This window comes from Streptomyces sp. NPDC037273 (assembly GCF_055603625.1).
In genome coordinates, this window is record NZ_JBVJVO010000006.1 from 171,255 (window position 1) to 227,326 (window position 56,072).

The window sequence follows — 56,072 nt, forward strand, 5'->3', positions numbered from 1 at the left end:
GGTGGTTTTCTCCATGGGTCTGACTCCCCGCTCCTCGGTTTTTTGAGGCGCGAGGGGAGGGGGGCCGTCGAGGGGGGGGGCGGAGACGGGGAGCCAGCGGCGGCCGGGGCCCCCCCCGCGGCCCGCGCCAGCGGGCCGCCTTGATCCAGTAAAGAAACTTTGGACAGCTCACCCCTTCGGCCGCTTCGGCCGGTAGGTGTGGGCTGTTTTGGCATGTCTTGCCCCAGTCTGATCGTGGAATCGCTCTCCCTTATCCACAGGCTCGGCATGTTCTGGTGTCTACGGGCCGCTTTCGCGGGCTTATCCACAGGTCATGGCGAAAGAGGGTCCGGGATGCCGGCTTGGGAGATTTGTTCTCTTTCACCCACTGTGCGCGGCTCGCGGTGGATGATCCGGGGCTCGTTCGTACGGAAAGCGGGAGGTGTGATCCAGGGCACTTCGCGTGAGGTCACACGCGGGGCGTCTCTCGCACCTCTATGTGTGATCCGCGATTGCGGGCCGGTGAACATAACCGACGATCCCCGGTTAGCCAAACCGGGGATTCTCCGGATCCTTGTTTTCACCTACCGGGCGGCCCGATCTGCGAGAGGAGTCAACTGTGATGCGCACCACAGGGGTGGGTCGTCACACCGGGGCGGTTTTTCCCACCTGTAGCAAGCGAGAGGGCCGGACCGGTCCGACGGCATATATCGCATCATCCGCGAATTCGGGATTCCCGCATTTTCCGGAGGATCGCAGTGTGAGGGCAGAGCGAAAGGAGACGGTGATGGCGGAACAGCCGCGCAGGCCGGAGGGGGTCCGCCCTGTCCGCCTGGCGGGATGCGATGCCGGATCGGGGGCCCGTGAGGTGGGCGCTGCGGCAATGCCATCCCACGGGACGGGACTTCGCGGATCGGGGGGTCGAGCAATCCGCGGGGATACATCAGGGTTGGCCAGGCCGGATGGGCTGCGGGCGTCACCGCCGGGCGATGTCCAGCAGGAAATACCGCACACGCGCAACAAGAACGGGGTGGGCATGAACGAGCAGGAACAGCAGGTACTGGCCGGGTACATGGCTCGGCTGGGCGAGCGGGTGGAGCGGTTGGCCCAGTTGGCGGAAGAGGTGGCGAGTGCGCTGGGCGCTATGAAGGGTCCGGCTTCTGCACTGCCTCAAGAACCTGCTGGAAAAGTTGCGTGAGCTGGTCGACCTGCTGCGTGAGGGTCTCTACCTGCTGGGCCAGGGCGTTGAACTCCGGGCTGGCGTCCGGCCGGGTCAGTGTTCCCGGCTTGGCGGCGGCCGTGGATTCCGCAGGGTTCCGCGCGGTGGACTCGGCCTCGCCGGAGGTCTGCGGCTCGGGCTTCGGCTCACGCTTGAGCAGGTCGAGCAGTGAGGGCGGGCTACCGGGCCCGGTCCACAGCTCTTTGCGGCCGACCTGCATCGTGTACCAGGCCGGCGGGATGTAGTCGCCGATGGGTTCGCCCTGGTGCTCGGCGTCGCCGGCCCCCTCGCCCTCGGGTGGGAGGACGAAGCTGCCCCGGCCCTGCACGGTGTGGATCAGGCCCTCGTCCCGCAGGACGCGCAGGGCGCTGCGGGCGGTCATGTTGGCGACCTCGAAACGCTCTTGCAGCTCACGGTGTGAGGGGAGCTGCTGACCGGGCTTTAGGACACCCCGCTCGATCTCGTCGCGCAGCACGTCTGCCATCCGCTTGTAGGGCGGGCGTGTGTCGCTGGAGGGCCGTTTCGTCATGGGTCCAGAGTAGCGGCCCCTAGCCCAGCTATCACGACTTCAGCCAACCCACCTAGCTAGACATAGCTAGGTCACGCATCGCCTTTGAGTTGACCTGGCTAGCTGGGCGAGCTAGTGTCTTCACATCAACCCCACCAGGGGTCCCGAATCACAGGAGTGAACGCATGGCTCGTATCCCGGTCCTCGTCAAGCCGACCGACAACTACATCACCGGCACGGGCGGCGCCCCGAAGATCAAGAACCCGGAGACGGGGGAGATCGCGACCGACCGCGACACGGGGGAGACGCTCTACACGGTCACGGTGATGCAGATGTCGGACGGCCGCGCCGAAATCCTCAAGATCACCGTCCCGGAGTCCGGTCTCCCGATGGGTCTGACGGCGGGCGTCATGGTCCGTCCGGTGGAGCTGATCGCCACCCCGTGGGCCCGCATCTTCAACGGCAGCCTCTCCGACGGCGTTGCCTACCGGGTGGCGCGTCTGGAACTGGTCCAGACCCCCGCCATGGCCGCGCCCGCTGCTCAGGTCGCTGCGGTCTCCGAGTCGGCCGCTTCGGCCCAGAAGGCCGCGTAATGGGTGCCACTGCCGGGCGGGGTTCCACCACTCCGCCCGGTGGCGGCAAGGGGGCCTCGTCTCTGTCTCAGGACGTGTTGGCCGTCTTCACCGCCCACGGGATCGAACTCGACCCGATCGCCCGGATGCACGTCTCACAGGCGGTCCATGAGGCCCGGATGTCCGTCTACGGCTACGGGATCTGCGCGGACGTCAAGGCGTCCATCGAGGACATGAAGAAGAAGGGGATGGGGAGGCCGCGATGAACGTGGAACAGGTCTTTGGTTGGGCGCCGGTGGTAATGGCGCTCTGCGCCGTGCTGCTGGTGGGGTGGGCCGTGGTCAAGACGGTCCGGTACATACGGGCGGACAAGGAGACGCGCCGCAGCATCCGGCAGGCCATGAAGATCCGGATGACGTGGGCGCGGCTGGCGAAGATGGCCGGGCTGTCGGTCACCGACCGCACCCCGCCCTGGACGTCCTTCCTCAACACAAGCAAGGGCGCCCCGGAGCCCAAGCCGCGCGAACTGGTACCGGTGATCAAGACCCGGCCTGACCGGTACGGGGTCATCGTTCACGTCAAGCTGCTGCCGAAGGTCGGGATCAAGGAACTCCAGGACAAGGCCCGGTTCCTGGCCGATGCCTGGGGCTGCGTCCGGGTCGCCGTCGAGACGGGCAAGCCCGGCCACGCGGTCCTGCGGGCAATCCGCACCGACCCGCTGACCGGCCACACCCAGTACGTGCCGACCGGGAAGCCGCCCGCCGACCTGACGGTGTGGCCTGTCGGCCGGGACGAGTACGGCGCCCTGGTCCACATCGAGCTCAAGAACAAGTCGGGGGCGGTGGTGGCGGGAGGTGTCGGCGGCGGCAAGTCCAACCAACTCACCGCACTGATCACCTACTTCGGGCCCTCCCCGGCCGTGCAGTTCGCGGTGATCGACGGCAAGGTGTCCAACGCCGCCCACGGTGACTACGCGGACGTCCTGCCCCGCGTGTTCGCGCACACCGGCCACGACCTGCGTGAGGCCAACGCGCTGCTCAAGCGGCTGGTGAAGCTGCTCCACGACCGTGCCACGGCGGCCCGGAAGGTGCTGGGGACTGCGAACATGTGGAACGTCGGCCCCAGCGAACAGTGGCCGCTGGTGTTCGTCCTCGTGGATGAGTCCCACACCTTCTTCCACGACCACAAGGGCAGCGACAAGGAAACCCGCGAACTGTCCGCCCTCGCAGCGGAGAACGTCCGCCTGACGGGTCTGCTCGTCAAGGGCGGCCGGTCGGTCGGAATCTTCACCGTGCCGGCCACCCAGAAGGCCACCGGCGACGCCATCCCCACCTCCATCCGGGACGTGTGCAGCGCCGCCCTCTCCTTCTACCAGCGCACCACCGAAGCATCCGTCGCCGCGCTCGGGGACGACATCCGCAACTGGCCGGACATGGACCCGATCAACCTCCAGGGCTCCCAGTACGTAGGCGTCGCGTCCATGGCCGCCGAAGGCCGCCCCGGCTTCGTCCGCGTCCGCACCCCCTATCTCGACCCCGCCCACGCCGCAACCGTCGCGGACGCCACCGCCCACCTCACCCAGGACCCCACCACGCTCCTGGCCAACCTCACCGTGCCCAGCCTGCGCAAGCCCGAGCCGCCGCAGGACGACGCCGCTGCCGCAGCCTGACCCCCTGCCCTCATGTCCACACCCAACTCCCGTGGAAAGGAGGTGAAAACCCTCATGTCAGAAGACCGGATGACACAGCGCACCGTGACCGTGGTCATGGCGATCATCGCCGCTCTCGCCTTCGTGTTCTCCTTCGGCAACGTCTGGAGCCTGGCCCTGCGCCTGGGCGTCCCGGCCCCGGTGGCTCCGCTGATCGCCCCGATGGTGGACCTGTCCGTCGTCGGCCTCCTCGTCGCCCTGCGGTACCTGTCCCTGCGAGGCGTCCCGGCCGGTGACCTCAAAGCGGCCACGCGCCTCATGCACGCCTCCGGCTTCTTCACACTCGCCCTCAACATCGCCGAACCCATCATCGCGGGGCACTACGGCCGCGCCTGCGTGGACGCCGTCGCACCCCTGCTCCTCCTCGGCTGGGGCGCCGTCGGCCCCGCCCTCCTCAGGCACTTCCACGCCGTCACCATCCCCGCCCCCGCCCCCGCTACGGCCCCGGCCCCGGCCCCGGTGATCGTCCCCGAGCCGATCCCGGAACCCGCCCCGGCCGTACCCGAACCGGAAACCAGCGCGGCCCCGGCCCCCGAACCGGAGCCCGTCGCGGCCCCGGCCCCGGTGGCTCCTGCCGCCCCGGCCCCGGTTCCGGTCCTCCCCGCCCCCGCCCCGGCTCCGGCTCCGGCTCCGGTGACGGTTCCGGCGGTCAAGGTGCCTCCAGCCCTGCTGGACGCGGCCCGCAACATGGCCGCAGCCCACCTGGCCGCACACGGCGAACCCATCACCCCGGTGCAGCTCCGGACCCGGCTCGGCATCGCCCTGCCGCTCGCCACCGCCGCGCACGCCGCGCTGACGGCCTGAACCTCCCGCCGGCCTTCCGGCTCTCCTCCTGGCCCCCTGGGCCTGGCCCGTCATGCCCTCGGGCAGCACCCCTCCCCTACCTCGGTGCTGCCCAGGGCCCTTCCACCAGCGGAAAGGATCTTCCTGCCGATGCCCCGCAACCTCGACCTGCGGCACGTGATCAGCCCCGCTGTCCGGGACCTGATCGAACTGGCCAACCTCGACGGCTTCGACCGCACCCGCGAACAGATCACCCGCCTGCGCGGCTGCACCCGCCCCGTCAACCTCGTCGGCCACACCCACACCCGCAACGCCGCCACAGGAGAAACGATTCGCTCGTACTCCACCAGCGACGAACCCACCGGACGGCTCCTGACCACCTGCGGCAACCGCCGCGCCTCCCGCTGCCCCGCCTGCTCCCGCACCTACGCCGCAGACACCTTCCACCTCGTCCGCGCCGGACTCTGCGGCGGCAAGGACGTCCCCGAGACCGTCCGCACCCACCCCCGCGTCTTCCTCACCCTCACCGCCCCCTCCTTCGGCCCCGTCCACAACCGCCCCACCACCACGGACGGCAAGCCCCGCCCCTGCCGCTGCGGCGCCCACCACCCCGAGGACGCTCCCGAACTCGGCACCCCTCTGGCCCCCAAGACGTACGACTACACCGGCGCAGTGCTCTGGAACGCCCACGCCGGAGCCCTCTGGGCACGTTTCACCCTCAACCTCCGCCGCGCCCTGGCCGCTCACTTTGGCATGACTCAGAAGGCCATGAAGGCCGCACTGCGCGTCTCCTTCACCAAGGTCGCCGAGTACCAGAAGCGCGGCCTGGTCCACTTCCACGCCGTCGTCCGCCTCGACGGTCCCGACGGCCACACCAGCGCCCCACCGGCCTGGGCGACCGTGGACGACCTCACCCACACCATCCGCACCGCCACACCCCGTACCGCCCTCACGGTCACCTCCAACACCGTCGGAGACCACGAGATCCGCTGGGGCGCCATGCTCGACGTACGGGAGATCACCGCACTCGGCGACGGTGAACTCAGCGACGCGGCCGTAGCCGGATACGTCGCCAAGTACGCCACCAAGAGCACCGAGGGTTCCGGCACAGTGGACCGCTCCCTGATTTGCGCGGCCTGCTCCGGCCGTGGCCACGTCCCCGAAGACGTCCTCGAAGAATGCCCCGACTGTGAGGGGACCGGCCGCGCGGAGCCCTTCGAAGACCTCCGCGTTCAAGCGCATGTCCGGCAGATGATCCGCACCGCCTGGGACCTGGGCGGCTTGGCCGAATTCGCCGATCTCAAGCTCTGCAAGTGGGCCCACATGCTCGGGTTCCGCGGCCACTTCTCCACCAAGTCCCGCGCCTACTCCACCACCCTCGGAGCCCTCCGCGACGTCCGCCGCGCCTGGCGCCTCGCCCAGGCCGACGCCGCCCGCGTCCGCGCCGGCCACCCCGCGCCCGCCCCAGACACCGTGCTTGTCACCGAGTCCTCCTGGGCCTACCTCGCCTCCGGCTACCGCCCCGGCGAAGAACTCCTCGCCGCCCAGACCCGCCACGAAATCAACCAGACCCGTGCCGACAAGGAACGGGCCAAGACCGAAGGGGAGGTCTGGCAGTGACCGCCGCACCGACCACCCGCATGCTGACCATGGTCGAAGCGCTGGCCGAGCTGCGCATGTCGCGAGCCGCCTTCTACCGGCTCCGCGCTCGCGGGAACGCGCCCCGCTGCCTCAAGCTCCCCAACGGGCAGATCCGCATCCGCCGGGCCGACCTCGACGCGTGGTTCGAGGGCTGCGAGGTGCCCGCGTGCTGACGTACGACGTACAGATCTGGGGCATCCGCAAGCGCCCCGACCGCGCTGCGGCCTACCAACTCCGCTGGCGGGTCGGCGTTCAGCCGTTCTCGAAGAGCTACAAGATCAAGGCTCAGGCGGACGGTCGACGCTCCGAGCTGCTGGCCGCGCTCCGCAAGCGCGAACAGTTCGACACCGAGACCGGCCTTCCGGCCTCGGAGGTGCAGGCGGCCCAGTCCCCCACCTGGTTCGTACACGCCCGGGAGTACGTGGCGATGAAGTGGCCGAACGCCTCGGCCAAGCACCGCGCGAGCATCGCGGACGCCCTCGCCACGGTCACCCCGCGCCTGGTGAAGGACAACCGCGGTGCCCCCGCTCCCCGGGTTCTGCGGACCGCCCTCTACTCCTGGGCCTTCCGCCTCGTCCTCGACCAGGACGGCGAACTCGTGGCCCGGATTGATGCCGAGGAAGCACCCGAAGCCATCGTGGCGGCCCTCGACTGGATCGGCCGGAAGTCCGTGGACATCTCGGCCTTGAACACACCGACGGTCGTGCGGTCCGCCCTGGACGCGCTGGCCCGCAAGATGGACGGAACCGCTGCGGCGGACAACACGGTGAACCGCAAGGTGCCCGTGTTCAGCAACTGCCTGCGCTACGCCGTCGAGCTGGACCGCCTGCCCTCCCTGCCCCTGACCAAGGTGGACTGGACGCCGCCTGAGACTGACGACGAGATCGACTTCCGATACGTTCCCGGCCCGGTCCTGGCCCGCAAGCTCATCAACGCCGCGGGCGATCAGGGAGACCGTGGCCGCCACCTCAAGGCGTTCTTCGGGTGCCTCTACTACGCGGCCACCCGCCCCGGCGAAGCCGTGAGCCTGCGCGAATCGGACTTCACCCTGCCCGAGGAAGGCTGGGGCCAAGTCATCCTGTCGTCCAGCTCCCCGCGCGTCGGATCCGGCTGGACCGACTCGGGGGAGTCCTACGACTCCCGGGGCCTCAAGAAGCGCGCCCGGAAGGCCACCCGTGAGGTACCGATCCCGCCCGTCCTGGTCCGTCTGCTCCGCGAGCACATCGCGAAGTTCGGCACGGCCGAGGACGGCCGACTCTTCCGTGCGGCCCTTGGCGGCAGCCTGCTCAGCAAGGAGTACGGCGACGTCTGGAAGGCCGCTCGCCTCGCCGTCCTCACGCCGCACGAAATCAAGAGTCCTCTTGCAAAGGTGCCCTACGGCCTCCGGGCCGCTGGCGTCTCCCTCTGGCTGGAGTCCGGTGTCTCCCCGGCCGAGGTCGCCCGCCGCGCCGGCCACAGCGTCGCCGTGCTGTTCCGCTTCTACGCCAAGGCCATCCGCCGCAACCAACACCACGCGAACCAGCAGATCGAGCAGGCCCTGAACGACGAGCTTGACCAGTAGGCCGGACCACGGCCCTGCAGGAAGTCCGCCGAAGAAGCCCCTACCTCAAGCCTACGAAGGCCCACGTCAGAGGCATGCAGCTCGTTGGACGGGACTCCGTGCCGGGTGATGGTCGGACCCCCGCCTTTAGCATGTGACTGACATCACATGCAACGAGTGGCCGCGAACGGACACTACTCAGTGTGGACCAGCAACTGTTCGCGGAACTCTATGACGCGCACGCCCAAGCGGTGTACGCGCATGTCGTCCGCATGACCTCCGACCGTGCGGGGGCGGATGACATCGTCTCCCTCACGTTCCTCGAAGCTTGGCGATTGCGGGGGAAGCTCGACGAAGTCCCAAGTCACCGCACCTGGTTGCTCGGGGTCGCCGGCAATGTCATACGCAACACCCGTCGGGCCGCACGGCGCCACAGCGAGGCGCTGACACGCTTACCCCCGCCAGATGCCGTCCCGGACCCGGCCGACCGAGTGGTGTCCCGAATCACGGACACCGCGGAGGCGGAGGCCGCCTTGGCCGCCTTGGATCAGCTCCGACGTGCCGACCGTGAAGTCATCGTCCTGTCCGTCTGGTCCGGGCTCAGCCATGGCGAAGTGGCAAAGGCGTGCGGTGTCAGCGAGTCGACCGTTCGCTCCCGGCTGTCACGAGCACGCAGCCGCCTTCGCAAACTCACCACCGCCAATCTGGCCGCGGACCCAGCCGCGGGGCGTGCGTCCACGTCTCGCACCGCACGGGAGGGACACCTGTGAACGCCGCTGATGACGCACGGACCGAACGATCCGAGCACGACGAACTCCTGCGGCGCCTGGACGGGATCTCCGATGGGGACCTGCCCTTCCGCGCCCAGCGCCCGATCAAGGAGCACCTGATGCGCGAAATCGCACAAGCGGAGCAGACCACACGCCGACGGTCCAGGCGTCCCCTGTTCCTTTCCCTGGGGGTGGTGGCGGCAGCGGGCGCAGTGGCTGTCACGTTCACCCTGATCGGCAACACTCCGGCGGAACCCGCCAAGGCCGCCCGCCCTGAGCCTGCGGCCGTTCAGCTCTTGGACCGCGTTGCCCTGGCGGCCGGATCCGCGCCCGCTCCGGTGGTACGCGACGGGCAGTTCCTGTACACGAAGACCGTGGGACAGTCCTTCGCCCTCTCTGAGATCCCGGGCGGTGGGGGGAAGATGGAGCGAATCCCCTCGGACGAGTCGTCCGAACGCTGGTTCTCGGTCGACGGCGCGGCGGGATGGACGGAGCGCACCGGACGAGGGTCCGAGACTTTCCCCTCCGAGGGCGCGCCGAATCTCAACCGACCCACCTATCGATTTCTCGAATCGCTGCCGACCGATCCCGACCAGCTGTTGAAGCTGATCTACGAGGACACGCGCAAGCAACACGGGGCCGGCTCCGGTTCGACCACCGGGCCCGATCAGCAGGCGTTCGTCGCCATCGGGGATCTACTGCGGCAGTTCCAGACACCGCCTGGTTTGAGTGCGGCGCTCTACCGTGCGGCGGCGCGTATTCCGGGTGTCGTCCTGGTCCCTGAGGCAACGGATGCCGCGGGTCGCACGGGTGTTGCGGTCGCACGGGTCCACAAGGACGAGCGCACTGAGTGGATCTTCGACAGGCAGAGCATGCGCCTGCTGGGTTCCCGCACGGTCACGCTCAAGGACAGCGACTGGGGCAAGGCTGGCGAGGCGGTGGCCACGCGGGCCATCGTTGCCCAGGGAATCACGGACCGCCCCGGCCAAGTACCGCGCTAATGAAGGGTGTTCGGGCCAAAGACCCTTCGATACTGTCCGACTCGCCATCAAATCGAACATTCGCGTGATCCGTACCACATACCTCTCGCTGGTTGGGACGTAGCCTCCTGCACGCGCAGCCACACCAGATGTGGCTGCCCGTGCAGTGTGTAGGCAGAACCGCCTAAGGGCGGACAAACAGGGGGAGGGTCGATGCGTTCGCTACGTGTCGCTATTGCTACGGGTGCCGCTCTGGGAGCTGTCGTCATCACCACTCCGGCCGCCGGCGCCACCCCGCTGGCCCCGGCGCCGGCAGCACCCTCGGCCGGGGCGCTGAGTCCCGCCGCCGATGAGCAGGCGCGCAAGGAGGCGCAAACGTCCAAGCCGGTCTTCGCCACGTACAAGGGCAAGCGCATCAACCTTGCCGAGGGGTGGCAGGGAGCTCAGATCTGTGCTGAGACGCTGAACCTCGAAGTCAAGTGTTTCGACAACCAGGCCGAAGCGGACGCCGGCCTGGCCAAGGACAACGCCGCGGTCGCCAAAAAGGCGACGGAAGAAGCACGCAAGGTGCTCGGCGCCAAGGCGGCCCAAGAGGCTCCGGCCTCGGTGATGAAGAGGAACGATTGCGGGTATGGGTGGGTCTGCGTTTGGGAGGACATCAACTTCGAGGGTCGCAGGCTTCAGTGGAGTGAAGGCGGTCATAAGAAGTTCTCTGACTACAACCCCAGCTTCCGAGACAAGGCGACCTCGATCTGCGTTGCCCGGCCGACTTCCGGGGCGACGCTGATCGACTACCGAGACTTCATGCCGGACCCCACCATCTCCATCGGGGCCACCGACTGCCGCAATCTGACCACTATCAGTTACGTCTACGGTGGCACCTGGAACGACAGGGCCGACGCCATGGACATGTAACAGCGTCACCGCTCGAACCGTCGACAGATAGTTGCAGCAGTCGACACAAGGGGCGCCCCAGAGTGGGCGCCCCTTTCGCGTGCCCGCGTAGATGCAGGTCAGCGGCCTGCGGATCAGAGGACCGTGGTCCACGCCTGGTCCACAGACAATGATCCAAAGCGGTACAGGGGTGGTTCAAGGTGAGACAGGACCCATGACGAAGGGGCGCCCCGTTCTCGGGACACCCCTTCTGATCAGCACCTTCTCTGACCTGGTGCGGTGGGTGTGGGATTTGAACCCACGGTGACTCGCGCCACGACGGTTTTCAAGACCGTTCCCTTAGGCCGCTCGGGCAACCCACCTGTGCCCCGCCTCACCTGCTGCGGAGCGGCTACAGCCTACCGGCTGGGGGCGGGGGTGGGGGTACGGGGATTTCGGCGGGGTGTGGGGAGGGGGTGCCTGGGGAGGGTGGGGGGTAAGGGGATGGGGGATCAACCTGGGTGGTCCGGGCAACGGGTGGGAGCCGGGAGGGAGTTCGGGGTCGTGGTTGCCGGTGGGGCGCTTGTGGCCCGGGGCTGGGTGACCAGGGGGCCCGGGGTGCCTGGTGTGGTGGGAGTGGCGTCGGAGTGGGAGGGGCGTTTTCTTTGTCCATCAGCAGTCTGGCTGTGCCGTACGACCTGAGTCCGCCGCCGCAGGAGTCGTTCCGGCGGCGGGTGCGGCGGATGTTCCGGTCGCGGAAGGCGTTGTCCGGGGTGACGCAGTGGTTCGTGGACTGGGGGATTCCCCTGGTGGTGGTCGTCGGCCTGGTGTACGTCTTCGCGGCGCGGACCAAGAGCTACAGCGAGGTCTACAAGGCGTTCACGCTGCTGGATCCGCCGAGCGGCATCCCGCTCTGGGGTGCGTCGCTCATCGGCTGGCTCCTCGTGCCGGCGATCATCGGTGGGGTGGCCGGTCATGTGATCGCCACCCGCATCCGCAGCGTCAAGCAGCTGTCGACGAGCGGGCTCTTCCGCAGGCGCACGCTCGGCGACCGGCTGCGGCCGCCCTCGCGGATCGCGTACCTGGGGGACTACTTCAACAAGACGCCCGAGGCCCACGCGCTGGTCGACAACTTCGTACGACGTGCGCACCGGAACCACTGGCTTCTCGCGCAGGACCACTGGGAAGTACTCGTACGAGACACCATGTGCACGACGGAGTACGCGGAACTGGGCCGGGCCGAATGCCTGCGGCAGGCGCAGGACCTCACCAGCATCCACGTACGGACCGCCGCCACCGCCGGACAGTGCGTCGTGTGCGCGGCGCGGCAGCTCTGAGCGTCGACGAACAGGAAGGGTTGACGGATGCGTACTCGAAGCGCAGTGGAGATCGCCCGGGCGTCCCTGGCGCTGGCGTACCCCCAGGCCACCGAGGACGGGCTCGACCGGGCCGCGCAGCTCATCGTGCGGTGGAGCTCCGAAGGCGTCGGCGGGCAGCTCGACAGCGAGCTCACGGAACTGCTGCTCCGTGACCTCCGGACGATCACGGAGAGCCCGGTCGGGATCAGGCCCGTCGACGAACGGCGGACGGAGCCCGCCCCGCCCGAGCGTCGGGTGTGGCGGCGCACCACCGAGCTGCTGCCGCCCCAGACACCGGGCTCGTCGGCGCGCGCCTGACGGGCGTGACGGTACGGAGGAGAGCGCCAGGGGGCTGGTGCTTCCCTCCGTACCGGGAGGGGTCAGCTGTCGCCGGTGCGTTCGCCGAGGGTGATGGTGGCGGTGGAGGTCTTGCCGTCGCGTTCGTAGGTGACCTGGACGGAGTCGCCGGGCTTGTGGGTCCAGATCTCGCTGATGAGGGTCGGGCCGCTGTCGATCTGGTGGCCGCCGAAGCCGGTGATGACGTCGCCCGCCTTGAGGCCGGCCTTGGCCGCGGGGCCGTTGGCGGTGACGGGGGCGGTGCCGCCGGCGCCCTGGGAGGCGATGGTGGCGCCGGCGCCCTTGTCGTTCATGTTCACGGTCGCGCCGATCACCGGGTAGACCGGCTTGCCGGTCTTGATCAGCTGCTGCGCGACGTTCTTCGCCTGGTTGACCGGGATCGCGAAGCCGAGGCCGATCGAGCCGGCCTGGGACTGGCCGAAGCCGTTGCCGGTGGACTGGATGGCCGAGTTGATGCCGATCACGGCGCCGCTCGCGTCGAGCAGCGGGCCGCCGGAGTTGCCGGGGTTGATCGAGGCGTCGGTCTGCAGCGCGCTCATGTACGAGTTGCTGCCGCCGGAGCCGTCGCCCGAGGCGACCGGGCGGTTCTTGGCGCTGATGATGCCGGTGGTCACGGTGTTCGACAGGCCGAAGGGCGCGCCGATCGCGATCGTCGAGTCGCCGACGGCGACCTTGTCGGAGTCGCCGAGCGGCAGCGGCTTGAGGCCCTTCGGGGCGTTGGTCAGCTTCAGGACGGCCACGTCGTAGCCCTGGGCCCGGCCGACGACCTCGGCGTCGTACGACTTGCCGTCGGAGAAGGTCACCGAGAGCGTGCCGCCGTCCGCCGCCGACGCCACCACGTGGTTGTTGGTGACGATGTGGCCTTCCTGGTCGTACACGAAGCCGGTGCCCGTGCCGCCCTCGCCCTCCCTGCCGCCGGACTTCGCCTGGATCGTGACGACGCTCGGCAGCGCCTTCGCCGCCACCGCGGCGACCGTGCCGGGCTCGCGCTTGAAGGAGGCCGGGGCCTCGCCCGAGGAGACCGTGGTCGAACCGAAGCCGTCGTTGTCGCCGCGCTCCGCCGCCCAGTAGCCGATGCCGCCGCCGATACCGCCCGCGACGAGCGCCGCCACCAGCACGGCCGCCACGACACCACCGGTCCGCTTGCGCGCCCCGGGAGCGGGCGCCGCCGGCGGGACCGGCGCACCCCACGCCGGTACGGCCGGCGGAGGCGGCGGCCACCCACCGGCCGGGGGCTGCGCCTGGGCATGCGCCTGCCCCGAATCCTGCGCATACGCGTGCGCGTGGGCGGGGGAGGGGGAGGGGGTCTGCGGCTGGGCGGGGGCGGGGGCAGGGGTCTGGGCGTGTGCCTGGGCCTGGACCTGTGCCTGTGCCTGGGCCTGGGCCTCGGTCGCGGCAGGCTCGGTCTGGGGCAGGCTCTGCGTCGGGGCGGGCTCCGGCTGCGGCAGCGTCTGCGTCGGCGCGGCCTCCGTCGTGGGCAGCGTCTGCGTAGGAGCCGCCTCGCCCTCAGCCCCGGCCGCGGGGGCGGACTCGGAAGCCGCGGACGGCGGCGTGGGCGGTGTCGGGGTCTTCGGGGGGACGGGGGGTGCCGGAGGGGCGGGCGGGGCAGCCGGGTCGGCCGGGACTGCCGTGCCGTCGTTCTCGGTGCTCACAGCTCGCTCTCCTCGTTGACTGCGCGGGTGCGCGGGGTGGTGGCCCTGCCGGCCACCTGTGGCTTCCAGGGTGCTGCACCAGCTTTTCCCAAGGGACGTCAGGCCGCTGTAAGGCGGAGCTGTGCGTTCGCACCGAGACCTTTATATACGGACAGAATGGACGCGCTCCGGTGTGCCCGCGCCGCCCCGCCAATGGCACCATGACGCCGTGACTCACGCACGGCAGCACCCGAACCGCGCCCCCGTCCAGGTCGTCGCCCACCGAGGCGCGTCCGAGGACGCACCGGAACACACCCTGGCCGCCTATGTGAAGGCCATCGAGGACGGCGCCGACGCCCTGGAGTGCGACGTCCGGCTCACCGCCGACGGCCATCTCGTCTGCGTCCACGACCGCCGGGTCGACCGCACCTCGAACGGCCGGGGCGCGGTGTCCACGCTCGAACTGGCCGATCTCGCGGCGCTGGACTTCGGGACCTGGAAGGGACGGGACGAGTCCGGCGAGAGCCCGGACCGCGGCGACCCGGGCTCGACGTCCGTCCTGACCCTGGAGCGGCTCCTGGAGCTCGTCTCCGACTCCGGGCGCCGGGTCGAGCTGGCGATCGAGACGAAGCACCCGACGCGGTGGGCGGGCCAGGTGGAGGAGCGGCTGCTCCAGCTGCTCAAGCGGTTCGGCCTGGACGCGCCGGAGGCCCCGGCCGACTCCCCCGTACGGATCATGAGCTTCTCGGCCCGGTCCCTGCACCGGATCGCCGCGGCGGCGCCGACGCTGCCGACGGTGTCCCTGGCGCAGTTCGTCTCGCCGCGGCTGCGTGACGGGCGGCTGCCGGCGGGCGCGCGCATCGCGGGTCCTTCGATCCGGATCGTGCGCCACCATCCGGCGGTGATCCTGCGGCTCCAGAAGGCCGGGCACCAGGTCCACGTCTGGACGGTGGACGACCCGGAGGACGTGGAGCTCTGCGAGCGGCTGGGCGTGGACGCGATCATCACCAACCGCCCGAAGCAGGTGCTGGCGCAGCTCGGCCGCGACTGAACACCGATGTCCGGCCTTCTCCCTGTTCGTCCGCCTCCGCTTTCCCACCCGTCACGGGACACAACAGGACTTACAGGGAGTGCACCGGCGCGTTCCGTGTGTACGCGATCGTCACGAGTGCCTCATCGAACGCGGATTGGCCGGTTTCCGGTCCAGGCCATTGGGGCATCCACACGGTGGCGTGGGGCAAAGGAGGTCTCGGGGGTGGCGTTGGTGGTGGCACAAGAGGTGCCCACGTCGTCGAGCATGGCCGTACCCCATGGCCCTGCGGGCGTGGGTGAGGCGAGACACCGGATGCGGGACGAGCTGTACCGCAGCGGGGTGTCCGAATCGGTCGTCGACGACGCGGTGCTGATCCTGTCCGAGCTGCTCAGCAACGCCTGCCGGTACGGCAGGCCGCTGGGATGCGCGGAGCGGGGCGAGGGCGATGTACGGGCGGCCTGGCGGGTCGATCCCGCGGGCGGTCTCCGGGTGGAGGTCACGGACGGCGGCGGTCCGACGCGGCCCGTTCCGTCGACGCCCTCGGTCACCGCGCACGGCGGCCGCGGGCTGAACATCATCGGCGCGCTCGCCCAGGACTGGGGCGTACGGGACAGCGCGACCGGCGAGGTGACCGTCTGGGTGGTGGTCACCGAGGGGCACCGCCGCGAGGACTTCGCCGCGCGTGTCGGCGGCGGCTCGGGCTTCGACTTCCTGGACGCGTACGACGATCTGGACTGACGCCCCCGCCCGAGGGCGCCCCCGGCCGCGCCCCGCCTGAGGGGCGGTCGGGTCCGGTGCGGCTAGGCTCGCGGCCGATACAGCACGCAACAGCACGCCGCGATCGGGAGAAAGCCACACCATGGCCAAGAAGCGCCCCCAGACGAAGGCCGGCAAGGCCGGCCAGGCACAGGTCACGAGCGGGGAGATCCCGGTCGTCGGTGCCCGCGAGCCGTGCCCCTGTGGTTCGGGCCGCCGCTACAAGGCGTGTCACGGCCGGGCCGCCGCGCACGCCGTGACCGAGCTCGTCCAGCGCCCCTTCGAGGGCCTGCCGGGCGAGTGCGACTGGGTCGCGCTGCGCGAGCTGGTGCCCGCCGCGACCGTGCCGCTCACCCTGAAGGGCGGGCTGCCCGAGGGCGTGCCGTCCGTGACGCTCGCGACGGTGCTGCCGATGGCGTGGCCGGCGCTGCGCCGCGACGACGGCTCCGTCCTGCTCGCCCTGCAGAACGACTCCACCTCCGGCGACCTCGCGCGCGATCTGGCCGACACGCTCCAGCGCGCCCTGGAGGTCGAGCCGGGCACCCCGGTCCCGGCCCGCCGGGTGCCGGCCGAGGGCCCGCGTCTGCAGGAGCTGCTCGACGCGGACGCCCCCTTCGTGCCCGAGGTCCACACGGGCTTCGAGTTCTGGATCCCGCAGTCGGCGGACGGCGCCGACCCGGAGGTCGCCGCGTCCCTTGAGCGGGCCAACGCGGCCGCGATCCCGACCGTGAAGCTGACGAGCGTGGACTCCGCGTACTGGTGCGAGACGCCGGACAAGAACCACCTGCGCTGGGTCATGCCGCACCCGGAGGAGAAGCTCCTCGACGCGCTGGCGCGCCTCCAGGCCGGCGAGGGCACCTCCCTCGGCGGCGACACCAAGCTCGTCGGCTCCTTCCGGGCCCACGGCCTGATGGTGCCGGTGTGGGACCTGCCGACGTCGATGACGGCGGAGGAGTGCGAGAAGCCGGCGGCCGAGTTCGCCGAGCGGCTGGCGGCGGCGCTCGCGTCGGACGCTCCGCTCACGGCGGAGGAGCGCCGGCTGCGCGGTGGCCTCACCAACCGTCAGGTGACTCTCAGCTGATACCCCACGTGGTATCGGTGACTGACAGACCGACCAGTCGGTGACTTCCGCCACAACGCGGTCGGAGGACGGGTAAATCCCTGTCCGAATAACCGAGATCGAATTTGCGAACAGCAGATCTCTTGTTACCGTTCTGGAAGCCCGGTCGCTGGTGCATCCCCCGTCGCCAGCGATCGGGCCTTTCCATGTCCGCTCCCGGCAGGGCCGGAGCGTCGACGCTCAACTTCCTTCGCTGTCCGCCGTGTTGCTGCCCGCGCGCAGCAGCAGCGGGGTCTCCGCGCCTTCGCCTGTGCCCGCGAATTCCGCCACCGCCGTATAGGCCCCCGCCTTGCCGCGAGCACGCTCCGGGGGCGTTTCACAGGTGCCCGGCTCGTCCTGCGCGGGCACCGGGCAGCGCACCTGGACGGTCCGTCCGCCGGGGGCCATGAGGGTCAGAAACGCGTCGAGATCCTGTCCCGCCGCGTTCCGGTAGTAGGTCCGCGCCCAGACGTCGGGGCCCTCGCTCAGGACGCAGGTCTGCGCCTCCACGCCCTCGGGGGAGGCGAGTTCCGGACCACATCGCGTGACCCGCTCGGGACCCGCCGGAGTGGCGGCGACGCGGGCGGGGGCGGGCGAGGCGGCCGTACGGGGTCCGAGGCCGAGGTCCCGCAGCAGGTCGCCGGACTTGGCGTCCTCCGGTCCGGACGGCCGTACGGGGTCGCCCGTGGGTCCCGCCATGGCGACGAGCGGCAGCAGGACGGCCACCGTGACGGCGGTCCCGAGTCCGACCACGCGGAGGTTCACCGGACTCATGCGGAACCCACCTGCTCCTGCCGTGCTGGAGATCTTGAACGGTCAGGTGAACATAGCGGCGGGCGGCGGCCCCCCGGCCTGCCGCGCGCCCGTTTCCCGTACAAGTCGGTCCAGGACACACCCGTTCGGGTGAATGGCCGAGCGCCCGGCGGCGGTCGAACGGCCCCGGAGGGCCCGGTGCTCAGTACGCCGCCGCCCCCGGAGGCCCCTTGCTCAGTACGTCAGCCGGCTGCCGCCGCCCGGGGTGCTGGTGCTCGCCTCGACGAGGGCGTCGACCACCGCTTCGACGTCCGGCAGCCAGGGGCGGGCGGAGCCGGCGAGCGGAGCGCGCTCCCAGCGCACCTGGCCGGCGCCGGTGACCGAGGGCGGCAGGAGGAGATAGCCGCCCTCGCCGTGGAACCGGAGCGAGCTCGGCACGCTGTCCTTCGCGTACAGCAGCTCGCCGAGCCGTTCGAGGCCGTAGGGGGCGACGAGGATCGACCACCGGGTCGGGGTCGCGACCACCGGGCCGAGCCGCATGCCGCTCGCGTCGAGCGCGGCCAGGGCCCGCGCGCCGGCCACGGCGGGCAGGCTGACGGCGCAGGGCGCGCGGTGGCCCGTGGCCAGGAGCACCGGGGCGTCCGGGCGCCTGGTCCACCACCAGCGGACCATGCGCTCGTCGGTGGTGGCCGCGAGCAGCCCGGTTTCGTACGGGTGCGCGCCGGGGACCGCGCAGTCGGGGTCCGGGCAGGCGCAGACCGCGCCGGCGGCCGTCCGGGTCGTCGTTCTCAGGCCCGCCGTCGTCCGCGGGCCCGCCGTCGTCGTTCTCAGGCCCGCTCCCGGCAGGACGGGCCAGTCCCACTCGACGGCGAAGGCGACCGCCGCGTCGAGCCGGGCGGTCCTCGCCTTGCGCCGGAACCGGAGCCTGCGTCGCCTTCCGAGGATCTCGCGCATGAGCGCTCGTTCCTTTCCGTTGAACGCCGAATCCATCCACATCACACCATGTGCAGGACACTTCACCGTGCGTATCAGCGCGTACCGGGTCGGCGGGCTTGCGCCCCGCGTCCGAGCGGGGCCGGCCGGGCCGGGGAACCAGGTGGAGCCGGTCAGAACCAGGTGGAACCGAGTGGAACCAGGTGGAGCCAGGTCAGAACCAGGTGGTGCCGGGCCGTCGCCGGGGGCGGGTCGGAACACGTTCCCCGCCACTCGGGATGGGGGTGCGGCCTGCGGCATGAAAGACGCCGGGGTTCCGCGTCACGTTCCGGGGCAGCTCCAACTGCCCCTGCCTGTCACCGATTACGTACCCAGCACGCTCGGAATGACGCGCTTTCAAACGACGCCAGTCGACCGCAAAAGGTGCACACCGGGGACAATTTTCGGCCAACTTCCCGCACACTTCAACCCTCTCGCACGACCCCACGGACACCACAAGTCCCGTGGGGACAATGCTGGACATCGTTCCTCTTGTGCGTGTACATGTGGATGCATCGAGCGGCTCGGAATGACATGGGGGTTTGCGATGCTATGGCGTCAAACGCACCGGTCGGAAAGCCGACTGACATGAGTGCCCCGCACATGCCGAAAGTGGCTGGAATCGATGCCACGGTTCCGGGGCCCCCGCACACTACGGCGCCCCTCCCCGGAGTCCCCGCGGCGGCGGCTCCCTCCGACGCGGTCCCGCCGCCCGGAGCGCTGATCCAGGACCGGCTGGCCGCCTGGGTCTCCGACCTCACCACCCTCCACGAACTCACCGAGCGCCTCATCAGGACCTCCTCGCTCGACGAGGCCCTCCGCGAGGCGCTCGGCGCCGGCGCCGCCCTGGTCGGCGCCCGCCGCGGCATGGCCGTGCTCGAACCGGCCGACGGCCTCGGCCCCGCCACCACCATCGGCCTCGGCCTCGCCCACGCCGAGCTCGGCACCATCGAGACCGTCCCGCGCGGCGCCACCAGCTACGGCCGCATCCTCGACGGCCTCCCCGAGCCCGGACACCCGGAGCGCCTCCCCGAGCCGATCGCCATCCGCGACGTCCGCACCGAGGAAGGCCTCGACCCCCGCCACCGCGAGGTCGCCGCCCGCCTCGGCTACGCCGCCAGCTACGCCCTCCCGCTCGCCACCGAGGACGCCGGCCGGCTCGGCGCGGCCGTCTGGCTCTACGACGAGCCCGCCGAACCCACCGAGCGCCAGCGCCACCTCATCGGGCTCTACGGCCGCTTCGTCACCGAGCACCTCGCCCGCCTGCTCCAGGTCGAGCGCGCCCGCGTCCAGGTCGCCACCGTCGCCGAGGAGCTGCTCCCGAGCCGCCTCCCCCGCGTCCCCGGCGTCCAGCTCGCCGCCAGGCACCGCACCGGGCCGCTCGGCGGCGGCGACTGGTACGACGCGCTGCCGCTGCCCGACGGCGCCCTCGGCCTCGCCGTCGGCTCCGTCTCCGGCACCGGGCCGAGCGCGCTGGCCGCCATGGGCCGGCTGCGCGCCTCGCTGCGGGCGTACGCGGTGATGGAGGGCGAGGACCCGGTCGCCGTCCTGTCCGACCTGGAGCTGCTGCTGCGGCTCACCGAGCCCGCCCGTTCGGCGACCGCGCTCTTCGCGTACGCCGAGCCCGCGCAGCGCCGGATCGTCCTCGCCGGGGCCGGGCACGCCCCGCCGCTGGTCATCGGCGACCGCAGGACCGAGTTCGTCGAGACCTCGCTCTCGGCCCCGCTGGGGATGCTCTCCTGCTGGGAGGCGCCGAGCGTGGAGCTGTCCCCCGCGCCCGGAGAAACGGTGCTTCTCTACACCGACGGGCTGCTCCGCCGTACCGGTGACGCCATGGACCGGGCCTTCGCGCGGCTCCACGCGGCCGCCTCGAGCGTGCCGAAGGCGGACCGGGACGACCCGGGTGCCGTCGCCGACCACGTCCTGCGGACCCTGCTGCCCGAGGGCCTCGACCCCGCCGTGGACGGGGAGGACGTCGTCCTGCTCGCCGCGCGCTTCGACTGAGACGGGCGACCGGGATAGGTGTAAGCGGAACGTGACTCTTCGGTAATGGGCCTTCCGGCCCTGGGCCCCCTTCCGTACGACCGTACGATGGTGGGGGTTCAGTGTCGTACCAAGAGGAGGCAGACCCGTGGCCGAGGAGCTCACGCCGGAGACCCCGGAAGAGACGACCGAAGAGCAGGCGATCAAGCAGCGGAAGAACGGCCTGTACCCGGGCGTCTCCGACGAGCTGGCCGAGAACATGAAGTCCGGCTGGGCCGACACGGAGCTGCGCGACCTCGCCCCGATCGCCCAGGCCGACCAGACCGCCGCGCGCCGCGCCGCGCTCTCCGCCCGCTTCCCGGGCGAGCGCCTGGTGATCCCGGCCGGCAACCTGAAGACCCGGTCGAACGACACCGAGTACAGCTTCCGCGCCTCCACCGAGTACGCGTACCTCACCGGCGACCAGACCCAGGACGGCGTCCTCGTCCTGGAGCCCGTGCAGGACGGCCACCAGGCCACGATCTACCTGCTGCCCCGCTCCGACCGCGAGAACGGCGAGTTCTGGCTCGACGGCCAGGGCGAGCTGTGGGTCGGCCGCCGCCACTCCCTCGCCGAGGCCGAGCAGCTCCTCGGCGTCCCCGCGAAGGACGTGCGCGAGCTCGCCGCCGCCCTCACGGAGGCCACCGGCCCCGTCCGCGCCGTCCGCGGCCACGACGCCGGCATCGAGGCCGCGCTGACCGACAAGGTCACCGCCGAGCGCGACGAGGAGCTGCGGGTCTTCCTCTCCGAGGCCCGGCTCGTCAAGGACGACTTCGAGATCGCCGAGCTGGAGAAGGCCTGCGCCTCCACCGCCCGCGGCTTCGAGGACGTCGTGAAGGTCCTCGACAAGGCCGAGGCCACCAGCGAGCGCTACATCGAGGGCACGTTCTTCCTGCGCGCCCGCGTCGAGGGCAACGACATCGGCTACGGCTCCATCTGCGCCGCCGGCCCGCACGCCACCACCCTGCACTGGGTGCGCAACGACGGCGACGTCCGCTCCGGCGACCTGCTGCTGCTCGACGCCGGCGTGGAGACCACCGAGCTCTACACCGCCGACATCACCCGCACCCTGCCGATCAACGGCCGGTACACCGAGCTCCAGCGCAAGATCTACGACGCCGTGTACGAGGCGCAGGAGGCCGGCATCGCCGCGGTGAAGCCCGGCGCCGCCTACCGCGACTTCCACGACGCCGCCCAGCGCGTCCTCGCCGAGAAGCTCGTCGAGTGGGGCCTCGTCGAGGGCCCGGTCGAGCGCGTCCTCGAGCTCGGCCTCCAGCGCCGCTGGACCCTGCACGGCACCGGTCACATGCTCGGCATGGACGTCCACGACTGCGCCGCCGCGCGCACCGAGATGTACGTGAACACCACCCTCGAACCGGGCATGTGCCTGACCGTCGAGCCGGGCCTGTACTTCCAGGCCGACGACCTGACGGTGCCGGAGGAGTACCGGGGCATCGGCGTCCGGATCGAGGACGACATCCTCGTCACCGAGGACGGCAACCGGAACCTGTCGGACGCGCTGCCGCGCCGCTCCGACGAGGTCGAGGCGTGGATGGCCGCGCTGAAGGGCTGACCTCCGCGTACGTTGGAAGCGAAGGGCCTCCGCCGACCGACCGGCGGGGGCCCTTCCCCGTACCTCAGGCCATGAGCAGTGACGGGGTGTCGCGCCACTTGAGGATCTTGTCGAAGCTGACCACGGCGCCGCCACGGCCCGAGCGGTTCCCGAAGTGGACGTGGTCGGCGAGCTCCTCGATCAGCCGCAGCCCCCGGCCGTGCTCGGCGTCCTCCGACGGCGCCGACGGCACCCCGGCCCCCGGAAAGCCCGGAAAACCCGGTCCCGCGTCGGCCACCTCGATACGGCAGGTCTCGCCGTCCAGATAGGCCGTCACCCGGTACGCCTCCGAGGGCGTCCCGCCCGGTGCGCCGGACGCGCCTCCGCCACCGTGCTCCACCGCGTTCGCACACGCCTCGGTCAGCGCGACCGACAGGTCGTAGGACACGTCGGGGTCGACGCCCGCCGTCTCCATCGTGCCCAGCAGGAGCCGCCGGGCGAGCGGCACGCTCGCAGCCTCCCGCCGCAGATGGAGTGACCACCAGATGCTCATGCTCCAGCCTCCCGGCAGCGGCTCGACATACCGATACCTATTGCCGGACGGAACCCTTCGTAAGCACGCGAAGGCGTCAAGAGCACTCGTTCGGCGGATGCGACCGGCCGTGCGCCGGTGTATGTCGTCCCGAAGGCGCCCACAAGCGACCTTCCGGACCTGGCTCATGGCGGTGCGGTCCCTGGTGCGATGATGGGCCCGCCATGTCTGCCCCCGCGCTCGCTCCACGGCTGCTGAGGGCCGCGGTGTTCACCGCGGTCTGCGTCGTGCTGTCCGCGCTGGGCCACGCGCTCGCCGCCTGCGCGGGGATCGCCCTGTGGACCCTCGTCGCCGGGCTCCTCGGCGTCTTCGGGACCACCGTCCTCTTCACCGGCCGCGAGCGCTCCCTCGGCTTCGTCGTCGGCGCGCTCACCGGCGGGCAGCTCGGCCTGCACGTCCTCTTCGGACTCGGACAGCACCGTCTTGCGCTGAGCCCAGAGGCCGACGACGCGCTGCTGCGGACGGCCGCCCGGCTGGTCTGCGGCGCGGGTCCCGCCTCCTTCACCCCGGCCGAGGCCGGGCGGATCGTCACGGCGGCAGGCCTCGACCCGGCCGCCGGCGCCCACGCGCACACCGCGCACGCGGCCACCGCACCCGCCGGTGAGCTGCTGCCCGGCCTGCCGATGTTCCTCGGGCACCTGCTCGCCGCCCTGGCCACCGGCTGGCTGCTGCGCCGCGGCGACCTGGCCCTGCGCCGGCTCGTCGAGCTCTCCTCGCCGGGCGCCACGGAGCTCGCCGAATGCGCCCTCGTGCGCTCGCTGCGGGCCGCGCTCCACCTCGTACGGGCTCTGCTCGCGGGGCTGCCGACGGATCCGCGGACGGGACCGCGTCCCGCCGTCCGTACGGCCTCCGACTCCTCGCCGCCACCGGTGGCCGAGGCGCTCAGGAACACGGTGATCAGACGCGGCCCGCCGGCCGCCGACTGCGTCCTCGCAGCCTGACGCGGACCGCTCACCAGGAGCGGGACCGCGCCCGTCCGCACGCCCGTGCGGGACACCTGTCCCCCGGCGTGCCGGACTCACCCGTCTTCCTCCGAGCTGGAGTGTCTTCTGCCATGACCGTTTCCGTTTCCTCTTCGGTTTCCCGGGTCGTCCTCGCCGGCGGCATCGCCCTCTCCTCCGTCGTCCTGCTCTCCGGCACGGCCTTCGCGCACGTCAGCGTGCAGCCGCAGGGCGAGGCCGCCAAGGGCGGCTACGCGACCGTCAACATCAAGGTCCCGAACGAGCGCGACAACGCCTCCACCGTGAAGCTGGAGGTCAACTTCCCGCTCGACCACCCGCTGGCCTCCGTCATGCCGCAGCCCATCCCCGGCTGGAAGGCCGAGGTGACCAAGAGCAAGCTCGACAAGCCGCTCGAACTGCACGGCAAGACGATCAACGAGGCCGTCTCCAAGGTGACCTGGACCGCCGACGGCTCGAAGATCGGCCCCGGCCAGTTCCAGCAGTTCCCGCTCTCCCTCGGACAGCTGCCCGAGGACACCGACGAGCTCGTGCTCAAGGCGATCCAGACGTACGACAACAAGGAGGTCGTGCGCTGGATCGAGGAGTCCAAGGAGGGCGCGGAGGAGCCGCAGAACCCGGCCCCCGTCCTGAAGCTCTCCGCCGCCTCCGCCGACCACCACGGCGGCGGCACCAAGCCCACCGCCTCGGCCTCCGCCGACGCCGAGCACGGGCACGACGACAAGGCCGGCGGCCACGAGGAGACCGCCGCCGCGCCCTCGTCCACCGACACCACGGCCCGCATCCTCGGCGTCGTCGGGATCCTCGTCGGCATCGCCGGTGTCGCCTTCGGCGTCCTCGCCGGCCGCCGCCGCTCCGCCTGACGGCCGCGCCCTCACCCAGAACGAAAGAACCACCATGTCTGAAGAGAAGACGCCCGGGACGAGCGCGTCCCGGCCCGGGCGGCGCACCCCGCTGGTCATCGCGGCCGTCGCCATCGCCGCGGCGATCGGCCTCACCGCGGCCGTCGGCCTCGGCGACAAGGACGACAAGGCCTCCGGGCCGGTCGCCGAGGTCACCGGCGGCACCGAATCCACCAAGGCGGCCACCGTCCTCGACCGGCCGTTCACCAAGCCCGACCTCGTCCTCACCGACACCAAGGGCGAGAAGTACGACCTGCGCGAGCGCACCAAGGGCAAGCCGACCCTCATCTACTTCGGCTACACGCACTGCCCCGACGTCTGCCCCATGACGATGAGCAACATCGCCATCGCCAAGAAGCAGCTCCCCAAGGCCGACCAGGACAAGCTCCAGGTCGTCTTCGTCACCACCGACCCCGAGCGGGACACCTCCGCCGAGCTCGCCAAGTGGCTGCCCGCCGCCGGCGACCCCTCCTTCACCGGTCTCACCGGCGACTTCTCCGCCATCCAGGCGGGAGCCCGCCAGATCGGCATCGGCATCGACCCGCCGAAGGTGGAGAACGGCAACGTCGTCTCCATGCACGGCGCCCAGGTGGTCGCCTTCTCGCCCACGACCGACCAGGGCTACGTCCTGTACGGCGAGGACGCGTCGATCGACGACTACGCCAAGGACCTGCCGAAGCTCATCAAGGGGGAGAACCCGTGAACCGCCGCACCACCGCCCTGTCCGCCGCCGTGGCCCTGGCCGCCTCGCTCGCGCTGACCGGGTGCTCTTCGGAGAACGACAAGCCGAAGCTGGAGGTCAGCGGCGCGTTCATGCCCCAGCCGGTGATGGACATGGCCGGCGGCTTCCTCACCATCAAGAACGACGGCGGCACGGCGGACAAGCTCACCTCCGTCACCAGCCCGCTCTCGGACGACATCACCATGCACGAGACGAAGAGCCAGAAGATGCGGGAGGTGAAGTCCTTCGACATCCCCGCGAACGGCGAGCTCTCCCTGGCGCGCGGTGGCAACCACATCATGTTCATGGAGCTGAAGAAGAAGCCGAAGCAGGGCGAGAAGGTCAGCATCGAGCTGCACTTCGAGAAGTCCGACCCCATCACGGTCGACGTCCCCGTCGAGGCTCCCAACCACAACCCGAAGCAGCACTGAGCTCGTTGACGACGCCTGCCCAGAGTTGACGGAGTGACTCAGAGATGACAACCACCGCCCCGCGCCTCGGTACCGCCCTGGCCCGGCTGCTCGTCCTCGCGGCCGCGCTCCTCGGCACGCTCCTCGCCGGCGCCGCGCCCGCCTCCGCGCACGCGGCGCTGACCGGAAGCGACCCGAAGGACGGGGCGGTGGTCGCCACCGCCCCCAAGGAGGTCAACCTCACCTTCTCCGAACAGGTGGCCATGAGCGCCGACTCGATCCGGGTCCTCGACCCGGCGGGCCGGCGGGCCGACACCGGAGAGATCCGGGACCTGTGCAGCGGCTCCGTCGTCCGGTACGGGGTGGGTCTCCGCGCCGGGCTGCCCGACGGCACCTACACCGTCGCCTGGCAGACCGTCTCGGCCGACAGCCACCCCATCGCGGGCGCCTTCACCTTCTCCATCGGCGCCCCCTCCACCACCTCGGTCGCGCTGCCCGACCGGAACGTCGGCGGCGGTCCCGTCGGCGTCCTCTACGGCATCGCCCGCTACCTCTCGTACGCCGCCTTCGCCGTCCTCGTCGGCGGCGGCGCCTTCGTCCTGGCCTGCTGGCCGCGCGGCGCGAGCGTCCGGCCGGTCCAGCAGACGGTCGTACGGGCCTGGCTGACCCTCACGGGAGCGACGCTGGCGCTGCTGCTCCTGCGCAACCCGTACACCGGCTCCGGCGAGCTCTCCGACGCCTTCGACCTGGCGGGTCTGAAGGCCGTCCTGGAGACCAAGACCGGGGCGGCCCTCACCTCCCGGCTGCTGCTGCTCGGCGCGGCCGCACTGTTCGTGGCCGTGCTCTTCGGCGCCTTCGCCCGGCGCACCGACCCGAAGGAGAAGAAGGACCTCACCTTCGGTCTCGCCATCGGCGGCTCCGTCGTCGCCGCGGGCATCGCGGGCACCTGGGCCCTGGCCGAGCACGCCTCGACCGGGATCCAGCCCGGTATCGCCATGCCGGTCGACATCCTGCACCTCCTCGCCGTGGCCGCCTGGCTCGGCGGCCTCACCGTCCTCCTCGTCGCCCTCTACCGGGCGCCGTCCCTCGACCGCCGGGCGGTCACCCGCTTCTCGACGGTCGCCCTCGGCTCGGTGACCGTCCTCGCGGCCACCGGGCTCTACCAGTCCTGGCGCCAGGTCGGCTCCTGGTCCGCCCTCACCGACACCCGCTACGGCCAGCTCCTCCTCGTCAAGATCGGCCTCGTCGCCGTCCTCGTCGGCATCGCCTGGACCTCCCGCCGCTGGACCCAACGCCTCGCAACTCCCGCCGAGAGCTCCGAGGCCTCCGAGGACTCCGCCGAGGCTTCGGACGCCGGCGAGGCTTCGGACGCCGGCGAGGCTTCGGAGGCCGGCGACGCTTCGGAAGCCGGCGAGGCTTCGGGGCTCGCGGAGGAGGTCGGTCCTGAGCGGGCCGCTCAGCTCGCGCGGCAGCGGGCCGCCGTGGCGACCGCGCGGCGGAAGCGGGAGCGGGACGCGGATCCCGAGCGGGCGGGACTGCGCCGCTCGGTGCTGACCGAGGCCGCCGTCGCGGTCGTGCTGCTCGCCGTGACCACGATCCTCACCTCCACCGAGCCCGGCCGCACCGAGGAGGAGGCCGGGAGGTCGGGTGCCACGTCCGCCGGCCCGGCCGCGGTGCCCGACCGGCCCGTGGACATCCGGCTGCCCTTCGACACCGGGGGCGTCGACGGCAAGGGCGTCGTCCGGCTCAGCCTCGACCCCGGCCGCACCGGCGCCAACGGGCTCCACATCTTCGTCGAGCGCCCCAACGGCAAGCCCCTGGACGTCCCGGAGATCAAGGTGGCCCTCACCCTGGAGGCGAAGGACGTCGGCCCGCTGCCCGTCGCCCCCGACCGGATCCAGACCGGACACTGGAGCGCGAGCGGCGTCCAGATCCCGATGCCGGGCGAGTGGAAGATCCAGGTCACCGTCCGCACCTCCGACATCGACCAGACCACCATCGACAAGAACGTGAAGATCGGCTGAGCGACGTGACCGACAGCGACAACCTTGAGATCTCCCGGCGGCGCCTGCTCGGCACCGTCGGCGCGGCGGGCGCGGCCGGCCTCGTCATCGGCGCGGCCGGCGGAGTCGGCGTCTCCGCCGCCGTCTCCGGCGACGACACGGCCGGTGGCCCCGGAGCGGGTGGCTCGCCCGCGCTGACCTCCGTCGGCGCGACCGAGGTGATGTTTCACGGGAAACATCAGGCCGGCATCACCGATCCCCTCCAGGCGCGCGGCCATCTGATCGCCTTCGACCTCGCCCCCGGTGCCGGCCGCAAGGAGGCCGCCGCCCTGCTGCGCCGCTGGTCGGCCACGGCGAAGGTGCTGATGGCGGGCAAGGCGCCGGCCGGTGACACGGGTATCGCGCTGGACGCGGGCCCCTCCTCCCTCACGGTCACCTTCGGCTTCGGCCGTACCTTCTTCGACCGCACCGGGCTCGCCTCCCGCCGCCCCGCCGCGCTCGACCCGCTGCCGGCCTTCTCCGCCGACGCGCTGGACCCGAAGCGCTCGGAGGGCGATCTGTGGGTGCAGATCGGCGCCGACGACGCGCTCGTCGCCTTCCACGCGCTGCGGGCCCTCCAGAAGGACGCGGGTGACGCGGCCCGGGTCCGCTGGCAGATGAACGGCTTCAACCGCTCGGCCGGTGCCACCGCGAAGCCGATGACCGCCCGCAATCTGATGGGCCAGGTCGACGGCACCGGGAACCCGAAGCCCACCGACCCCGACTTCGACCGGCGGATCTTCGTCCCGGCCGGCGGCGAGCAGGAGTGGATGGCCGGCGGCTCGTACGCGGTGGTGCGCCGGATCCGGATGCTGCTCGACGACTGGGAGAAGCTGCCGCTGGACCGGCAGGAGAAGGTGATCGGGCGGCGGAAGTCCGACGGGGCCCCGCTCAGCGGCGGCACCGAGACCACCGAGCCCGACCTGAACAAGTTCGGTCCCGACGGGAAGACGGTGATCCCGGACAACGCCCACTCCCGGATCTCCGCCCCCGAACAGAACGGCGGGGCGGCGATGCTGCGCAGGCCCTTCTCCTTCCACGACGGGATCGGCCCGGACGGGACTCCGGACGCCGGGCTCCTCTTCGTCTGCTGGCAGGCGGACCCCCTGCGGGGCTTCGTACCGGTGCAGCGCAAGCTCGACCGGGGCGACGCCCTGTCCGCGTTCATCCGCCACGAGGCCAGCGGCCTCTTCGCGGCTCCCGGCGGCCCCGCCGCGGGCGAGTACGTGGGCCAGCGGCTCCTGGAGGCCTGAGCCGGGGCGGGCGCGGGAGTCCGTGCCGCGGGCGCGGGAGTCCGTTCGAGCGGGCCGCCCGCGGTCGCGGCGAGCATTAGGGTGACGGTATGTCCGCCACCCGGTTCACGTATCTCGGCCCCGAGGGCACCTTCACGGAAGCCGCGCTCCGTACGCTGCCGGAGGCGGCGACGCGGGAGCTCGTCCCGATGGTCTCCGTCCCGGCCGCGCTCGACGCCGTACGGAACGGGGAGGCCGCCGCCGCGCTCGTCCCGATCGAGAACTCGGTCGAGGGCGGGGTGACCGCGACCCTGGACGAGCTGGCCTCCGGCGAGCCGCTGATGATCTACCGCGAGGTGCTCCTTCCGATCGCCTTCGCGCTGCTCGTGCGGCCCGGCACCAAGCTCTCGGAGATCAAGACGGTGACGGGCCACCCGGTGGCCCAGCCCCAGGTGCGGAACTGGCTGCGGGCGCACCTGCCCGACGCGCTGTGGGAGTCGGCCGCGTCGAACGCGGACGGCGCGCGCCTCGTGCAGGAGGGCCGTTTCGACGCCGCCTTCGCGGGTGAGTTCGCGGCGGCGACGTACGGTCTCGAAGCGCTGGTCACGGAGATCCACGACGCGGAGAACGCCGAGACCCGCTTCGTGCTGGTGGGCCGGCCGGCCCGTCCCTCGGCGCCGACGGGCGCCGACAAGACCTCGCTGGTGCTGTGGCTGGGTGACGATCATCCGGGTGCCCTCCTCGAACTGCTCCAGGAATTCGCGGTGCGCGGGGTGAACCTGATGCTGATCCAGTCCCGCCCCACGGGGGCCGGGATCGGGAACTACTGCTTCGCCGTGGACGCCGAGGGCCATATCTCGGACCGGCGGGTGGGCGAGGCGCTGATGGGGCTCAAGCGGATCTGCCCCCGGGTGCGCTTCCTCGGCTCGTACCCGAGGGCCGGTGTCTCGGCCGAGGACGTGCTGCCGCTGCGGCGCGGTACTTCGGACCAGGCGTTCACGGCTGCCTCCGACTGGTTGGCGAGGGCCCAGGACGGTCGGGCCTGATCCGCATACTGACCGACCGCTCCCTCCGCCGGGAGCGGTCGTCCACAGGTACGAACCACTAGTCCTACCTGCATACTTTTCGGTTACCCACAGAGGTTATCCACAGGCACCTCGCCCAACCTGGGGACAAGTCGACAGCGCACCCCGACAAGGTCGACAAATCGCCCTGACGACTCCTCGCCCGCCCGTGGTCCGTCCACAGCGCCCGGATGACGCCCACGTCAGCGCCCCTCGCCCGATCAACTCTTTGGAGCGAGCAATTCCCACCCAAATGAGTGGGCGAATGGTGTTTGATCACGGAATTCCCAGGAGTGGCGCCGGAAATCCACGCACCCTTCCCCGTAGTCCACAGATCTTCCGCACAGCCTGTGGATAAGTGAATGCCGGCCCCCCGACCTCGGCATTTTCCCGGGTCTCAATTCGGGCAAAACAACACGCGCGACCTTATCCGGTGGGGTCCGGCGAACGGGCACCGGTAGCCTGGTGGGGTGATTGACCTTCGCCTGCTCCGTGAGGACCCCGACCGTGTTCGCGCCTCCCAGCGCGCCCGTGGAGAGGACGTCGAGCTCGTCGACGCCCTGCTCTCCGCCGATGAGCGGCGCAGGTCGTCCGGCGTCCGCTTCGACGAGCTCCGATCCGAGCAGAAGGCGCTCGGCAAGCTGATCCCCAAGGCCACCCCCGAGGAGCGCGCCGAGCTCCTGCAGAAGGCCGAGCAGCTCAAGACCGACGTCAAGGCCGCCGAGGCCGAGCAGAACGAGGCCGACGAGACGGCCAAGCAGCTGCTCCTCCAGCTCGGGAACATCGTCCACACCGACGTGCCCGTCGGCGGCGAGGAGGACTTCGTCGTCCTCGAGACGCACGGCACCATCCGCGACTTCGCGGCCGAGGGCTTCGAGCCCAAGGACCACCTGGAGCTCGGCGAGGCGCTGGGCGCCATCGACGTCGAGCGCGGCGCCAAGGTCTCCGGCTCGCGCTTCTACTACCTGACCGGCGTCGGCGCCCTCCTGGAGCTCGCCCTGGTCAACGCGGCGATCGCCCAGGCCACCGAGGCCGGCTTCATCCCGATGCTGACCCCCGCGCTGGTCCGTCCGCGCGCCATGGAGGGCACCGGTTTCCTCGGCCAGGCCGCGGAGAACGTGTACCACCTGGAGAAGGACGACTACTACCTCGTCGGCACGTCCGAGGTGCCCCTCGCGGCGTACCACATGGACGAGATCATCGACGCCGACAAGCTGCCGCTGCGGTACGCGGGCTTCTCGCCCTGCTTCCGCCGCGAGGCCGGCACGTACGGCAAGGACACCCGGGGCATCTTCCGCGTCCACCAGTTCGACAAGGTCGAGATGTTCTCGTACGTCGCGCCCGAGGACGCGGAGAGCGAGCACAAGCGGCTCCTGGAGTGGGAGAAGCAGTGGCTGACCTCGCTCGAGCTGCCGTTCCAGGTCATCGACGTCGCCACCGGTGACCTCGGCGCCTCCGCCTCCCGCAAGTTCGACTGCGAGGCGTGGATCCCGACCCAGGGCAAGTACCGCGAGCTGACCTCGGCGTCGAACTGCGACAGCTTCCAGGCCCGCCGGCTCTCCGTCCGCATGCGCGACGAGCAGGGCGGCAAGAAGACCGTGCAGCCGCTGGCCACCCTGAACGGCACGCTGTGCGCCGTACCGCGCACGATCGTGGCGATCCTGGAGAACCACCAGCTGGCCGACGGCTCGGTGCGGGTGCCCGAGGTCCTGCGGCCGTACCTCGGCGGACGCGAGGTCCTGGAGCCGATCGCCAAGTGAGCCCGTTCCCCTACCGCCTGGTCGCGACGGATCTCGACGGCACGCTGCTGCGGTCCGACGAGTCCGTCTCGGACCGCACGCGGAACGCGCTCGCCGCCGCGACGGCGGCGGGCGCCGCGCACATCGTGGTCACCGGCCGGGCGGTGCCCTGGACCCGGCACATCCTCGACGACCTCGGCTATGAGGGCATCGCGGTGTGCGGGCAGGGCGCGCAGGTCTACCACGCCGGTGAGCACCGGCTGCTGACCTCGCTGACCCTGGACCGGCAGCTGGCGGGGCTCGCGCTCTCCAAGATCGAGGCCGAGGTCGGCCCGCTGGCCCTGGCCGCGAGCCGCGACGGCCTGGACGGCGAGGTCCTGATGGGCCCGGGCTACAAGGCCCAGGAAGGGCCCCTGCCGTACGTGCCGTACGAGGACCCGGCCGAGCTGTGGTCGGCGCCGCTGACCAAGCTGTACGTCCAGCACCCGACGCTCACCGACGACGAGCTGACCCGGGCGGCCCGCGAGACGGTCGGCGGCCTCGTCGACGTCGTCATGGCGGGCCCGGGGATCGTCGAGATCCTCCCGCTCGGTCTGAGCAAGGCGACCGGTCTTTCGCTCGCCGCCCGCAGGCTGGGCGTGAAGGCGGCGGACACCATCGCCTTCGGCGACATGCCGAACGACATCCCGATGTTCGGCTGGGCGGCCCACGGCGTGGCCATGGGCAACGCGCACGAGGAGCTGCGTGCGGTGGCGGACGAGGTGACGGCCTCCAACGAGGAGGACGGCATCGCCGTCGTCCTGGAGCGTCTGCTGGCCGCCTGAGGCACCCGGCACCGCGTGGAACCGCACGAAGGCCCGCTCCCCCAAGGGAGCGGGCCTTCGCGGGTCACGGCCCGCGCGGACCTCGACAGGTCCGGGCGCTCGAAGCGGCCGCCCCGGGGAGTCCCCCGTGCTCCCCGTACAACTAGTGTGCGCCGGACCGCCGTTCGGGAGCGAGGGGTTTTCCGCGGGTCAGCGGATACCAGGCGAGTCCGATCGCCAGCGAGATCGCGTGGCCGAGGTCGGTGTACGTCCGGTCGGTGAGCAGCGGTACGAGGAAGAACGCGACCGCCCCCGCGAGGTAGAACCAGCGCCAGGGGTTCGGCAGCCGGTAGGTCAGGATCCCGGCCGAGGCGGCGAGGCCGTAGCTGACGCCGATGTCGACGACGTGCGCCATGCTGCGGGGCACGTCGTGGAGCTGGATGGCCGCGAGGACCACCTGCTGGCTGATGAGCGTCGCCGCGATGTGCGCGGTGGCGACGACGAGGAGCCATTTCGCGGTGCCGAGCCAGCGTTCCACGGGCGCGTGCAGGACTTCGAAGAGCACCGCGTACAGCAGCAGGTCGGCGGGGTCCTCGATCCAGAAGGCGCTGCCGAGCAGGGCGCGCAGCGGGTGGTGCGCGAGCTGGTGGAGGTTGCTGCTGTTGCGGTGGAGGAGATAGGTCTCCAGGCCCTGCGGGGAGAGCGCGATGACGAGGCTGGTGATCGCGATGACCGCCAGCCACACATGCGTACCGGGTGACGAACGCACCCACGACCTGATCGGCCGGGACGGTTCGCCACCCGGGGAGGTTTTGCTCGGCACATTTCAGTGCCTATCACCCGAAGGCGGAGAAACCTCAGAAATTGATCATGTGTCCGGCGATGCCGTGGATCGCTTCCTTCACGGCCTCGCCCAGCGTCGGGTGAGCGTGGACGTTCCGGGCGACCTCGTGGACGGTGAGGTCCCACTGCTGGGCCAGGGTCAGCTCGGGCAGCAGCTCGGTGACGTCCGGGCCGATCAGGTGGGCGCCGATGATCTCGCCGTGGGTGCCGTCGGCGATGATCTTGACGAAGCCGGTGGCGTCGCCCAGACCGTGCGCCTTGCCGTTCGCGACGAACGGGAACTTGGCGACCTTGACGTCGAAGCCCTTCTCGCGGGCCTGCGCCTCGGTCCAGCCGAAGCTGGCGATCTGCGGCTGGCAGTACGTCGCGCGCGGGATCATCGGGTAGTCGAGCTCCATCGTCTCGGCGTCCCCGATGGTCTCGGCCGCGATGACGCCCATGGCCTCGGCGGTGTGCGCGAGCATCAGCTTCGCGGTGACGTCACCGATGGCGTAGATGTGCGGCACCGAGGTGCGGCAGCGGCCGTCGACGTCGATCGCACCGCGCTCGGTGAGCGCGACGCCGGTGGCCTCAAGGCCGTAGCCGGTGACGTTCGGGGCGAAACCGATGGCCTGCAGGACCTTGTCGGCCTCCAGGACCTTGCTGACGCCGTCCTTGCCGGTGACCGTGACGCGGACCTGCGGGCCGGACTCGTCGATGGCCTCCACGCGGGTCGAGGTGAGGACGTCGATGCCGAGCTTGCGGTACTGCTTCGCCAGCTCCTTCGAGACCTCTTCGTCCTCCAGCGGGGCGATGCGGTCGAGGAACTCGACGATCGTGACCTTGGTGCCGTAGTTGTTCAGCACGTAGGCGAACTCGATGCCGATCGCACCGGCGCCGGCGATGACGATCGACTTCGGCGCGTCCTCGGCCAGGATCTGCTGCTCGTAGGAGACGACACGGTCGCTCAGGGCGGTACCGGGGAGCAGTCGCGGGGTGGCGCCGGTGGCGATGATGCAGTTGTCGAACGTGATCGTCTCCGAGGTGCCGTCGGTCTTGGCCACCTGGAGGGTGTTCGCGTCGAGGAACGTGCCCCGTCCCTGGAACTCCGTGATGCCGTTCTTCTTCATGAGGAAGTGGACGCCCTTGACCCGGCCGTCCGCGACCGTGCGGCTGCGGCGGAAGGCCTCGCCGTAGTCGAAGGAGACGGTGCCGTCGACCTTGATGCCGAAGGTCTTGGCCTCGTGGTTGAAGATGTGGGCGAGTTCGGCGTTGCGCAGCAGCGCCTTGGTGGGGATGCAGCCGACGTTCAGGCAGACACCGCCCCAGTACTTCTCCTCGACGACCGCGACCCGCTTGCCCAGCTGGGCGGCGCGGATGGCGGCGACGTAGCCGCCGGGGCCAGCTCCGAGTACGACGACGTCGAAGCGGTCTGACATGACTGACTCCCGAGGGTGGTGAGGGTGTTCGGTCCACGTACGGGCCCACAGTAGTCCCGAGTCCCCGGGACGGTCAGTTGTAGGATGACTGGGCAACCGGGCGAATGGAGAGGTGCGGAACGGCATGGCGGCACTGAAGGCGGCGGGGCGCACCTCGCTGGTGGACTCGGTCGTGGAGCAGCTGCGCACCCAGCTCACGACCGGCGAATGGGCGGTCGGCGACCGCATCCCGACCGAGCACGAGCTCGCGCAGCAGCTCGGCGTGGGCCGCAACACGGTCCGCGAGGCGGTCCGGGTCCTCGTCCACGCCGGCCTCCTGGAGTCCCGCCAGGGCAACGGCACCTTCGTCCGGTCGACCGCCGATCCGGCCGCCGTCCTGCGCGGAGTGCGCCACGCGGGCGCGTCCGACGTCCTCGAACTCCGGATCGCCCTGGAGGCCGAGGCCGCCCGGCTCGCGGCCGCCCGGCGCGACACCCACGACCTGCTGCGGCTGCGGGCCGCCCTGACCTCCCTGCGGGAGGAGGGCGACCGGGACGCGGACGCGGACCTCGCCTTCCACCTGGCCGTCGTGGGCGCCACCCACAACGCGGCCTTCGTCGAGGTCTACCGCTTCTTCTCCGCCCAGGTGCACGAGGTGCTCGTGAAGGCCCTCGGCGACCACGAGATGCCGCCGGTCGACATCGACGCCCACGAGGCCCTGGTCGCGGCGATCGAGTCGGCCGACCCCGACGCGGCCGAGCGCCAGGCCCGCGAGCTGCTGCGGGTCCCCATGGAGACCGTCGCCGCCCTCACCGAGCCCACCCGATGAGCCCCGGGACCCACGCCGGCGAATCCCGCGCGGAACAGCCGGTCCGCGTGCTCGTGGACGCCGAGGCCGGCGTCCTGCGGACCGCCGGAGCAGCGGCCGCCCGGCGCGCGCTGCTCGCGCACCCGGCGGTGCTCCTGACCGGCATCGTGCTGGCCTCCCTGAACATGCGGGCCGCGCTCGCCAGCGTGGCGCCCCTGGTCGGCGAGATGGCCGAGACCTTCGGACTCTCCTCGACGGCGAGCTCCCTGGTGACCTCGGTGCCCGTGCTGTTCCTCGGCCTGGGCGCGCTGGTGGCCCCCTGGCTCGGCCGCCGCTTCGGTGCCGAGCGCGTGCTGTTCGCGGCGCTCCTGCTGCTCGCCGCCGGCATCCTCGCCCGCGTACTGCCGTCCGTGTACGCCCTGTACGGCGGCGGGATCCTCGTCGGCACGGCGATCGCCCTGCTCAACGTCCTGACGCCGGGCCTGATCAAGCGGGACTTCCCCGACCGGGCCGCGGCGATGACCTCGGTCTACACCGGCGCGATGATCGCCGGCGCGACGCTGGCCGCGGCCGCCGCGGTGCCGCTGGAGAAGGCCCTGGGCGGCGGCTGGCAGGCCTCGCTCGGCGTCTGGTCGCTGCTCGCCGTGGTCGCCGCCGTCGCCTGGCTGCCGCAGGTGCTGATCGCCCGCGGCCGTACCGGTCACGAGGTACGGGCCGTCCCGGCCGCCGGCACCCGCCCCGTACGCGTCTGGCGCTCGGCCCTCGCCTGGCAGGTCACGCTCTTCATGGGCCTGCAGTCGCTGTGGTCGTACGTCCTCGTCGCCTGGATGCCGACGATGTTCACCGACCACGGGATGAGCCGCTCCACCGCCGGCGTGGTCTTCGCCTTCAACAACCTGATCCAGGTCGCCGGCGCCTTCCTCGTCCCGCTGCTCGCGGGCCGGATGCGGAGCCAGCGCCCGCTGATCGTGCTGGTCACCACGCTGGTGGCGGCCGGTTACGCCGGACTGATGACGGCGCCCGTGCAGGGTGCCTGGCTCTGGTCCGCGGTGCTCGGCGTCGGCCAGGGCGGGGCGGTGGGCCTCGCCCTCACCCTGATCGTGCTGCGCTCCGGGGACGCGCTGACCGCGGCCCGGCTGTCCGGGATGGCCCAGACGGTGGGCTATCTGCTCGCCGCGGCGGGCCCGCTGGCGGCCGGCGCCCTCCATCAGGCCACCGGCTCCTGGACCTTGCCCATCTGCCTGATCCTCGGCGTCTGCGCCGCCGCCCTCGCCGTGGGCCTCCTCGCGGCCCGCGACCGGACGGTGTGACGGGCCCCGAGACGGAGGCGGTACGGCTCCGGGGCCGTAGCGCCTCCGTCTCCGTCTCCGTCTCCGTCTCCGGGGACTACTCCTCGCCCGCCAGCTTCAGGGTCCGCAGCTTGTGGCCGGCGAACCAGGTCGCCACGACCGTGACCGCCACCAGGAACGTCACCGCCGTCGGGAGCGCGACCTCGGAGGTGACCAGGCCGTCGCCGGTGACCTTCTCCGCGAGGGCCAGCGCCCACTGCTGGACGCTCAGGGTCTTCGCACCGGCTATCAGGGAGCCGAACAGGGCCTCCCACACCAGGGCGTAGACCAGGCCGATCACCACCGCGTGCCGGCTGACCGTGCCGAGCAGCAGGAACAGCGCGCTGTAGGCGATGGACGCCACCAGGGCCGCCACCGTGTACGCCACGGCCACCTGCTGGCCGTTGCCGTTGAGGATGAAGCCGGCGATCAGTGTCGGGACGGCGGAGAAGACCATCGTGACCGCTATCGCCACGATCAGCTTGGTGAAGATGATCGTGGGCCGCTTCACCGGCTTGGACAGCAGATAGACGATCGAGCCGTCGTCGATCTCGGGCCCGATCGCGCCCGTGCCGGCGATCACGCCGATCAGCGGGACCATCGTGGCCAGCGCGAAGCCGCCGAGGACATCGGCCGCGACCTGGTCGTCGGCGCCGTTGAAACCGCGGACCGCCGCCGAGATGAGCAGCAGCATGCCGGGCAGCAGGAAGAGGATCAGCGCCCTGCGGCGGCCGAGCAGGGCCCGGTAGGTGAGCCGGGCGACTGTGGGGTTGTACATCGGTCAGGCTCCTTTCAGGCCGCGACGAGGTACGAGAAGACCGATTCGAGGGACTCGTCGGAGGGCGAGACCGTCAGCAGACGGATCCCGCGCTCCTTCGCGACCTTCGGCAGCAGCTCCGTGAAGCGTCCGAAGTCCACCGCCTGCACGCGCAGTCCGCCCTCCGCGTGGTCGACCTCGATGCCGGCCGTCGACGGATCGGCGATCAGCGCCGCCGCGAGCGCCCGGTCGTCGCTGGAGCGGACGAGGTAGCGGTGCGGCCGGTCGGTCATGAGCCGGCGGATCTTGCGGAAGTCACCGGAGGCCGCGTGCCGCCCGGCCACGATCACCTCGATGTGGGAGGCGAGCTGCTCGACCTCTTCCAGGATGTGCGAGGAGAAGAGGACGGTCCGGCCGTCCGCGCCCATCCGCCGCAGCAGGTCCATCAGCTGCATGCGCTGGCGCGGGTCCATGCCGTTGAACGGCTCGTCGAGGAGCAGCACCGACGGCTCGTGCACGAGGGCCGAGGCCATCTTCACGCGCTGCCGCATGCCCTTGCTGTACGTGGAGATCTTGCGGTCCTGGGCGTACTCCATCTCGACCGTGGCCAGCGCCCGCTGGGCCTCCGCCGAGCCGAGGCCCTGCAGCTCCGCGTTCGCCTGGACGAATTCGCGGCCGGTGAGGAAGTCGTACATCGCCTCCCGCTCGGGCACGACGCCTATCTCGCGGTAGACCGACTCGTTCCCCCAGATCTTCGCGCCGTCGAGGGTGACGCTGCCGGTGGAGGGGTCGAGGAAGCCGCCCATCATGTTGATCAGGGTGGACTTCCCCGCGCCGTTGGGCCCGAGGAGGCCGGTGACGCCGGGGCCGACGGACATCGTGATGTCGTTGACCGCCACGACGTTGCCGAACCAGCGGGAGACGTGGTCGATGTGGAGCGTGGTCACAGCCCGACCTTTCGGTAGCGGCGCATCAGGATGCCGTACGAGGCGGCGACGAGCGCGAGGACGGCCAGCAGATAGATCACGCCGGCACCGGCGCCCGGGCCCCCGCCGTCGGGGAAGCCCGTCGGCGCGCCCAGGAAGGCGGTCTGCACGCCGTCGATGAGGGTCATCGGCGAGAACAGGCCGAGCCACTGGATGGCGCCCTCGTTGTCCGTGGCGTAGGCGATGCCCATGAGGGTGGAGACCGCCCCGTACGAGATCGTGAAGACGGCGATCACGGCGGCGACGCCGAAGCCGCGGCGCGGCGTGAGGGCCGCCATGACCAGGCCTATGCCGCCGAAGAGCAGCGAGAGCAGGGCCACCGAGACGAGCCCCTGGCCGAACATCTTGCTCTGCTCCGCGAAGTCCATCTTGGCCAGCATCGAACCGATCCAGAGGATCAGGAGCGGGGCCGCTGTGAGGATGAAGAGCGCCGATGCCATCGCGCCGAACTTGGCGAGGACGTAGTCCACGCGCTCGATCGGGCGCGAGAAGTACAGCGGCACCGTCCGGAACCGGAGGTCGCGGGAGACCGACTGGGGCGCCTGCGAGGCCAGGTAGATGCTGATGACGACCTGGAGGAACAGCGCGTACTGCGTGTACTCGATCGACAGCTTGGACTGCTTGGTGACGACCGCGACCGCGACGATGATCAGCGCCGGGACGCACATCACCGCGAAGAGCAGCATCGGCAGCACCTTGGACTTGGCGCTGCGGCCCAGTCCGTACGCGCCGCGCAGCGACTGCGAGAACAGCGACCGGCGCGCGTACGCCCGGCCGAGGCGCGGGCCGTCGTAGGAGCGGTAGCCGATGTTGTGGATGCGGGTCGTGTCGGGCGCGGCCTTGGAGGTGTCGGTGCTCATCGGGCCTGCACCTCCTCGTGGTCCGTCGCCTTGAAGACCTCGGCGATGTGGTGGCGGCGCTGCTCCATGCGGACGAGTCCGAGGCCGAGGCCGGCGACGGTGTCCCGCACGAGGTCGTACGTCTCCTCGCCGGCCGCCTCCAGGAGGAGGATGTGGCCGGCGCCCGGGAGGCCGTCCTCGACGCCGGCGTGGATCGTGACACCGGCGGCGGCGAGGGAGGCGCGGAGCGCGTCCGTGCCGTCGGGGTGTGCGTCGGAGTCGGTGACCTCGACCGCGAGCGTCGTGGTGGTCCGGGTGAAGTCGCTGGTGGAGCTGGAGCGCAGGAGCCGTCCGCCGTCGATGACGACGACGTGGTCGCAGGTGCGCTCCAGCTCGCCGAGCAGGTGCGAGGTGACGAGGACCGAGATGCCGAAGTCGGTCCAGACCCGGCGGATCAGTCCGAGCATCTCGTCGCGGCCGACCGGGTCCAGACCGTTGGTCGGCTCGTCGAGGAGGACCAGCTTCGGGTCGTGGACGAGGGCCTGGGCGAGCTTCACCCGTTGCTTCATGCCCGTCGAGTAGCCGCCCATCGGGCGGTAGCGCTCCTCGTACAGGCCGACGTGGCGCAGGGTGTCGGCGGTCCGCTCGCGGGCGGCGGTCGGGGGGAGTCCGGACATCCGCGCCATGTGGACGACGAACTCGGTGGCCGAGACGTCCGGCGGGAGGCAGTCGTGCTCCGGCATGTATCCGACGCGCTCACGGATCTGGGCGCCCGAGGTCCGGACGTCGAGTCCGAGGACCTCGGCGCGGCCCTCCGTGGCGGGGGAGAGGCCGAGCAGAATCTTGATCATGGTGGACTTGCCGGCTCCGTTGGCACCCACAAGTCCGGTCACACCGGGCCCGATGTCCAGGGAGAGCCGGTCAAGCGCGGTCACCCGGGGGAACCGCTTGCTGAGGCTTTCGGTCGCGATCACAGTCACGATTCGAAGGTAGTGGCGTGCGCCACAGCGGTCGTCAGCCCAACGGCTCGATTCTTGTCCGACCAGAGGAGTACAAGCCAGTAGGGGCGGTCGCGACGAAAGTCTTTTTCCACAGGCTCGCCGCCGGTCTTTTCCACAGCTCGTGCCCGACCCCTTGACGCAGCCTCCGTCCATTGTCACATTCATCGGTGTCAAGTTACGGACGCGTAGTGCGATCGGGCGCTCACACGGGACGGCGGGTGGCATGGCCTCAGCAGTGACAGGGGAACTCTCCGCGGAGCTGCGGGGGTTCAGGGAAGTACAGCGGCTCTCCTACGAGTGCGCGGAAGCCGTCGCGGCGCAGCTCAGGCCCGGGGTGACCGAGCGCGAGGCCGCCCGGATGCAGCGGGAGTGGCTGTACGAGCGGGGGGTGCGGGACTGGTTCCACCGCCCGTTCGCCTGGTTCGGCGACCGCACCGCGTTCGTCGACTTCAAGATCCCCCTGCAGTTCTTCCCCACCAACCGGCGGCTCGAAGCGGGGATGCCGTTCATCCTCGACATGGCCCCGGTCTACAAGGGGTACACCGCCGACATCGGCTACAGCGGCTGCCTGGGCCTCAACCCGCTGCACGACAAGCTCCTCGCCGACCTCAAGGACCACCGCGAGCTGATCCTGCGCGAGGTCCGCGAGCGCCGCACGCTGCGCGCGATATACGAGGACGTGGACCGCCTCATGGTCCGCCAGGGGTACGCGAACCGGCACCGCGCCTACCCCTTCGGCGTCATCGCGCACAAGATCGACCGGGTGAGCGAGCGCCGCTGGTCGCCTACGCTCTTCGGGTTCGGCACGCAGTCGCTCAAGGGGCTGGCGAGCGACGCCCTGCACGGGCACCGGGACGGCTGGTCGCCGCTCTGGTCGCCGTACAAGTTCTCCGACCACCCGCCCAGGCCCGGCCTGTGGGCGGTCGAGCCGCACCTCGGATTCCGGGGGACGGGCGCGAAGTTCGAGGAGATCCTGGTCGTCACCGACTCGAAGGATCCCGAGCAGAGCGCGTTCTGGCTGGACGACGATCTGCCGCACGTGCGGCGCTGGAACGAGGGAGCGGTCTGATGGCGGGAATCGCCGGGCTGAAATCCGCGCGGGAGCGCTGGGTCAGGACGGGCGGGATAGAGCTGTGCGTCGCCGAACTCGGCGACGCCGACCGGCCGACCGTCCTGCTCGTGCACGGCTACCCGGACTCCAAGGAGGTCTGGTCGGAGGTCGCGACCCGGCTGGCCCAGGAGTTCCACGTGGTCCTCTACGACGTCCGGGGCCACGGCCGGTCGACGGCGCCCGCCCCGCTGCGCGGCGGCTTCACCCTGGAGAAGCTGACGGACGACTTCCTCGCGGTCGCCGACGCGGTCAGCCCCGACCGGCCGGTCCACCTGGTCGGCCACGACTGGGGCTCGGTGCAGTCCTGGGAGTTCGCCACGGTCGCGCGTACCGAGGGCCGGATCGCCTCCTTCACCTCGATGTCGGGCCCCTCACTCGACCACTTCGGCCACTGGATCAAGCGGCGGATGGCCCGGCCCACCCCGCGCCGGGTCGGCCAGCTCCTCGGCCAGGGCGCCAAGTCCTGGTACGTGTACATGCTGCACACGCCCGTCCTGCCCGAACTCGCCTGGCGGGGGCCGCTCGGCAAGCGCTGGCCGAAGATCCTGGAGCGGGTCGAGAAGGTCCCGTCCGGCGACTACCCGACACCGTCCCTGCCGAGCGACGCCGCGCACGGCGCCTGGCTCTACCGGGACAACGTCCGTCCGCGGCTCAGGCGGCCGCGCCCCGACGCGTACGCGCACGTGCCGGTGCAGCTGATCACGCCGACCGGTGACGCCTTCCTCTCCGAGCGGCTCTACGACGATCTGGGCAGCTGGGTCCCCGATCTGACCCGGCGCACCCTGCCCGCCAAGCACTGGGTGCCGCGCACCCGTCCCGACCAGCTGTCCGAGTGGATCGCCGAGTTCGTGCGGGCCAACGAGGAGCCGGCGGCCAAGGCGCCGAAGCCGCCGGCGGCGACGGCCGCGAAGAGCGGCGTGAAGCCGGAGTACGCGGAGCGCTTCGGCGGCCGGCTCGTCCTGGTGACGGGTGCCGCCAGCGGCATCGGGCGGGCCACCGCCTTCGCGTTCGCCGAGGCCGGGGCCCGGGTCGTGGCGGTGGACCGGGACGGCGAGGGCGCGGCCCGCACGGCCGACATGGCCCGGCTCATCGGTGCCCCCGAGGCCTGGGGCGAGACCGTCGACGTCGCCGACGAACAGGCGATGGAGAAGCTGGCCGCGAAGGTGGCGAGCGAGTACGGGATCGTCGACGTCCTGGTCAACAACGCGGGCATAGGCCTCGCCGGCTCCTTCTTCGACACGACGAGCGAGGAGTGGAAGCGGGTCCTGGACGTCAATCTGTGGGGCGTGATCCACGGCTGCCGGATCTTCGGCGCGCAGATGACCGCGCGCGGCCAGGGCGGCCACATCGTGAACACCGCCTCCGCCGCCGCCTTCCAGCCGTCCCGCGCCCTGCCCGCGTACAGCACGTCGAAGGCGGCGGTGCTGATGCTCAGCGAGTGCCTCCGGGCCGAGCTGGCCGGTCAGGACATCGGGGTCTCCGCGATCTGCCCGGGCATCGTCAACACCAACATCACCGCGACGACGCGGTTCGCGGGGGCCACCGACGAGGCGGAGGAGAAGCGGCGCCAGAAGAAGGCCTCCCGCCTGTACGGCCTGCGGAACTATCCGCCGGAGAAGGTCGCGGACGCGATCCTCGGCGCCGTCCTGCACAACCGGGCCGTCGTCCCGGTCACGCCGGAGGCCCGTGGCGCCCACTTCCTGTCCCGGCTGAGCCCGGGCGCGCTCCGGGCCCTGGCCCGCTGGCAGCCGCCCACGTAGCCCGCGCCCGCGCTTCCGGGCTCGGTCCCGTGGAAGGTCCGGAGGACGGGCCCGGCCTGCCCTCCGGGCCGATCCGCCCTCCGGGCCGGTCCGCGGGCGGTCCGGAGGGCAGGTCCTGGGTGTGGGAGGGGGGTGCGGTCGTACGATCCCTCCCAGCAGGGGCCCCGGTGACGGGGTGCGGGAAGCGGTCGGTGGGAGCGGGTTTGTCCGAGCAGTCAGCACAGCCGGAGTACCGGATCGAGGACCTCGCCCATCTCAGCGGGGCCACGGTCCGGACGATCCGCGCGTACCAGGACCGCGGTCTGCTGCCCCGCCCCGAGCGGCGGGGCAGGTCGAACGTCTACGGGGACGCGCACCTCGCGCGGCTCCGGCAGATCGCCGACCTCCTCGACCGGGGTTACACGCTGGCCTCGATCAAGGAGCTCCTGGAGGCCTGGGACACCGGCCGGGGTCTCGGCGGGGTGCTCGGTCTGGTCGCGGAGGTCCACGGGCCGTGGACGGACGAGGAGGCGGCCCGGATCTCCCGCGCGGAGCTCGACGCCCGCTTCGGCGGCATGCCGGACGAGGACGCCATCCGGGAGGCCGTCGAGCTCGGCGTCCTGGAGCCGCTGCCGAACCGCGAGACGGAGGAGTACCTCGTACCGAGTCCGCAAGAACTCGCCGTCGCCGTCGAGTTGTACGCCGCCGGGGTGCCGCTGTCGGCAATCACCAGGCACCTGCGGGAGCTTCGGGATCAGGTCGAGCACATCGCTTCCCGTTTCCTGGAGTTCACCACCGAGCACGTCTTCGCGCGCTACCTGGAGCACCGGCCGCCCACCGACGCCGACGCCGCCGAGGCGGCGACGATGGTGCGGCGGCTCCGGCCGCTCGCCCAGCAGACGGTCGACGCCGAACTGGCCAGGGCCATGCAGTTGTTGGCGACCCAGCACCTCCAACTCCACCTGTCGCCGCACGCGCCCCCGGTGAAGGACGACGAGCCGCGAGCGGTCGCGCTACCGGCCGGGACGATACGGGCGGTTCAGGAACTGGTGGGCGCGGAGGGGGTCGCGGCCTTCGTCGCGGCGGCCACGGAACGAGAAGTGAACAAAAGGGCATTGGACGCTCTTGCCGCAAGTCACCATAAAACTCTTTGACTTATCCAATTCGGGCAAAATGACAGGCCGTTGTCCACAGAAATGCCAACTGGCCTGTGGATAAGTCATGTTGGCTGTGGATCAAACATTCTCACGCCCCTTCATCGGTCCGGTTCAATTCATTGGTCCGGCGATCCGGGCTCCGGCATCCTGACGCCATGACCTCACAACCGAGGGACGAACGACGCACCGTGAAGGTGTCGAAGTACCTCTCCAAGCATCTGCGCCATCAGCCCGAGCGCATCGGCCTCGTCCTCGACGGCAACGGCTGGACCGAGATCGACGCACTCCTCACCGCCGCGGCCGCGCACCACTTCCCGATCACCCGCGAGGAACTCGACCACGTCGTCGCGACCAACGACAAGAAGCGCTTCGCGATCGAGGGCACCCGCATCCGCGCCAGCCAGGGCCACACCGTCGAGGTGGACCTCGACCTTCCGGCCGCCGAACCGCCCGCGTACCTGTACCACGGCACGGTCGCGGACCGGCTTCCCTCCATCCGGGCGGAGGGGCTGCGCCCGATGGCCCGCCACCACGTGCACCTCTCCCCCGACCGCGAGACCGCGACCCGCGTCGGCGCCCGCCGCGGCCGGCCCGTCGTGCTGAGCGTGGACGCCGGGGCCATGCACCGGGCCGGCCACGTCTTCCGCGTCAGCGCCAACGGGGTCTGGCTGACCGACGCCGTACCGCCGGAGTTCCTCCGCTTCACGGAGTGAGCCCGCGGGAGCGGAGGGCCGTTTGGCATGATCGCTTTCATGGCACACCCGCACCTGCCCAGCACCGAGGCCGCAGTCAACGCGGTCCGCGAGATCGCCCAGGAGTTCAACCTGGAGATGACCGTGACCGACGACATCGGCGCGGACCAGACCTCCCGGCGCACCTCCTCCGGCGCGTTCGCCGTCCTCGACCCGGACGGATCGCTCCCGCACGAGGCCTACATCGAACTGGGCGGCTCCCCCTCCGTCACGGTCCGGATCTTCCCCGAGGACGACGCCCTGATCATCGTCGAGGGCGTCGAGTTCCCCGACGTGCCGCGCGACACCGTCCCCGTCTTCCTGCGTTCCGTCCACGGCGGCCTCGCCCACGTGAAGGGACGGTTCTTCCCGCCCGGCTGGCGGCTGGTCGTGCCGCTCCCCGGCGACGAGACGTACCGGGAGCTCATCCCCAACGCCTCGCTCACCGCCTGGATGAACAAGAACGTCCGCTGACGCCGCCGCCCCACAGACCACGGGTCCGCCAGGCCACCCGCCCCGCCCCACCGGTCCCGCAGGCCACTGGTCCCGCAGGCCGCCGGGTCACCGGTCGCCGTAGGCTCGGGGGCATGAGCCTGCGCCTGAGCACCGTGATCCTGCCCGTCGACCGCTGGCACGAAGGGGGCCGCCGGAAGTGGCGGCACGCCGAGGACCTCGGCTTCCACGCCGCGTACACCTACGACCACCTGTCCTGGCGGACCTTCCGCGACGGCCCGTGGTTCGGCGCGCTGCCCACCCTCACCGCCGCGGCGACGGCCACCGAGCGGCTGCGGCTCGGCACGCTCGTGACCTCGCCGAACTTCCGGCACCCCGTGACGCTCGCCAAGGAGCTCCTGGCGCTCGACGACGTCTCCGCCGGCCGGATCACGCTCGGCATCGGCGCGGGCGGCAACGGCTTCGACGCCACCGCGCTCGGGCAGGAGCCGTGGAGCCCGAAGGAGCGGGCCGACCGGTTCGCCGAGTTCGTGGCGCTGCTCGACCGGCTGCTCACCGAGGACGTCGTCACCGAGCGCGGCACCTTCTACTCGGCGGACGAGGCCCGGAACATCCCCGGCTGCGTCCAGCGCCCGCGGCTGCCGTTCGCGGTGGCGGCGACCGGGCCGCGCGGCCTCAAGCTGGCCGCCCGCTACGGGCAGGCCTGGGTGACCACCGGCGACCCGAAGCTGTACGAGGAGGGCACCCCGGAGCAGTCGGTGGCGGCGCTGCGCGGCCAGGTCGAGAAGCTCGGCAAGGCGTGCGCCGAGGCGGGCCGGGACGTGGCCGAACTGGACAAGATCCTGCTCACCGGCTTCACCCCGGACCGGAACGGCCCGCTGGAGTCCGTGGACGCCTTCGTCGACTTCGCCGGCCGCCACCGCGAGCTGGGCTTCACCGAGATCGTGATCCACTCGCCGATCCCGGACTCCGTCTTCGCCGTCGACCAGGCCGTCTTCGAGCGGATCGCCACCGAGGCACCGGCCCAGCTGGGCTGACCCCTCCCTCTCAGGCCGCGCCCCGGCGCCGGGCGTGCCCGCGCCACAGCGCGAGGAGGACCGGGGACGCCGCGGGCGCGGGCCGCGCGGGACAGACGTCGAAGTGGCTGATCCGGCAGGTGTCGGACGGTACGGCGGAGCCGAGGTTGACCGCCGTGCCGTCGCCCGCGATCCGCCACCGCCGGCCCGCCGGGACGGCCCGGGCGACCAGCTCGCCGGGCTCCATCATGATCCAGCGCCCGCGCACCGTGCGGTGCCACTCGGCGCCGGCCCCGCACCCCTCGCAGGTGACGGTCGAGGGGCCGCGCGCGTCCCGTACGGGGTTTCCCGAGCGGGCCGCGAACGTCACGACGGCGGCCATGCCGGCCAGCACGTCGCCCACCCGGACCGGCTCCCGTACGGGATGTGCCGAGCCGGCCTCCTCACAGGCCCCGCAGAGGGCCATGCCGAGGCTCGCGATCCATCTGCCGCACGGCGCACCGCAGGCCTCGCACTCGTCAGACCGCCGACCCGAGACCATGCCCCCACCCCTTCGAGACGCCGTCGGCTCCCCTGCCTCCTGAGGGTCTTCCCCACCCATCCCGGAACCGAACGGACGTTTACGGCCATGTCCGCACGACGAGAGGCGGCCACGCCCGGCCCGGCCCCGGCGCGGTACGACGAGGCGGCCACGCCCGGCCCGACTCCGTACGACGAGGGCGGCCACGCCCGGCTCCGACGGCTCAGCCGCGGCCCGGGCGCTTGGGCAGGTGGCGGTAGCCCGGGTGGACGCCCGGGGTGAGGCCCTGTTGGCCGGCGATCCGGCCGAGGAGCTCCGTCAGGCGGGTCCGGTCCTCCGGGTCGAGCGCCGTGAAGAGGTCGTCCTCGTGCGCGGCGGCGACCTCGCGGACCCGTTCGAGGACGCGTCCGCCCTCCTCGGAGACGTACAGCTCGTGGTGGCGGCGGTCCTCGGTGCTGCGCCGCCGTTCCACGAAGCCCTTCCGTTCCAGGTTGTCGATGAGCGCGACAACCCGGCTCGGGACGACGCCGAGGTCGGCGGCGAGGGAGCGCTGACTGCGCCCCGGGTCCATCGCGATCATCCGCAGCAGGCCGACGTCGGGCGGCGCGAGGCCGAGTTCGCCGACCCGTTCGCCGAAGCGCGCGGCGGCGTGCGCGCCGAGCTGGGCGAGCAGGAACGCGCCGAAGCGCGGGGGAGCGGCGGCGGCCGCGCCGGGATCTTCGACTGGTTGCCGGTCGGTACTCACAGGGTTATGGTACGAGACAAGAATGATTCTCCCTAGTGAACTATTCAGCTGAGAGAACGGACAGGACCCGTGACAGGACCCGTCTCCGCACACAGCCCCACCGACACCCGCCGCCCGGCCGGACCCGCGCCCCGGGAGCGCCGGGAAGCCCAGGGAGGACCGCCACCGGGCGTGCTCGCCGTGGTGTTCACCGCCCTGTTCCTGGGCGGGCTCGTCCTCAGCACCGTGCTCGCCGGCGGCGACCCGTTCCCCTCGCCCTTCGGTGAGACCGGCGAGATCGTGGCCTACTTCCGCGCCCACTCCGACGCCGTACGGGTCTCCGGCGCCCTCCAGTTCGCGGCCTCGATCCCGCTGGCCGTCTACGCCGCCACCGCCTCCGCCCGGCTGCACCGGCTCGGCGTCCGCGCCCCCGGCGCGACCATCGCCCTGGCCGGCGGCCTCCTCGCCGCCGGATTCCTGGCCGTCTGCGGCCTGGTGAGCTGGACCCTTTCCCGTACGGAGGTGCTCGAACTCCCGGCGCTCGCACGGGCTCTGCAGTACCTGGCCTTCGCCACCGGCGGGCCCGGGCACGTCGTGACGCTCGGCCTCCTCGTGGCCGGGATCGCCGTACCCGGGCTCCTCGCCGGACTGCTGCCGCGCGCCCTGGCCGTCACCGGCCTCGTCCTCGCGGCCGTCGCCGAACTCGCCGCCCTCACCCTGCTCTTCGACGGCGCCGCCCTGCTGCTCCCGCTGGCCCGCTTCACCTGCCTGGCCTGGCTGATCGCCGCCGGCTTCCTGCTCCCCCGCCGCCGCACCCGCGCTGAGAAGGGGCTCTGACGTGCCCGCGAACATGACCGAGAAGCTCGTCCGCTTCCAGCAGCCCGAGAAGACCCTGCGCTATCTGGGAGAACTGCCCGAGGAGCGGCTCGCCGAGCTCTTCGGGCTTGACGCACCCGCCTACCGCGAACTGCTGCGGGACTTCGACGAGCGGGCGCGGGCCACCGCCGCCGGCCTCCTTGAGGACCCCGGCTTCGCCGACCGGGTCGGCCGGCTGCCGTTCCGGCCGGGGCAGCGGGTCGTGGCGCTCGGCGAGAGCACCACCGCCGACCGGCTCTCGTGGTTCTCGATCCTGCGCCACCTGCTCCCGGAAGGCGTCACGCTCGTCAACCTCGCCGTCTCGGGCCAGACCACGAGCCAGGCCCTCGCCCAGCTGCCCCAACTCGCCTTCTCGCGCCCCGACTGGGTGCTGTGCATGCTCGGCGCGAACGACGCCCAACGGCTCGGGCGCGGGCCCGGCGAACCCGGGATCCGGCTGGTCAGCGAGGCGGAGACGGCCCGTAACCTCCTCGCCCTCAAGGAGGTCGGCGGGCAGCCGGAATCCGTCGGCCGCGAGCGATGGATCTGGCTCACCCCGAGCTCCATGGACCAGGAGCGGGCGGACGCCTACCCCCACTTCCGACGTGCCGGGATCGGCTGGGAGAGCGAGGACGTCGACGGAGTCGCCGACCTCCTCCTCGGCCGGCCGGAGCTCACGGTCGACACCCGGCGGGCCACCGCCGGCCTCCAGCTCGACGACGGGATCCACCTCTCCCTCGACGGCCAGCGCGCCGTCACGATCGCCCTCGTCCACGCGCTGACGACGCCCCCGCGACCGGAGGCGTCATGAAGCTGCTGCTCTTCGGCGTGACCGGCGGCACCGGCGCGCAGCTCCTGACCCAGGCCCTCGGCGCCGGCCACCGGGTGACCGCCGTCGCCCGGCGCCCCGACCGGCTGCGGGCCGCGCACCCCGGGGCGCGGCCGACCGTCGTGGCGGGAGACGTCCTGACGCCCGAGGAGTGGCGGCACGCCGTCGCCGGGCACGACGCCGTCGTCTCCTGCCTCGGCAGCACCGACCGCAAGCACCCCACGACCGTCTACTCGGACGGCACCCGCAACATCGTCGAGGCCATGCGCGCCGCCGGCGTCGGCCGGCTGCTCTGCCTCTCCTCCGCCGGCCTGGAGATCACCGCGGGCGTTCCGCTGCCGCAGCGCCTCGTCACCCGGTACGTGGTCCAGCGGATGTACCGGCACGGCTACGCCGACATGGCCCGGATGGAGAGCTTCCTGGCCTCGGGGGCCGCCGGTGACACGGCCTGGACGGTGGTGCGGCCCCCGATGCTCACCGACGGCCCGCTCACCGGCCGCTACCGCACGGCCGGGAACGGCCACCTGGACCGGCCGAAGTCCCTCTCCCGCGCCGATCTCGCGCACTATCTGCTGACCCGCGCGGAGAACGGCGGGACCCACGACCCCACCCACCGCGCGGTCGTCGAGATCGCGTACTGAGCCGGACCGGCCACCGGAAGACCGAAAGCCGGGCACTCATATGTGCGGCTCCCCGCACGCACGTGCGTCCGGTGCGGAAGAATGGTGCGGTGACCTCTCCCCGTTCCCCGCGCCCTTCCGCCCCGGCGCCCCGGCTGATCGCCACCGACCTCGACGGCACGCTGCTGCACGACGACAAGTCCGTCTCCGCGCGCACGGTCGCCGCCCTCGCCGCGGCCGAGCAGGCCGGGATCGAGGTCTTCTTCGTCACCGGCCGCCCGGCCCGCTGGATGGACGTCGTCAGCGACCACGTCCACGGCCACGGCCTCGCGATCTGCGCCAACGGCGCCGCCGTCGTGGACCTCCACGGCGGCTACACCTTCGTGGAGGTGCGCCCGCTGGAGCGGGCGGTCGCCCTCGACGTCGTGGAGGCGCTGCGCGCCGCCGCGCCGGGCACCTCGTTCGCCGTCGAGCTCACCACCGGCATCCACTACGAGCCGCAGTACCCGCCGTTCTACCTCGACCCCGGCGCCACCGTCGCCACCGCCGAGAAGCTCCTCTTCGAAGAGGCGCCCGGCGCGGCGGCCCCCGTGCTCAAGCTGCTCGCCCAGCACCCCGAACTCGATCCGGACGTGTTCCTCGCGGTGGCCAGGGAGGCCGCGGGCGACCGGGCGTCCATCACCCGCTCCAGCCCCACCGCGCTGATCGAGATCAGCGGGCTCGGCGTCTCCAAGGCCTCCACGCTCGCGCACTGCTGCGCCGAGCGCGGCATCACGGCCGACGAGGTCGTCGCCTTCGGTGACATGCCGAACGACATCGAGATGCTCAGCTGGGCCGGCCGCTCGTACGCGATGGGCAACGCCCACCCCGACGTCATTGCCGCCGCCTCCGGCCGCACGGTCGGCAACAACGAGGACGGCGTCGCCGTCGTCATCGAGCAGCTGGTCGCCGAAGCCCTGAACGCCGCGGCACAGGGCTGAAGCAGCTGACAGAAGCACGGGACTAGGGCCGGGCAGGCCTAGAGCGGGGCCTCCCACACCACCGTCGTACCGCCGCCGTCCTCGCCGAGTCCGGGCCCGCACCAGCTGGCGCCGCCCAGGGACTCGGCGCGGCGGGCGAGGTTGCGCAGACCGCTGCGGCGGCCGCCGGCGGGGATGCCGATGCCGTCGTCCGCGACGGAGAGGCGGACGCCCGCGGAGCCGTCGGGGAGGGTGGCGGTGGCGTCGACGACGACCTCGATGCGGCCCGCCTCCGCGTGCCGGAAGGCGTTGGAGAGCGCCTCGCGCAGGGCGGCGATGAGGTTCTTGCCGGTGAGTTCGCCGACCGTGGAGTCGATCGCGCCGAGGAAGCGGTGCGCGGGCTTGAAGCCGAGCGGGACGGCCGCCATGTTGATCTCCCGCAGGACCCGGGTGCGCAGGCCCGACGGGGCTTCGGCGGGGCCCTGCTGGAGCGCGAAGATCGCCGTACGGATCTCCTGGATCGTGACGTCCAGTTCGTCGACGGCCTTGCCGACGCCCTCGCGCACGGCCGGCACGATCGACTTGCGCTGGGCGCTCTCCAGCATCATCCCGGTGGCGAAGAGCCGCTGGATGACGAGGTCGTGCAGGTCGCGGGCGATCCGGTCGCGGTCCTCGTAGACGGCGAGGCGCTCCCGGTCCCGCTGCGCGTCGGCCATCATCAGGGCCAGCGCGGCCTGCGAGGCGAACTGGGTGGCGAGGGTCCGCTCCGCCTCGGTGAACTGGCGGGCGCCCCGGGCGCGGGGGGTGGCGAGCGCGCCGAGCACCCGCCCGCCGCTCTGCAGCGGCAGCATCATGCTGGGCCCGTACGGGGAGGTCAGCCGGCTGATCATGCGCGGGTCCGTGGAGGCGTCCGAGATGAAGACCGCCTCGCCCTCCAGGAGTTCCTTGACCACGGCGCTCTCGGGCGGGATGACCACGCCGAGCGACTTGGTGGGCCGGGGCGAGGAGACCGCGACGATCTCCAGGCCGCCGTCCTCGGCGGGCAGGAGGACGATCCCGGCGTCCGCGTCGGCGAGCCTGCGGGCCTGTTCGGCGACGACCGTGAGGGCGTCGTCCGCGTCGCCGCCGGAGAGCAGGGCGGTGGTGACGGCGACCGAGCCGTCGATCCAGCGTTCGCGCTGGCGGGCCGCCTCGTAGAGGCGGGCGTTGCCGATGGCGATGCCCGCCTCGGTGGCGAGCACCCGGACCATGTGGACGTCGTAGTCGTTGAACTCGCCGCCGCCGCGCTTCTCGGCGAGGTACAGGTTGCCGAAGATCTCGCCCTGGACCCGGATGGGGACGCCGAGGAAGGTGCGCATCGGCGGGTGGCCGGGCGGGAAACCGGCCGCGCGGGGGTCGGCGGACAGATCGGCGAGGCGGATGGTCTGCGGGTCGCGGATCAGTGCGCCGAGCAGTCCCGCGTGGCCGTCGGGGCGGCGGCCGATGCGGTGGGCCGTTTCGTCGTCGACGCCGAAGGTGACGAAGTCGGAGAGGCCCTCGCCCTCGTCGTCGACGACGCCGATCGCCGCGTAGCGGGCGTCGGCGAGCTCGGCGGCGGTCTCGCAGATCCGGTCGAGGGTCGAGTGGAGTTCGAGCCCGGTGCCGACCGAGCGCATCGCCTCCAGGAGCTGCGGCACGCGGGCGGTGAGCTCCGTGGACAGCCCCTGGAGGCTGCGGGTGGCCTGGGTGGCGGCTTCCAGGGGGTCCGGGGTGGCGGACGCTGCGGCGGTCATGGGCTTGAGCCTAGTTAGTCCTATTTGGCGAGAAAAGTCGGGCGGTCGTCCCCGCCGGCCGGGGTGGCGCCGGCTCCCCCGCTTCCCACCGCGAGGAGGTCGGTCTCCCGCTCCTGCTCCAGCATCCGGCGCAGGGGTCCGTCGGCCGTCGCCAGCTCGGCGTACGGGCCGCGCTGCACGGTCCGTCCCTCGTCGAGGACGACGACCTCGTCGACCGCTTCGAGGCCGTGCAGACGGTGGGTGATGAGGACGGTCGTCCGGCCTTCGGTGGCCCTGAGCAGGTCGTCGGTGAGGGCGTCGGCGGTGGCCAGGTCGAGGTGCTCGGCCGGCTCGTCGAGGACGAGGACGGGGAAGTCGGCGAGGAGGGCCCGCGCGAGCGCGAGGCGCTGGCGCTGGCCGCCGGAGATCCGGGAGCCGTGCTCGCCCACGAGGGTGTCGAGCCCGGCGGGCAGTCCGTCCACCCAGTCGAGCAGCCGGGCGCGGCGCAGCGCCTCGCGCAGCTCGTCGTCGTCCGCCCCGGTGCGGGCGAGCCGCAGGTTCTCCCGGACGGAACTGTCGAAGAGGTGGGCGTCCTGGGCGCAGAGGCCGACGAGCCGCCGGACCGCGTCGCCGTCGAGCTCCCAGGCGGGCACCCCGCCGAGCCGGTACATGCCGTGCTCCACGTCGAGGAACCGCAGCAGCACCTGCGCGAGCGTGGTCTTCCCTGAGCCGGAGGCGCCGACCACGGCGACCCGCCGCCCCGCCTCCAGGGTGAGCCGGAAGTCCGCGAGTGCCGCCCGCTCCTGGCCGGCGTACCGGGCCGAGAGCCCGTCGAGCTCCAGCGGGAACGGGCTGTCCGGGGGAGTCGCGGGCGCGGCCGGTTCCTGTACGGGGACGGGGGCGTCGAGCACCTCGAAGACCCGCTCGGCACTGTGCCTGACGCGCTGCCGGTACTGCACGGCGAGCGGCAGTCCGGTGACGGCCTCGAAGGCGGCCAGCGGTGTCAGGACGACCACGGCGAGGGCCACCCCGTCGAGCCGCCCCTCCCGTACGCCCTGGACTCCGACGACCGCGGCGGCCACCACCGTCAGACCGCAGACCAGCGCGGAGAGACCGGCCCCCAGCGCGGTGGCCGCCGCCTGCCGGGAGGCGATGCCGGTGAGGGCCCGGTCGGCGTCCCGCGTCCGCTCGACACGGCCCCGCAGCGCACCGGCCACCGTCAGCTCGGCGCAGCCGCGGAGCAGGTCGGCGACGGCCGTGGCCAGGGCGCCGCGCGCGGGGGAGAGCCGCCGTTCGGCCCGGCGGGCGAGGGCGCCGCCGGCCGCCGGTACGGCGATCCCGGCCACGAGCAGGCCCGCGGCGAGGACGGCACCGGCCTCGGGCAGCAGCCAGGCGGTGAACCCGGCGGAGGCGACGCCCACGAAGACGGCCGCGCCCACCGGAAGCCACCAGCGCAGCCAGTAGTCCTGGAGCGCGTCGACATCGTGGACCAGCCGTGCCAGCAGGTCGCCGCGCCGGGCACGGCGGAGTCCCGCCGGGGAGATCCGCTCAAGCCGCCGGTAGACGGAGACCCGCAGCTCGGCGAGCATCCGCAGCACGGCGTCGTGCGAGACGAGCCGCTCGGCGTACCGGAAGACGGCACGTCCGATGCCGAAGGCGCGCGTGGCGGTGACGGCCACCATCAGATAGAGCACCGGCGGCTGCTCGGAGGCCCGTGAGATCAGCCAGCCGGACACGGCCATCAGTCCCACGGCCGACCCGAGGGCCAGGCTCCCGAGCAGCAGCGCGAGCGCCATCCGCCCCTTGAGTTCGCCGGCCATCCCCCGCACCCGCGCGAGCACGGACCCCGCACCGGCGGCCGCGGGCGTCTCTGCCGCCCGGGGCCGTGCGGGATCGGCGTCGGGCGCGGCGTCCCCGTCGCTCCGGGCGAGCACCCGGGGGGACTCCGCCGTGGCGGGCACCGAGCCGTCCGTGGCACCCCCAAGGGCCACCACCCGGTCCGCGACCGCGAGCAGCGCCGGCCGGTGCACCACGAGCAGTACCGTGCGTCCCGCCGCGAGGCGGCGGACCGCCTCCACGACCCCGGCTTCGGTCTCGCCGTCCAGCGCCGCCGTCGGCTCGTCGAGCAGCAGCAGCGGCCGGTCCGCGAGGAACGCGCGGGCGAGCGCGAGCCGTTGCCGCTGCCCCGCCGAGAGTCCCGCGCCGTCCTCGCCGAGCACCGTGTCGAGCCCCTGCGGCAGCCCGGCGACGAACCCGTCGGCCCCGGCGTCCCGCAGGGCTGCCCGTACCGCGTCGTCGGTGGCGTCCGGGCGGGCGAGCCGTACGTTCTCGGCGACCGTCCCCGCGAAGAGGTACGGGCGCTGCGGCACCCAGGCGATCCGGGACCGCCAGGCCTCCAGGTCGAGGGTCGCGAGGTCCTCGCCGCCGACTCGTACGGTGCCCTCCTCGGGCACGGCGAAACCGAGGACGACGTCGAGGAGCGTGGACTTGCCGATGCCGCTCGGCCCGACCAGGGCCACCGTCTCGCCGGGCTCGACGGTCAGCGTCGCCGCGTCGAGCGAGGCTTCGGCGCGCCCTTCGTGCCGTACGGTCACCCGGTCGAGCGCAAGCCGCGGGGAGCCCGGGACCGGCGCCGTACCGCCGCCCGATACGGGCTGCTCCAGGACGTCGAAGATCTCCTCCGCCGCCGCGACCCCTTCGGCCGCCGCGTGGAACTGGGCACCGACCTGGCGCAGCGGGAGGTACGCCTCGGGGGCGAGGATCAGGATGACGAGCCCGGTGTACAGGTCGAGTTCGCCGTGGACCAGCCGCATGCCGATGGTCACGGCGACGAGCGCGACGGACAGCGTCGCCAGGAGCTCCAGGGCGAAGGAGGAGAGGAAGGCGATCCGCAGGGTCCGCATGGTCGCCTGGCGGTACTCGGAGGTGATCGCTCGGATCGACTCGGCCTGTGCCTTGGCCCGGCCGAAGATCTTGAGGGTGGGGAGGCCGGCCACCACGTCCAGGAAGTGTCCGGAGAGCCGGGAGAGCAGCTTCCACTGGCGGTCCATCCGGGCCTGGGTGTACCAGCCGATCAGG

53 protein-coding genes and 1 tRNA gene (1 of these 54 only partly in view) are annotated in these 56,072 nt (G+C 71.8%); 38 read left to right on the plus strand and 16 right to left on the minus strand.

The window, feature by feature from the left end; translation table 11 throughout:
* Positions 1–1,121: 1,121 nt before the first annotated feature.
* Positions 1,122–1,727: a GntR family transcriptional regulator gene (locus ACZ7G1_RS18300; RefSeq protein WP_470882265.1), complete on the minus strand. Its 606-nt coding sequence runs from the start codon at positions 1,725–1,727 to the stop codon at positions 1,122–1,124.
* A gap of 164 nt (positions 1,728–1,891) precedes the next feature.
* On the opposite strand from ACZ7G1_RS18300, the gene ACZ7G1_RS18305 reads away from it, so the two are divergent.
* The 10 genes from ACZ7G1_RS18305 to ACZ7G1_RS18350 all read left to right on the plus strand — a co-directional run bounded on the left by ACZ7G1_RS18305 (position 1,892) and on the right by ACZ7G1_RS18350 (position 10,615).
* Complete coding sequence (locus tag ACZ7G1_RS18305; RefSeq protein ID WP_470882264.1) at positions 1,892–2,299, plus strand: SCO3933 family regulatory protein; 408 nt, start codon at positions 1,892–1,894, stop codon at positions 2,297–2,299.
* Complete coding sequence (locus ACZ7G1_RS18310; RefSeq protein WP_470882262.1) at positions 2,299–2,544, plus strand: hypothetical protein; 246 nt, start codon at positions 2,299–2,301, stop codon at positions 2,542–2,544. The genes ACZ7G1_RS18305 and ACZ7G1_RS18310 overlap by 1 nt, the downstream gene beginning before the upstream one ends.
* Entirely contained in the window at positions 2,541–3,947 is a 1,407-nt protein-coding gene (locus ACZ7G1_RS18315) for an FtsK/SpoIIIE domain-containing protein (protein ID WP_470882260.1), read from the plus strand. The genes ACZ7G1_RS18310 and ACZ7G1_RS18315 overlap by 4 nt, the downstream gene beginning before the upstream one ends.
* Before the next feature lie 54 nt (positions 3,948–4,001).
* The gene (locus ACZ7G1_RS18320; RefSeq protein ID WP_470882258.1) at positions 4,002–4,790 is read left to right on the plus strand and encodes a DUF2637 domain-containing protein; all 789 of its coding nucleotides are present in this window, start codon (positions 4,002–4,004) and stop codon (positions 4,788–4,790) included.
* A 129-nt stretch (positions 4,791–4,919) separates the two neighbouring features.
* Entirely contained in the window at positions 4,920–6,389 is a 1,470-nt protein-coding gene (locus ACZ7G1_RS18325) for a replication initiator (protein ID WP_470882256.1), read from the plus strand.
* A 20-nt stretch (positions 6,390–6,409) separates the two neighbouring features.
* Positions 6,410–6,583 carry a helix-turn-helix transcriptional regulator gene (locus tag ACZ7G1_RS18330; RefSeq protein WP_150261958.1) on the plus strand — a complete coding sequence of 58 codons (174 nt, stop codon included), beginning with the start codon at positions 6,410–6,412 and terminating at the stop codon, positions 6,581–6,583.
* Positions 6,577–7,971 carry a tyrosine-type recombinase/integrase gene (locus ACZ7G1_RS18335; protein ID WP_470882255.1) on the plus strand — a complete coding sequence of 465 codons (1,395 nt, stop codon included), beginning with the start codon at positions 6,577–6,579 and terminating at the stop codon, positions 7,969–7,971. The genes ACZ7G1_RS18330 and ACZ7G1_RS18335 overlap by 7 nt, the downstream gene beginning before the upstream one ends.
* Before the next feature lie 182 nt (positions 7,972–8,153).
* A complete protein-coding gene (locus ACZ7G1_RS18340) occupies positions 8,154–8,720 on the plus strand; it encodes an RNA polymerase sigma factor (RefSeq protein ID WP_470882253.1) in 567 nt (188 codons plus the stop codon).
* Positions 8,717–9,721, plus strand: coding sequence for a CU044_5270 family protein (locus ACZ7G1_RS18345; protein ID WP_470882251.1), 1,005 nt, complete (start codon positions 8,717–8,719; stop codon positions 9,719–9,721). Before ACZ7G1_RS18340 ends, ACZ7G1_RS18345 begins: the two co-directional genes overlap by 4 nt.
* 192 nt (positions 9,722–9,913) lie before the next feature.
* Entirely contained in the window at positions 9,914–10,615 is a 702-nt protein-coding gene (locus ACZ7G1_RS18350; RefSeq protein ID WP_470882249.1) for a peptidase inhibitor family I36 protein, read from the plus strand.
* 256 nt (positions 10,616–10,871) lie between these two features.
* Here the strand turns inward: ACZ7G1_RS18350 and ACZ7G1_RS18355 are convergent.
* A tRNA-Ser gene (locus ACZ7G1_RS18355) sits at positions 10,872–10,956 on the minus strand.
* A 282-nt stretch (positions 10,957–11,238) separates the two neighbouring features.
* On the opposite strand from ACZ7G1_RS18355, the gene ACZ7G1_RS18360 reads away from it, so the two are divergent.
* Positions 11,239–11,910 carry a DUF6313 family protein gene (locus ACZ7G1_RS18360; protein ID WP_470882248.1) on the plus strand — a complete coding sequence of 224 codons (672 nt, stop codon included), beginning with the start codon at positions 11,239–11,241 and terminating at the stop codon, positions 11,908–11,910.
* A gap of 27 nt (positions 11,911–11,937) precedes the next feature.
* Positions 11,938–12,249: a hypothetical protein gene (locus ACZ7G1_RS18365; protein ID WP_470882246.1), complete on the plus strand. Its 312-nt coding sequence runs from the start codon at positions 11,938–11,940 to the stop codon at positions 12,247–12,249.
* 62 nt (positions 12,250–12,311) lie between these two features.
* On the opposite strand, the gene ACZ7G1_RS18370 is transcribed toward ACZ7G1_RS18365, so the two are convergent.
* Positions 12,312–13,940: a S1C family serine protease gene (locus tag ACZ7G1_RS18370; protein WP_470882245.1), complete on the minus strand. Its 1,629-nt coding sequence runs from the start codon at positions 13,938–13,940 to the stop codon at positions 12,312–12,314.
* 208 nt (positions 13,941–14,148) lie between these two features.
* On the opposite strand from ACZ7G1_RS18370, the gene ACZ7G1_RS18375 reads away from it, so the two are divergent.
* From ACZ7G1_RS18375 to ACZ7G1_RS18385, 3 genes are all read left to right on the plus strand, one after another.
* A complete protein-coding gene (locus ACZ7G1_RS18375; RefSeq protein ID WP_470882243.1) occupies positions 14,149–14,970 on the plus strand; it encodes a glycerophosphodiester phosphodiesterase in 822 nt (273 codons plus the stop codon).
* Positions 14,971–15,087: 117 nt separating this feature from the next.
* Entirely contained in the window at positions 15,088–15,690 is a 603-nt protein-coding gene (locus ACZ7G1_RS18380; RefSeq protein ID WP_470882241.1) for an ATP-binding protein, read from the plus strand.
* Between the two features lie 121 nt (positions 15,691–15,811).
* Positions 15,812–16,789: a DUF5926 family protein gene (locus ACZ7G1_RS18385; RefSeq protein ID WP_470882239.1), complete on the plus strand. Its 978-nt coding sequence runs from the start codon at positions 15,812–15,814 to the stop codon at positions 16,787–16,789.
* A gap of 219 nt (positions 16,790–17,008) precedes the next feature.
* On the opposite strand, the gene ACZ7G1_RS18390 is transcribed toward ACZ7G1_RS18385, so the two are convergent.
* Positions 17,009–17,581: a hypothetical protein gene (locus ACZ7G1_RS18390; protein ID WP_470882237.1), complete on the minus strand. Its 573-nt coding sequence runs from the start codon at positions 17,579–17,581 to the stop codon at positions 17,009–17,011.
* A 213-nt stretch (positions 17,582–17,794) separates the two neighbouring features.
* On the minus strand, positions 17,795–18,514 hold the full coding sequence (locus tag ACZ7G1_RS18395; RefSeq protein WP_470882235.1) for a bifunctional DNA primase/polymerase: 720 nt from the start codon (positions 18,512–18,514) through the stop codon (positions 17,795–17,797).
* Between the two features lie 570 nt (positions 18,515–19,084).
* Between ACZ7G1_RS18395 and ACZ7G1_RS18400 the strand changes: the two genes are divergently transcribed.
* Entirely contained in the window at positions 19,085–20,536 is a 1,452-nt protein-coding gene (locus tag ACZ7G1_RS18400; protein ID WP_470882233.1) for a PP2C family protein-serine/threonine phosphatase, read from the plus strand.
* A gap of 127 nt (positions 20,537–20,663) precedes the next feature.
* Positions 20,664–22,127, plus strand: coding sequence for an aminopeptidase P family protein (locus ACZ7G1_RS18405; RefSeq protein WP_470882231.1), 1,464 nt, complete (start codon positions 20,664–20,666; stop codon positions 22,125–22,127).
* Between the two features lie 64 nt (positions 22,128–22,191).
* On the opposite strand, the gene ACZ7G1_RS18410 is transcribed toward ACZ7G1_RS18405, so the two are convergent.
* Positions 22,192–22,659 (minus strand): ATP-binding protein, encoded by a 468-nt coding sequence (locus ACZ7G1_RS18410; protein ID WP_470882229.1) that lies wholly within the window; start codon positions 22,657–22,659, stop codon positions 22,192–22,194.
* A gap of 203 nt (positions 22,660–22,862) precedes the next feature.
* Between ACZ7G1_RS18410 and ACZ7G1_RS18415 the strand changes: the two genes are divergently transcribed.
* The 9 genes from ACZ7G1_RS18415 (at position 22,863) to ACZ7G1_RS18455 (ending at position 32,591) form a co-directional block, all read left to right on the plus strand.
* Positions 22,863–23,639, plus strand: a complete 777-nt coding sequence (locus tag ACZ7G1_RS18415) for a hypothetical protein (RefSeq protein WP_470882228.1) — start codon at positions 22,863–22,865, stop codon at positions 23,637–23,639.
* Positions 23,640–23,752: 113 nt separating this feature from the next.
* Entirely contained in the window at positions 23,753–24,520 is a 768-nt protein-coding gene (locus ACZ7G1_RS18420) for a YcnI family copper-binding membrane protein (RefSeq protein ID WP_470882226.1), read from the plus strand.
* 34 nt (positions 24,521–24,554) lie between these two features.
* Positions 24,555–25,262 (plus strand): SCO family protein, encoded by a 708-nt coding sequence (locus tag ACZ7G1_RS18425; protein WP_470882225.1) that lies wholly within the window; start codon positions 24,555–24,557, stop codon positions 25,260–25,262.
* Positions 25,259–25,711, plus strand: a complete 453-nt coding sequence (locus ACZ7G1_RS18430; protein WP_470882223.1) for a copper chaperone PCu(A)C — start codon at positions 25,259–25,261, stop codon at positions 25,709–25,711. Before ACZ7G1_RS18425 ends, ACZ7G1_RS18430 begins: the two co-directional genes overlap by 4 nt.
* Before the next feature lie 44 nt (positions 25,712–25,755).
* The gene (locus ACZ7G1_RS18435) at positions 25,756–27,714 is read left to right on the plus strand and encodes a copper resistance CopC/CopD family protein (protein WP_470882221.1); all 1,959 of its coding nucleotides are present in this window, start codon (positions 25,756–25,758) and stop codon (positions 27,712–27,714) included.
* A 5-nt stretch (positions 27,715–27,719) separates the two neighbouring features.
* Entirely contained in the window at positions 27,720–28,985 is a 1,266-nt protein-coding gene (gene efeB / locus ACZ7G1_RS18440) for an iron uptake transporter deferrochelatase/peroxidase subunit (RefSeq protein ID WP_470882220.1), read from the plus strand.
* An 89-nt stretch (positions 28,986–29,074) separates the two neighbouring features.
* A complete protein-coding gene (gene pheA / locus ACZ7G1_RS18445) occupies positions 29,075–30,010 on the plus strand; it encodes a prephenate dehydratase (protein WP_470882218.1) in 936 nt (311 codons plus the stop codon).
* A gap of 488 nt (positions 30,011–30,498) precedes the next feature.
* A complete protein-coding gene (gene serS, locus ACZ7G1_RS18450; RefSeq protein WP_470882216.1) occupies positions 30,499–31,788 on the plus strand; it encodes a serine--tRNA ligase in 1,290 nt (429 codons plus the stop codon).
* Positions 31,785–32,591 (plus strand): HAD family hydrolase, encoded by an 807-nt coding sequence (locus tag ACZ7G1_RS18455; protein ID WP_470882214.1) that lies wholly within the window; start codon positions 31,785–31,787, stop codon positions 32,589–32,591. The genes serS and ACZ7G1_RS18455 overlap by 4 nt, the downstream gene beginning before the upstream one ends.
* 142 nt (positions 32,592–32,733) lie before the next feature.
* Here ACZ7G1_RS18455 and ACZ7G1_RS18460 read toward each other — a convergent pair whose 3' ends face one another.
* Both ACZ7G1_RS18460 and lpdA read right to left on the minus strand, forming a co-directional pair.
* Positions 32,734–33,393, minus strand: coding sequence for a rhomboid-like protein (locus ACZ7G1_RS18460; protein WP_470882212.1), 660 nt, complete (start codon positions 33,391–33,393; stop codon positions 32,734–32,736).
* A 34-nt stretch (positions 33,394–33,427) separates the two neighbouring features.
* Positions 33,428–34,831 carry a dihydrolipoyl dehydrogenase gene (gene lpdA / locus ACZ7G1_RS18465; protein ID WP_471204196.1) on the minus strand — a complete coding sequence of 468 codons (1,404 nt, stop codon included), beginning with the start codon at positions 34,829–34,831 and terminating at the stop codon, positions 33,428–33,430.
* Between the two features lie 124 nt (positions 34,832–34,955).
* On the opposite strand from lpdA, the gene ACZ7G1_RS18470 reads away from it, so the two are divergent.
* Complete coding sequence (locus ACZ7G1_RS18470; RefSeq protein ID WP_470880832.1) at positions 34,956–35,639, plus strand: FadR/GntR family transcriptional regulator; 684 nt, start codon at positions 34,956–34,958, stop codon at positions 35,637–35,639.
* A complete protein-coding gene (locus ACZ7G1_RS18475; RefSeq protein WP_470880831.1) occupies positions 35,636–36,928 on the plus strand; it encodes a CynX/NimT family MFS transporter in 1,293 nt (430 codons plus the stop codon). Before ACZ7G1_RS18470 ends, ACZ7G1_RS18475 begins: the two co-directional genes overlap by 4 nt.
* A gap of 76 nt (positions 36,929–37,004) precedes the next feature.
* On the opposite strand, the gene ACZ7G1_RS18480 is transcribed toward ACZ7G1_RS18475, so the two are convergent.
* From ACZ7G1_RS18480 to ACZ7G1_RS18495, 4 genes are read right to left on the minus strand one after another with little or no spacing between them, the layout of a single operon-like run.
* Positions 37,005–37,724 (minus strand): ABC transporter permease, encoded by a 720-nt coding sequence (locus tag ACZ7G1_RS18480; RefSeq protein WP_470880830.1) that lies wholly within the window; start codon positions 37,722–37,724, stop codon positions 37,005–37,007.
* 14 nt (positions 37,725–37,738) lie between these two features.
* On the minus strand, positions 37,739–38,650 hold the full coding sequence (locus ACZ7G1_RS18485) for an ABC transporter ATP-binding protein (RefSeq protein ID WP_470880829.1): 912 nt from the start codon (positions 38,648–38,650) through the stop codon (positions 37,739–37,741).
* Positions 38,647–39,549, minus strand: coding sequence for an ABC transporter permease (locus tag ACZ7G1_RS18490; protein WP_470880828.1), 903 nt, complete (start codon positions 39,547–39,549; stop codon positions 38,647–38,649). Before ACZ7G1_RS18490 ends, ACZ7G1_RS18485 begins: the two co-directional genes overlap by 4 nt.
* On the minus strand, positions 39,546–40,502 hold the full coding sequence (locus ACZ7G1_RS18495) for an ABC transporter ATP-binding protein (protein ID WP_470880841.1): 957 nt from the start codon (positions 40,500–40,502) through the stop codon (positions 39,546–39,548). Before ACZ7G1_RS18495 ends, ACZ7G1_RS18490 begins: the two co-directional genes overlap by 4 nt.
* Before the next feature lie 250 nt (positions 40,503–40,752).
* On the opposite strand from ACZ7G1_RS18495, the gene ACZ7G1_RS18500 reads away from it, so the two are divergent.
* The 6 genes from ACZ7G1_RS18500 to ACZ7G1_RS18525 all read left to right on the plus strand — a co-directional run bounded on the left by ACZ7G1_RS18500 (position 40,753) and on the right by ACZ7G1_RS18525 (position 46,757).
* Positions 40,753–41,598 (plus strand): M24 family metallopeptidase, encoded by an 846-nt coding sequence (locus ACZ7G1_RS18500; RefSeq protein WP_470880827.1) that lies wholly within the window; start codon positions 40,753–40,755, stop codon positions 41,596–41,598.
* On the plus strand, positions 41,598–43,400 hold the full coding sequence (locus tag ACZ7G1_RS18505; protein ID WP_470880826.1) for an SDR family oxidoreductase: 1,803 nt from the start codon (positions 41,598–41,600) through the stop codon (positions 43,398–43,400). The genes ACZ7G1_RS18500 and ACZ7G1_RS18505 overlap by 1 nt, the downstream gene beginning before the upstream one ends.
* A 203-nt stretch (positions 43,401–43,603) precedes the next feature.
* Positions 43,604–44,533: a MerR family transcriptional regulator gene (locus tag ACZ7G1_RS18510; RefSeq protein ID WP_470880825.1), complete on the plus strand. Its 930-nt coding sequence runs from the start codon at positions 43,604–43,606 to the stop codon at positions 44,531–44,533.
* Positions 44,534–44,691: 158 nt separating this feature from the next.
* The gene (locus tag ACZ7G1_RS18515) at positions 44,692–45,249 is read left to right on the plus strand and encodes an RNA 2'-phosphotransferase (protein WP_470880824.1); all 558 of its coding nucleotides are present in this window, start codon (positions 44,692–44,694) and stop codon (positions 45,247–45,249) included.
* Positions 45,250–45,288: 39 nt separating this feature from the next.
* Positions 45,289–45,741 carry a hypothetical protein gene (locus tag ACZ7G1_RS18520; RefSeq protein WP_470880822.1) on the plus strand — a complete coding sequence of 151 codons (453 nt, stop codon included), beginning with the start codon at positions 45,289–45,291 and terminating at the stop codon, positions 45,739–45,741.
* 113 nt (positions 45,742–45,854) lie between these two features.
* On the plus strand, positions 45,855–46,757 hold the full coding sequence (locus ACZ7G1_RS18525; protein ID WP_470880820.1) for an LLM class flavin-dependent oxidoreductase: 903 nt from the start codon (positions 45,855–45,857) through the stop codon (positions 46,755–46,757).
* A gap of 10 nt (positions 46,758–46,767) precedes the next feature.
* On the opposite strand, the gene ACZ7G1_RS18530 is transcribed toward ACZ7G1_RS18525, so the two are convergent.
* Positions 46,768–47,202: a DUF6083 domain-containing protein gene (locus ACZ7G1_RS18530; RefSeq protein ID WP_470880818.1), complete on the minus strand. Its 435-nt coding sequence runs from the start codon at positions 47,200–47,202 to the stop codon at positions 46,768–46,770.
* Between the two features lie 277 nt (positions 47,203–47,479).
* Positions 47,480–48,001 (minus strand): MarR family winged helix-turn-helix transcriptional regulator, encoded by a 522-nt coding sequence (locus ACZ7G1_RS18535; RefSeq protein WP_470880816.1) that lies wholly within the window; start codon positions 47,999–48,001, stop codon positions 47,480–47,482.
* A 69-nt stretch (positions 48,002–48,070) separates the two neighbouring features.
* Between ACZ7G1_RS18535 and ACZ7G1_RS18540 the strand changes: the two genes are divergently transcribed.
* The 4 genes from ACZ7G1_RS18540 (at position 48,071) to ACZ7G1_RS18555 (ending at position 51,264) form a co-directional block, all read left to right on the plus strand.
* Positions 48,071–48,817, plus strand: a complete 747-nt coding sequence (locus ACZ7G1_RS18540; RefSeq protein ID WP_470880814.1) for a hypothetical protein — start codon at positions 48,071–48,073, stop codon at positions 48,815–48,817.
* 1 nt (position 48,818) lies between these two features.
* The gene (locus ACZ7G1_RS18545; RefSeq protein ID WP_470880812.1) at positions 48,819–49,646 is read left to right on the plus strand and encodes an SGNH/GDSL hydrolase family protein; all 828 of its coding nucleotides are present in this window, start codon (positions 48,819–48,821) and stop codon (positions 49,644–49,646) included.
* On the plus strand, positions 49,643–50,305 hold the full coding sequence (locus ACZ7G1_RS18550) for an NAD(P)-dependent oxidoreductase (protein WP_470880811.1): 663 nt from the start codon (positions 49,643–49,645) through the stop codon (positions 50,303–50,305). Before ACZ7G1_RS18545 ends, ACZ7G1_RS18550 begins: the two co-directional genes overlap by 4 nt.
* Positions 50,306–50,394: 89 nt before the next feature.
* On the plus strand, positions 50,395–51,264 hold the full coding sequence (locus ACZ7G1_RS18555) for a Cof-type HAD-IIB family hydrolase (protein ID WP_470880809.1): 870 nt from the start codon (positions 50,395–50,397) through the stop codon (positions 51,262–51,264).
* A gap of 38 nt (positions 51,265–51,302) precedes the next feature.
* Here ACZ7G1_RS18555 and ACZ7G1_RS18560 read toward each other — a convergent pair whose 3' ends face one another.
* Positions 51,303–53,015, minus strand: coding sequence for a GAF domain-containing sensor histidine kinase (locus ACZ7G1_RS18560; RefSeq protein ID WP_470880808.1), 1,713 nt, complete (start codon positions 53,013–53,015; stop codon positions 51,303–51,305).
* Between the two features lie 20 nt (positions 53,016–53,035).
* On the minus strand, positions 53,036–56,072 hold the 3' portion of the coding sequence (cydD, locus tag ACZ7G1_RS18565) for a thiol reductant ABC exporter subunit CydD (protein ID WP_470880806.1). 527 nt of this gene lie beyond the right edge of the window; the window shows 3,037 of its 3,564 coding nt (coding positions 528–3,564); its start codon lies beyond the right edge, outside the window; its stop codon occupies positions 53,036–53,038.

Bases quoted from the DNA above. Each gene is read 5' to 3' on its own strand.
- ACZ7G1_RS18470 (WP_470880832.1), top strand. From the start codon at position 34,956: ATGGCGGCACTGAAGGCGGCGGGGCGCACCTCGCTGGTGGACTCGGTC.
- pheA (WP_470882218.1), top strand. From the start codon at position 29,075: ATGTCCGCCACCCGGTTCACGTATCTCGGCCCCGAGGGCACCTTCACG.
- ACZ7G1_RS18400 (WP_470882233.1), top strand. From the start codon at position 19,085: ATGGCGTCAAACGCACCGGTCGGAAAGCCGACTGACATGAGTGCCCCG.
- ACZ7G1_RS18305 (WP_470882264.1), top strand. From the start codon at position 1,892: ATGGCTCGTATCCCGGTCCTCGTCAAGCCGACCGACAACTACATCACC.
- ACZ7G1_RS18410 (WP_470882229.1), bottom strand. From the start codon at position 22,659: ATGAGCATCTGGTGGTCACTCCATCTGCGGCGGGAGGCTGCGAGCGTG.
- ACZ7G1_RS18330 (WP_150261958.1), top strand. From the start codon at position 6,410: ATGCTGACCATGGTCGAAGCGCTGGCCGAGCTGCGCATGTCGCGAGCC.
- ACZ7G1_RS18525 (WP_470880820.1), top strand. From the start codon at position 45,855: ATGAGCCTGCGCCTGAGCACCGTGATCCTGCCCGTCGACCGCTGGCAC.
- ACZ7G1_RS18420 (WP_470882226.1), top strand. From the start codon at position 23,753: ATGACCGTTTCCGTTTCCTCTTCGGTTTCCCGGGTCGTCCTCGCCGGC.
- ACZ7G1_RS18490 (WP_470880828.1), bottom strand. From the start codon at position 39,549: ATGAGCACCGACACCTCCAAGGCCGCGCCCGACACGACCCGCATCCAC.
- ACZ7G1_RS18310 (WP_470882262.1), top strand. From the start codon at position 2,299: ATGGGTGCCACTGCCGGGCGGGGTTCCACCACTCCGCCCGGTGGCGGC.
- ACZ7G1_RS18320 (WP_470882258.1), top strand. From the start codon at position 4,002: ATGTCAGAAGACCGGATGACACAGCGCACCGTGACCGTGGTCATGGCG.
- ACZ7G1_RS18435 (WP_470882221.1), top strand. From the start codon at position 25,756: ATGACAACCACCGCCCCGCGCCTCGGTACCGCCCTGGCCCGGCTGCTC.
- ACZ7G1_RS18480 (WP_470880830.1), bottom strand. From the start codon at position 37,724: ATGTACAACCCCACAGTCGCCCGGCTCACCTACCGGGCCCTGCTCGGC.
- ACZ7G1_RS18365 (WP_470882246.1), top strand. From the start codon at position 11,938: ATGCGTACTCGAAGCGCAGTGGAGATCGCCCGGGCGTCCCTGGCGCTG.
- ACZ7G1_RS18500 (WP_470880827.1), top strand. From the start codon at position 40,753: ATGGCCTCAGCAGTGACAGGGGAACTCTCCGCGGAGCTGCGGGGGTTC.
- ACZ7G1_RS18475 (WP_470880831.1), top strand. From the start codon at position 35,636: ATGAGCCCCGGGACCCACGCCGGCGAATCCCGCGCGGAACAGCCGGTC.
- ACZ7G1_RS18300 (WP_470882265.1), bottom strand. From the start codon at position 1,727: ATGACGAAACGGCCCTCCAGCGACACACGCCCGCCCTACAAGCGGATG.
- ACZ7G1_RS18520 (WP_470880822.1), top strand. From the start codon at position 45,289: ATGGCACACCCGCACCTGCCCAGCACCGAGGCCGCAGTCAACGCGGTC.
- lpdA (WP_471204196.1), bottom strand. From the start codon at position 34,831: ATGTCAGACCGCTTCGACGTCGTCGTACTCGGAGCTGGCCCCGGCGGC.
- ACZ7G1_RS18505 (WP_470880826.1), top strand. From the start codon at position 41,598: ATGGCGGGAATCGCCGGGCTGAAATCCGCGCGGGAGCGCTGGGTCAGG.
- ACZ7G1_RS18530 (WP_470880818.1), bottom strand. From the start codon at position 47,202: ATGGCCCTCTGCGGGGCCTGTGAGGAGGCCGGCTCGGCACATCCCGTA.
- ACZ7G1_RS18315 (WP_470882260.1), top strand. From the start codon at position 2,541: ATGAACGTGGAACAGGTCTTTGGTTGGGCGCCGGTGGTAATGGCGCTC.
- ACZ7G1_RS18415 (WP_470882228.1), top strand. From the start codon at position 22,863: ATGTCTGCCCCCGCGCTCGCTCCACGGCTGCTGAGGGCCGCGGTGTTC.
- ACZ7G1_RS18350 (WP_470882249.1), top strand. From the start codon at position 9,914: ATGCGTTCGCTACGTGTCGCTATTGCTACGGGTGCCGCTCTGGGAGCT.
- ACZ7G1_RS18515 (WP_470880824.1), top strand. From the start codon at position 44,692: ATGACCTCACAACCGAGGGACGAACGACGCACCGTGAAGGTGTCGAAG.
- ACZ7G1_RS18385 (WP_470882239.1), top strand. From the start codon at position 15,812: ATGGCCAAGAAGCGCCCCCAGACGAAGGCCGGCAAGGCCGGCCAGGCA.
- ACZ7G1_RS18390 (WP_470882237.1), bottom strand. From the start codon at position 17,581: ATGAGTCCGGTGAACCTCCGCGTGGTCGGACTCGGGACCGCCGTCACG.
- ACZ7G1_RS18325 (WP_470882256.1), top strand. From the start codon at position 4,920: ATGCCCCGCAACCTCGACCTGCGGCACGTGATCAGCCCCGCTGTCCGG.
- ACZ7G1_RS18395 (WP_470882235.1), bottom strand. From the start codon at position 18,514: ATGCGCGAGATCCTCGGAAGGCGACGCAGGCTCCGGTTCCGGCGCAAG.
- ACZ7G1_RS18425 (WP_470882225.1), top strand. From the start codon at position 24,555: ATGTCTGAAGAGAAGACGCCCGGGACGAGCGCGTCCCGGCCCGGGCGG.
- ACZ7G1_RS18550 (WP_470880811.1), top strand. From the start codon at position 49,643: ATGAAGCTGCTGCTCTTCGGCGTGACCGGCGGCACCGGCGCGCAGCTC.
- ACZ7G1_RS18560 (WP_470880808.1), bottom strand. From the start codon at position 53,015: ATGACCGCCGCAGCGTCCGCCACCCCGGACCCCCTGGAAGCCGCCACC.